The organism is Accumulibacter sp. (assembly GCF_032229525.1).
Lineage (GTDB): Bacteria > Pseudomonadota > Gammaproteobacteria > Burkholderiales > Rhodocyclaceae > Accumulibacter.
The window spans coordinates 55,275-99,050 of record NZ_JAVTWB010000253.1; the positions used below are offsets into that span (position 1 = coordinate 55,275).

At 61.9% G+C, this 43,776-nt stretch carries 38 protein-coding genes and 3 tRNA genes (1 of these 41 cut by a window edge); 26 read left to right on the forward strand and 15 right to left on the reverse strand.

Annotated features, from left to right (window positions below; translation table 11 throughout):
- The 15 genes from pyrH to RUW20_RS20050 form a co-directional block, all read left to right on the forward strand.
- Positions 1 to 77: the final stretch of a UMP kinase gene (gene pyrH / locus RUW20_RS19980; protein ID WP_313954048.1), read on the forward strand. Its footprint begins 646 nt before the window's first position; 77 of the gene's 723 nt are visible here — the last part of the coding sequence; its start codon lies off the left edge, out of view; it ends in the stop codon at positions 75 to 77.
- Between the two features lie 11 nt (positions 78 to 88).
- Entirely contained in the window at positions 89 to 649 is a 561-nt protein-coding gene (gene frr, locus RUW20_RS19985) for a ribosome recycling factor (protein ID WP_313953974.1), read from the forward strand.
- 23 nt (positions 650 to 672) lie between these two features.
- A complete protein-coding gene (uppS, locus tag RUW20_RS19990; RefSeq protein ID WP_313953975.1) occupies positions 673 to 1,467 on the forward strand; it encodes a polyprenyl diphosphate synthase in 795 nt (264 codons plus the stop codon).
- Positions 1,460 to 2,296, forward strand: coding sequence for a phosphatidate cytidylyltransferase (locus tag RUW20_RS19995; RefSeq protein WP_313953976.1), 837 nt, complete (start codon positions 1,460 to 1,462; stop codon positions 2,294 to 2,296). Before uppS ends, RUW20_RS19995 begins: the two co-directional genes overlap by 8 nt.
- Positions 2,297 to 2,313: 17 nt before the next feature.
- A complete protein-coding gene (gene ispC / locus RUW20_RS20000; protein ID WP_313953977.1) occupies positions 2,314 to 3,498 on the forward strand; it encodes a 1-deoxy-D-xylulose-5-phosphate reductoisomerase in 1,185 nt (394 codons plus the stop codon).
- Positions 3,498 to 4,865 (forward strand): RIP metalloprotease RseP, encoded by a 1,368-nt coding sequence (gene rseP / locus RUW20_RS20005; protein ID WP_313953978.1) that lies wholly within the window; start codon positions 3,498 to 3,500, stop codon positions 4,863 to 4,865. Before ispC ends, rseP begins: the two co-directional genes overlap by 1 nt.
- Positions 4,866 to 4,869: 4 nt before the next feature.
- Positions 4,870 to 7,155 carry an outer membrane protein assembly factor BamA gene (bamA, locus tag RUW20_RS20010; protein WP_313953979.1) on the forward strand — a complete coding sequence of 762 codons (2,286 nt, stop codon included), beginning with the start codon at positions 4,870 to 4,872 and terminating at the stop codon, positions 7,153 to 7,155.
- A gap of 51 nt (positions 7,156 to 7,206) precedes the next feature.
- On the forward strand, positions 7,207 to 7,689 hold the full coding sequence (locus RUW20_RS20015; protein ID WP_313954049.1) for an OmpH family outer membrane protein: 483 nt from the start codon (positions 7,207 to 7,209) through the stop codon (positions 7,687 to 7,689).
- 29 nt (positions 7,690 to 7,718) lie between these two features.
- Complete coding sequence (lpxD, locus tag RUW20_RS20020; RefSeq protein WP_313953980.1) at positions 7,719 to 8,750, forward strand: UDP-3-O-(3-hydroxymyristoyl)glucosamine N-acyltransferase; 1,032 nt, start codon at positions 7,719 to 7,721, stop codon at positions 8,748 to 8,750.
- Between the two features lie 5 nt (positions 8,751 to 8,755).
- The gene (fabZ, locus tag RUW20_RS20025; RefSeq protein WP_313954050.1) at positions 8,756 to 9,205 is read left to right on the forward strand and encodes a 3-hydroxyacyl-ACP dehydratase FabZ; all 450 of its coding nucleotides are present in this window, start codon (positions 8,756 to 8,758) and stop codon (positions 9,203 to 9,205) included.
- A gap of 8 nt (positions 9,206 to 9,213) precedes the next feature.
- Positions 9,214 to 9,984 (forward strand): acyl-ACP--UDP-N-acetylglucosamine O-acyltransferase, encoded by a 771-nt coding sequence (gene lpxA / locus RUW20_RS20030; protein ID WP_313953981.1) that lies wholly within the window; start codon positions 9,214 to 9,216, stop codon positions 9,982 to 9,984.
- On the forward strand, positions 9,981 to 11,168 hold the full coding sequence (gene lpxB / locus RUW20_RS20035) for a lipid-A-disaccharide synthase (RefSeq protein ID WP_313953982.1): 1,188 nt from the start codon (positions 9,981 to 9,983) through the stop codon (positions 11,166 to 11,168). Before lpxA ends, lpxB begins: the two co-directional genes overlap by 4 nt.
- Positions 11,146 to 11,748, forward strand: a complete 603-nt coding sequence (gene rnhB, locus RUW20_RS20040) for a ribonuclease HII (protein ID WP_313953983.1) — start codon at positions 11,146 to 11,148, stop codon at positions 11,746 to 11,748. The genes lpxB and rnhB overlap by 23 nt, the downstream gene beginning before the upstream one ends.
- Positions 11,745 to 12,557 (forward strand): RNA methyltransferase, encoded by an 813-nt coding sequence (locus tag RUW20_RS20045; protein ID WP_313953984.1) that lies wholly within the window; start codon positions 11,745 to 11,747, stop codon positions 12,555 to 12,557. The genes rnhB and RUW20_RS20045 overlap by 4 nt, the downstream gene beginning before the upstream one ends.
- Before the next feature lie 116 nt (positions 12,558 to 12,673).
- A tRNA-Ser gene (locus RUW20_RS20050) sits at positions 12,674 to 12,764 on the forward strand.
- Between the two features lie 2 nt (positions 12,765 to 12,766).
- On the opposite strand, the gene RUW20_RS20055 is transcribed toward RUW20_RS20050, so the two are convergent.
- The 8 genes from RUW20_RS20055 to RUW20_RS20090 form a co-directional block, all read right to left on the reverse strand.
- Positions 12,767 to 13,693 (reverse strand): DUF3616 domain-containing protein, encoded by a 927-nt coding sequence (locus tag RUW20_RS20055; RefSeq protein ID WP_313953985.1) that lies wholly within the window; start codon positions 13,691 to 13,693, stop codon positions 12,767 to 12,769.
- A gap of 433 nt (positions 13,694 to 14,126) precedes the next feature.
- On the reverse strand, positions 14,127 to 16,271 hold the full coding sequence (locus RUW20_RS20060) for an FAD-dependent oxidoreductase (protein ID WP_313953986.1): 2,145 nt from the start codon (positions 16,269 to 16,271) through the stop codon (positions 14,127 to 14,129).
- Between the two features lie 88 nt (positions 16,272 to 16,359).
- Complete coding sequence (locus tag RUW20_RS20065; protein WP_313953987.1) at positions 16,360 to 17,058, reverse strand: haloacid dehalogenase type II; 699 nt, start codon at positions 17,056 to 17,058, stop codon at positions 16,360 to 16,362.
- Between the two features lie 81 nt (positions 17,059 to 17,139).
- Positions 17,140 to 18,138, reverse strand: a complete 999-nt coding sequence (arsS, locus tag RUW20_RS20070) for an arsenosugar biosynthesis radical SAM (seleno)protein ArsS (RefSeq protein ID WP_313953988.1) — start codon at positions 18,136 to 18,138, stop codon at positions 17,140 to 17,142.
- A gap of 381 nt (positions 18,139 to 18,519) precedes the next feature.
- Positions 18,520 to 19,494 (reverse strand): ParB/Srx family N-terminal domain-containing protein, encoded by a 975-nt coding sequence (locus RUW20_RS20075; protein ID WP_313953989.1) that lies wholly within the window; start codon positions 19,492 to 19,494, stop codon positions 18,520 to 18,522.
- Between the two features lie 266 nt (positions 19,495 to 19,760).
- A complete protein-coding gene (locus RUW20_RS20080; protein ID WP_313953990.1) occupies positions 19,761 to 20,126 on the reverse strand; it encodes a cytochrome b5 domain-containing protein in 366 nt (121 codons plus the stop codon).
- A complete protein-coding gene (locus RUW20_RS20085) occupies positions 20,126 to 21,340 on the reverse strand; it encodes a ferric reductase-like transmembrane domain-containing protein (protein ID WP_313953991.1) in 1,215 nt (404 codons plus the stop codon). The genes RUW20_RS20080 and RUW20_RS20085 overlap by 1 nt, the downstream gene beginning before the upstream one ends.
- A 56-nt stretch (positions 21,341 to 21,396) precedes the next feature.
- Entirely contained in the window at positions 21,397 to 21,714 is a 318-nt protein-coding gene (locus RUW20_RS20090; RefSeq protein ID WP_313953992.1) for a hypothetical protein, read from the reverse strand.
- A 727-nt stretch (positions 21,715 to 22,441) separates the two neighbouring features.
- Here RUW20_RS20090 and tig point away from each other — a divergent pair.
- From tig to RUW20_RS20125, 7 genes are all read left to right on the forward strand, one after another.
- Complete coding sequence (gene tig, locus RUW20_RS20095; protein ID WP_313953993.1) at positions 22,442 to 23,797, forward strand: trigger factor; 1,356 nt, start codon at positions 22,442 to 22,444, stop codon at positions 23,795 to 23,797.
- 39 nt (positions 23,798 to 23,836) lie between these two features.
- Positions 23,837 to 24,466, forward strand: a complete 630-nt coding sequence (clpP, locus tag RUW20_RS20100) for an ATP-dependent Clp endopeptidase proteolytic subunit ClpP (protein ID WP_313953994.1) — start codon at positions 23,837 to 23,839, stop codon at positions 24,464 to 24,466.
- Between the two features lie 59 nt (positions 24,467 to 24,525).
- The gene (clpX, locus tag RUW20_RS20105) at positions 24,526 to 25,797 is read left to right on the forward strand and encodes an ATP-dependent Clp protease ATP-binding subunit ClpX (protein WP_313953995.1); all 1,272 of its coding nucleotides are present in this window, start codon (positions 24,526 to 24,528) and stop codon (positions 25,795 to 25,797) included.
- A gap of 83 nt (positions 25,798 to 25,880) precedes the next feature.
- Positions 25,881 to 28,301 (forward strand): endopeptidase La, encoded by a 2,421-nt coding sequence (lon, locus tag RUW20_RS20110; RefSeq protein ID WP_313953996.1) that lies wholly within the window; start codon positions 25,881 to 25,883, stop codon positions 28,299 to 28,301.
- 288 nt (positions 28,302 to 28,589) lie between these two features.
- Positions 28,590 to 28,665, forward strand: a tRNA-Val gene (locus RUW20_RS20115).
- A 30-nt stretch (positions 28,666 to 28,695) separates the two neighbouring features.
- Positions 28,696 to 28,772 (forward strand) — tRNA-Asp (locus tag RUW20_RS20120).
- 74 nt (positions 28,773 to 28,846) lie between these two features.
- On the forward strand, positions 28,847 to 30,757 hold the full coding sequence (locus tag RUW20_RS20125; protein ID WP_313953997.1) for a SurA N-terminal domain-containing protein: 1,911 nt from the start codon (positions 28,847 to 28,849) through the stop codon (positions 30,755 to 30,757).
- A 341-nt stretch (positions 30,758 to 31,098) separates the two neighbouring features.
- Here the strand turns inward: RUW20_RS20125 and groL are convergent, their stop codons facing one another.
- From groL to RUW20_RS20150, 5 genes are all read right to left on the reverse strand, one after another.
- Positions 31,099 to 32,760 carry a chaperonin GroEL gene (groL, locus tag RUW20_RS20130; protein ID WP_313953998.1) on the reverse strand — a complete coding sequence of 554 codons (1,662 nt, stop codon included), beginning with the start codon at positions 32,758 to 32,760 and terminating at the stop codon, positions 31,099 to 31,101.
- A 99-nt stretch (positions 32,761 to 32,859) separates the two neighbouring features.
- Complete coding sequence (gene groES / locus RUW20_RS20135; RefSeq protein ID WP_313953999.1) at positions 32,860 to 33,150, reverse strand: co-chaperone GroES; 291 nt, start codon at positions 33,148 to 33,150, stop codon at positions 32,860 to 32,862.
- A gap of 337 nt (positions 33,151 to 33,487) precedes the next feature.
- Positions 33,488 to 33,991, reverse strand: coding sequence for a GNAT family N-acetyltransferase (locus RUW20_RS20140; RefSeq protein WP_313954000.1), 504 nt, complete (start codon positions 33,989 to 33,991; stop codon positions 33,488 to 33,490).
- Positions 33,992 to 34,050: 59 nt separating this feature from the next.
- Positions 34,051 to 35,613: a 4-alpha-glucanotransferase gene (gene malQ, locus RUW20_RS20145; protein WP_313954001.1), complete on the reverse strand. Its 1,563-nt coding sequence runs from the start codon at positions 35,611 to 35,613 to the stop codon at positions 34,051 to 34,053.
- A 291-nt stretch (positions 35,614 to 35,904) separates the two neighbouring features.
- Positions 35,905 to 36,471 carry a lipid-binding SYLF domain-containing protein gene (locus RUW20_RS20150; RefSeq protein ID WP_313954002.1) on the reverse strand — a complete coding sequence of 189 codons (567 nt, stop codon included), beginning with the start codon at positions 36,469 to 36,471 and terminating at the stop codon, positions 35,905 to 35,907.
- A 323-nt stretch (positions 36,472 to 36,794) separates the two neighbouring features.
- On the opposite strand from RUW20_RS20150, the gene RUW20_RS20155 reads away from it, so the two are divergent.
- Both RUW20_RS20155 and RUW20_RS20160 read left to right on the forward strand, forming a co-directional pair.
- Positions 36,795 to 38,207, forward strand: coding sequence for a bifunctional enoyl-CoA hydratase/phosphate acetyltransferase (locus tag RUW20_RS20155; protein ID WP_313954003.1), 1,413 nt, complete (start codon positions 36,795 to 36,797; stop codon positions 38,205 to 38,207).
- 1 nt (position 38,208) lies between these two features.
- Positions 38,209 to 39,393, forward strand: coding sequence for an acetate/propionate family kinase (locus RUW20_RS20160; protein WP_313954004.1), 1,185 nt, complete (start codon positions 38,209 to 38,211; stop codon positions 39,391 to 39,393).
- 116 nt (positions 39,394 to 39,509) lie between these two features.
- Here the strand turns inward: RUW20_RS20160 and RUW20_RS20165 are convergent, their stop codons facing one another.
- A complete protein-coding gene (locus RUW20_RS20165; protein ID WP_313954005.1) occupies positions 39,510 to 40,055 on the reverse strand; it encodes a GNAT family N-acetyltransferase in 546 nt (181 codons plus the stop codon).
- A 66-nt stretch (positions 40,056 to 40,121) separates the two neighbouring features.
- Entirely contained in the window at positions 40,122 to 41,369 is a 1,248-nt protein-coding gene (locus tag RUW20_RS20170) for a cation:proton antiporter (RefSeq protein WP_313954006.1), read from the reverse strand.
- Between the two features lie 342 nt (positions 41,370 to 41,711).
- Here RUW20_RS20170 and fabI point away from each other — a divergent pair, with 342 nt between their 5' ends.
- Both fabI and RUW20_RS20180 read left to right on the forward strand, forming a co-directional pair.
- Positions 41,712 to 42,494: an enoyl-ACP reductase FabI gene (gene fabI, locus RUW20_RS20175; RefSeq protein ID WP_313954007.1), complete on the forward strand. Its 783-nt coding sequence runs from the start codon at positions 41,712 to 41,714 to the stop codon at positions 42,492 to 42,494.
- A 112-nt stretch (positions 42,495 to 42,606) separates the two neighbouring features.
- Positions 42,607 to 43,635, forward strand: a complete 1,029-nt coding sequence (locus tag RUW20_RS20180) for a hypothetical protein (RefSeq protein WP_313954008.1) — start codon at positions 42,607 to 42,609, stop codon at positions 43,633 to 43,635.
- The last annotated feature ends 141 nt before the right edge of the window (positions 43,636 to 43,776 follow it).

Here is a 43,776-nt window from a genome sequence, read left to right on the forward strand (position 1 = left end):
TTTTCTCGATTTTCAAACCGGGCGCGCTGGAGCGGGTTACGATGGGTGAAAACGAAGGCACCCTGGTGTATTGCTGACGGAGAAGCAGATGTCGATAGCAGACGTGAAGAAGGTTACCGAGCGAAAGATGCAGAAGTCGCTCGAGGCTCTCAAGACCGACCTGGCGAAAGTGCGGACCGGGCGCGCTCACACCGGCTTGCTCGACCATGTGCAGGTTGAGTACTACGGCTCGATGGTGCCGATCAACACGGTGTCCAGCGTGACCCTGATCGATGCCCGTGCACTCGGTGTGCAGACCTGGGAAAAAGGCTTGGCAGCGAAGGTCGAAAAGGCCATTCGTGATTGCGATCTGGGTCTCAATCCCTCCTCGCAAGGCGATCTGATTCGTGTGCCGATGCCGGCGCTGACCGAAGACAGGCGCAAGGAACTGATCAAAGTGGTCAAGGGTGAGGCCGAGGGAGCAAAGGTCGCCCTGCGGAACTTGCGACGTGACGCGATTGCGACTCTGAAAGAGATGCTCAAGAACAAGGAGTGCTCCGAGGATGAGGAGCATCGCGCTCAGGACGAAATTCAGAAACTCACCGATCGGCACGTTGCGGAAGTCGAACAGCAACTCAGTCACAAGGAAACCGAGTTGATGGCCATCTAGCATTGCCGGACGAGTAATCGAATATGGCTCTTTTTGGCAGTTCCACCCGGGACGTTCCGGCGACGTCGGCGGTCCCGCGGCATGTGGCCATCATCATGGACGGCAATGGGCGCTGGGCCAGGAAGCGCTTGCTGCCTCGCTTTGCCGGCCACCATCGCGGTGTCGAGACCGTTCGTGCCATGGTTCGTGCCTGTCTGGAGCGAGGCATCGAGTATCTGACCTTGTTTGCTTTCAGCTCGGAGAACTGGCGTCGCCCGCAAGAGGAGGTTTCCCTGCTGATGGACCTCTTCGTTCACGCCCTCAAGGATGAGGTCGGCAAGCTCGACCGCAACGGTGTGCGCTTGCGTGTGGTTGGCGACCTGTCACGTTTCGAACCGGGTCTGCAGACGCTGATCCATGACTCGGAGCGCGGGACGGCAGCCAACAGCCGACTGGTCCTGACCATCGCGGCGAACTACGGTGGGCGCTGGGACATCCTTCAGGCGGTCAACCGGATGCTGCACGCTGACCCGGGTAAGGTCGGGGAATGGCGAGAGAGCGATCTCGCTCCGCACCTGGCCATGAGCTACGCGCCCGAGCCCGATCTGTTCATCCGCACGGGTGGAGAGCAGCGGATCAGCAATTTCCTGCTCTGGCAGCTGGCGTATTCCGAGTTCTACTTCACCGATGTGCTCTGGCCCGAGTTTGACTCGACGGTCTTTGAGGCGGCGCTGCTCTCCTATCGGCAGCGCGAACGTCGGTTCGGGCGAACCAGTGAGCAGCTGATCGGGAGTCCGACGGCTCCGGCTTCACCGACAGGTCCGCGCATAGATGCTTAGGACGCGGGTGATCACCGCGCTCTTCCTGCTTGCCGGTTTCTTCTCCGCACTGTTCTATTTGCCGCCCCTGGGTTGGCTGATGCTCGCTACTGCGGTAGCCGCCATCGCTGCCTGGGAGTGGGGCGGTTTGATGCGCCTCGGGGGGGGGCTGCGGCTCGCTTTCGGCGTCCTGCTGGTCGTCCTGTGTGCGGCTCTCGGCGCGCTCGAACCGGCGGCTGTCGGTCTTGGCGGAGAGTTTTCGGCGGCAGCATGGCGTCTGGGTGTGTGGTGCTATCTGCCCGCTGCGGTTTTCTGGCTGCTCGCCGTGCCGGTCTGGCTGAAGCAACGCTGGCCGCTATCGAACGCGGCGGTCGGCGTGGCGACAGGCATCCTGCTCATCTTGCCGACCTGGCTGGCGCTGGTTCAGCTACGTCAGGCTGGACCGTTGGCCTTGCTGGCGATCATGGGCGTCGTCTGGCTGGCGGATATCGGGGCCTATTTTGCCGGCCGGCGCTTCGGCAAGCACAAGCTGGCGCCCACCATCAGCCCGGGCAAGACCTGGGAAGGAGCGCTTGGCGGCGGTGTCGCGGTCCTTGCCTATGGCTTCCTGCTGTCATCGAAGCTGCCGGCAGTTCTGGCCAGCAACTACCTGCTGCTGGTCGTGGTCCTGGTTCTGTTGACCATCATCAGTGTTCTTGGTGACCTGTTCGAGTCGCTGCTCAAGCGCCAGGCGGGCCTGAAGGACAGCAGTAACGTACTGCCGGGTCATGGTGGTGTGCTCGACCGCATCGACAGCCTCACCTCGACCCTGCCGCTGGTTGCGCTGGTCTGGCTGGTCGCGTTGCATTGAGATCTTCGGGGAGCGCTGTGCAAAATCTGACGATTCTGGGATCGACCGGCTCGATCGGCGTCAATACCCTGGATGTCGTTCGTCGCCACCGGCAGAGCTATCGGATCGTTGCGCTTTGCGCGCATCGTCAGGTCGAGCGCCTGTTCGAGCAGTGCATCGAGTTCCAGCCGCGCTACGCGGTCCTTGGTGATCGGGCTCTGGCGGCTGCCCTCGCTGCTCGCTTGGCCGCCGCGAGTTGCCCGACGGAAGTTGCGTCGGGCCCCGAGGCGCTGCTGCGCATGGCCGAATTGCCGGAAGTTGATGTCGTAATGGCGGCCATCGTCGGTGCCGCCGGCTTGCCGCCGACCCTGGCAGCCGCCGTCGCCGGCAAGAAGATTCTGTTGGCGAACAAGGAAGCGCTGGTCATGGCCGGCGCGGTGTTCATGCGCGCAGTTCACCAGAACGGCGCCACTTTGTTACCGATAGATAGTGAACATAACGCTATTTTTCAGTCACTTCCTAGCGATTATTCAGGTAATCTCTCAGAAAGCGGCGTGCTTGGCCTGTTCCTCACCGCATCGGGTGGCCCGTTTCGCACAATGGCGCTTGCCGACCTTGATTCGGTTAGCCCGGAGCAAGCTTGTGCCCATCCGAACTGGGTGATGGGACAAAAGATATCGGTCGATTCGGCGACGATGATGAACAAGGGCCTGGAGATCATCGAAGCGCATTGGCTGTTCAACGTTCCCGCCGACAAAATCGAAGTGGTCATTCATCCGGAAAGCGTCGTCCACTCACTCGTCCAGTACGCCGATGGCTCGGTGATCGCCGAACTCGGCAATCCGGACATGCGCACACCGATCGCGCACGCGCTGGCCTATCCGCGGCGTATCGCGGCGGGCGTCGAGCCCCTGGATCTCTTCCAGGTGGCGTCACTGCATTTCGAGAGGCCGGACCTTGAGCGCTTTCCATGTCTTGCCCTGGCGTATCGCGCGCTCAGTGAAGGCGGCTGCGCGTCGACCACCCTGAACGCTGCCAACGAAGTCGCGGTTCAGGCCTTTCTGGAGGGGCGCATTGCTTTTACGACGATTCACCTGGTGATTGCAGCGGCCATGGATCAGTTGCCGGCAACCAAAGTGCTCGACTCATTGGCCGACGTGCTGGCTGCCGACCGGATGGCGCGCGAGGCCGCCGAGCAGTTCATCATCGCGAAGGCCTGCTGATGAGCGGCTTTCTCTATTACCTGGCAGCCTTTGCCCTGGCCCTGGGAATTCTGGTTGTCGTCCACGAGTACGGACACTACCTCGTGGCGCGCTGGGTTGGCGTCAAGGTCCTGCGCTTTTCGGTCGGCTTTGGCCGGCCGCTCTGGTCGAGGCGTTTCGGCCCTGACGCCACCGAGTGGGCGATTGGCGCTTTTCCCCTGGGCGGCTACGTCAAGATGCTCGACGAGCGCGAAGGCGAGGTTCCGGCGGCGGACTTGCACCGGAGCTTCAACCGGCAGCCGGTCCTCGCGCGGATGGCGATCGTCGCGGCTGGCCCGATGGCCAATTTTCTCTTGGCAATCCTCCTCTATTGGGTGTTGTTCTGGCACGGTACCGAGGAATTCAAGCCATTGCTCGGTGCTCCAGTCGTTGCCAGCCCGGCGGCGGCGGCCGGCGTTGAAAGCGGCGAGCTGGTCCTCAAGGTTGCCGGTGAGGGCGTGCGGACCTGGCAGGAAATGCGTTGGCTGTTGCTGCAGCAGGCTGTAGACCAGGATCAGATTGACCTCGAGCTGATCAACCCGCGCAACGAAATCAGCATCCGTCGCCTGGATGTCTCGGCTATTCGACACTCGGGCTGGGAAGGTGACGCACTGGAAAGGCTGGGACTCGGTCTTTATCGTCCGCGACTGCCTGCCATCCTTGCCGCGGTCAACCCGAACAGCGCTGCGGCCGATGCCGGCCTGCGTCCCGGTGATCATGTGCTGGCTGTCGACGACCAGGCCATTGGCGATTGGGCGGATCTCGTCAGCGTCGTTCGCCAGGCACCCGGAAAGCCGCTGGCCCTGGATCTGTTGCGTGACGGTCAGCGAATCAGGATTTTGGTGACCCCGACTGCGGTCGACGATGAAGGCGAGGAGATCGGCCGGATCGGCGTCACTGTCAGCGATCACGGCCGGTCGCGGGCCGAGTTGATGACCGTCGTCAGCTACGATCCGCTGTCAGCGCTTGGCAAGGCCGTCGCAGAGACCTGGGACAAGTCGACGTTTACCCTGTTGATGATCGGCAAGATGGTTACTGGTGACGTTTCGTGGCGAAACATCAGCGGGCCGGTGACCATTGCCGACTATGCCGGCCGATCGGCGAGACTGGGTCTCGACTACTACCTCAAGTTTCTCGCCCTGGTCAGCATCAGTCTCGGCGTTCTCAATCTGCTGCCGATCCCGATTCTGGATGGGGGGCATTTGCTGTATTATCTGGTCGAAATCATCAAGCGTGGGCCGCTCTCCGAAAGAAGCATGGAAATCGGCCAGCAGATCGGTCTGGCGTTCCTGATTATGCTGATGGCCTTCGCTTTCTACAACGATATCAATCGACTGTTTTCCGGCTGAGCTCATGAAGAGAAACCTGCTCGCAGGTCTGCTTGCTACCCTGTTGGCCTCTGGCGCGGCTGCCATGCAACCGTTTACGGTCAAGGACATTCGTGTCGAAGGCATTCAGCGTGTTGAAGCTGGAACCATTTTCAGCTACCTGCCGGTCAAGGTCGGCGACACGATGAACGACGAGGTGGCAGCGCAGGCCATCAAGACACTGTTTTCGACAGGTTTTTTCAAGGACGTGCGGGTCGAGATCGATGGCGGCGTGGTCATCATCGTCGTCGAGGAGCGCCCGGCGATCGCGCAGATCGATTTCGTTGGCAACAAGGAGTTCGACAAGGAGCAGTTGCTCAAGGGCCTGAAGGAGGTGGGGATATCCGTATCGCGCACTTTCGACCGCGCCACTCTGGAAAAGGCCGAACAGGAGCTGAAACGTCAGTATCTCTCGCGGGGCAGGTACGCAGTGGCGATCACCACCACCATCACGCCACTGGATCGAAACCGCGTGGCGATCAACTTCAATGTTGACGAAGGTGAGACAACCAAGATCAAGCAGATCAATATCGTCGGTGCAAATGCACTCAAGGAGAAAGACCTGCTCGGGGTCATGGAGTTGAAGACGCCGACATGGACCAGCTGGTACACCAAGAGCGACCAGTATTCAAAACAGAAGCTTTCTGCCGATCTCGAAACGCTGCGTTCCTATTACCTGGATCGCGGCTATCTGGAATTCAATGTCGAGTCGACACAGGTATCGATCAGTCCCGACAAGAAGGACATTTACATCACCATCAGCATCAAGGAAGGAGAGCGCTACGTCGTTTCATCGGTGAAACTTGCGGGCGATCTGACGACGTTGTCGGAGGAAGAGTTCAGGAAGGCAGTAACGATCAAGCCGGGGGACGTCTTCTCCCGCCAGAAGCTCAACGAGAGTACCAAGAGCATTGGCGACAAGCTCGGCGCACAGGGCTACGCGTTTGCCAACGTCAATGCGGCGCCGGAGATCGACAAGGAGAAACGCCAGGTGGCGTTCACCATCTTCGTCGATCCGGGCAAGCGAGCTTACGTCAGGCGGATCAACATCACCGGCAATACCAAGACGCGCGACGAGGTGATCCGTCAGGAAATGCGCCAGATGGAAGGCGCCTGGTATGACGCCGACCGGGTCGTGGCGTCCCGTGCAAGAATCGACAAGACCAACTATTTCGGCGAGGTCAACGTGGAAACCCCGCCCGTGCCGGGGACCATTGATCAGGTCGATGTGAACATCAATGTGGCCGAAAAATCGACCGGTAACATCTCCATCGGGGCTGGCTACTCGAGTGCCGAAAAGGTGATCCTGTCGGGTTCCATTTCGCAGGCCAATATCTTTGGCAGCGGCAAGTTCCTGTCCTTGCAGCTCAACACCGGCAAGTTGAACCGTACTTTGGGCATCAACTATACCAATCCCTACTTCACCGTCGACGGCATCAGCCAAGGCTTCGACCTCTACTACCGCACGCTCAACCCGACCTCTCTCGGCTACGCCTTTCAATCCACGTCATACGGTGGCGGAATCCGCTTCGGCTATCCGATTGGTGAAAAGGACACGCTCAACTTTGGCTTGGCGGTCGATCAGACGACCATCGACATCACGCCGATTACGGTGGCGACGCCGATCCAGTACATCCAGTTTCAGGCCCAGCACGGCGACTCCAACGTTACGGTGCCAGCGACCGTATCATGGACCAGCGATACGCGGAACAGCGCGATCTACGCGACCACTGGCGGCGTTCAGCGGGCTGGGCTGGAGGTGGCGATCCCCGGCGCCGACCTGACCTTCTATCGAGCAACCTACCAGCATCAACGTTTTTTCGAGGTTGCCAAGGACGTCGTGCTGATGCTCAATGGCGAGGTGGGCTACGCCGACGGCTTGTCGGGGCAGTCCCTGCCCTTCTACAAGAACTTCTACGCGGGTGGCGTCAACTCGGTCCGCGGCTACGATACCGCGAGCCTCGGCCCTGTCGATCCTCTTTATCCCGATACTCGTCTCGGGGGTACTCGCAAGCTGGTGTTCAACTCCGAAGTCCTGATGCCATTGCCGGGGGTCGACAAGTCGTTCCGCTTCGGGCCGTTCTTTGACGCCGGTAACGTGTTTACCGACAATTACACTTTCTCGGATGAGGGATTGCGGATGTCGGTCGGCCTCGCCGCCGCTTGGGTCTCGCCGCTCGGACCGCTCAAGTTCAGTTTCGGTCAACCGATCAACGAGAAAAGTAATGATAAACTCCAGAAATTCCAGTTTCAGTTCGGGACCACCTTTTAGCCTAGGAGAAGTAGCTTGAATAAAACGATTGCCAGACTGCTGGTTGCGTTGATGGCCTCGCTGCCGGTGTCTTACGCGTCGGCGACAGAAGCACTGAAGGTTGGCTACGTCAATACCCAGCGCCTTTTTCGTGATGCACCCGCAGCCGTAAAAGCTGCCAAGAAGATCGAGCAGGAGTTTTCCAAGCGCGACCAGGATTTGCAGCGTCTCGCCAAGCAGCTTCAGGGCTTGCAAGAGACGCTCGAGAAGAATGGTTTGACGATGGCCGAAGCGGACCGTCGCGCGAAAGAGAAGGATCTGGGCGAAATGTCGCGCGAGTTCCAGCGCAAGCAACGGGAGTTCCGCGAGGATCTGAACCTGCGCCAGAATGAGGAAAATGCGGCGATCATCGAAAAGGCGAACAAGGCGATCAAGCAACTCGCCGAGAGCGAGAAGTACGACCTGATCGTCCAGGATGTGGTCTGGGTCAGTCCGAAACTTGATATCACCGACAAGGTGATCAAGGCCCTATCAGACTCCCGGGACGCGAAGTAAGCGCCAACCGATCAAGCAATGGCGTTCAGGTGTCAGGAGGCCTGCGGCTAGACGAGATCGTCGCCCATCTCGGCGGCGTGGTCGAGGGTGATGGCTCGGTTGTCGTCTCACAGGTAGGGAGCCTCCTTTCGGCAGGCGAGGGCTGCATCGCTTTTCTCGTCAGTCCGAAATATCGGCAGCAACTGAAAAAGACCCAAGCCGCGGCCGTGATCGTGCCGCCGCAGTTCTCCTCCGAAACGTCATTGCCGCGTATCGTTCACCCCAACGCCTACGCTTATTATGCGCGCGTCGCCGCCTTGCTCAATCCGCCATTGAAACGCCGCCCCGGGGTTCATCGGGGCGCGGTCGTCAAATCGGAATTGCCGCCGTCGGCCAGTATTGGCGAGAACGTCGTCATCGGTGAGACCGCAACAATCGGTGAGAACGTCACGCTACATCCCGGCTGTGTGATCGGTGATGGCGTGTCGATTGGCGACGATTCCCTGCTCTACCCAAATGTCGTTATTTATGACGGCTGCGTGATTGGTAAACGGGCCATCATTCACGCCGGTGCGGTCATCGGTGGGGACGGCTTCGGGTTTGCCAAGGAGGGCGAGCGTTGGCTCAAGATTCCGCAGATCGGTCGGGTGGTGATTGGTGATGATGTGGAGATTGGGGTCAATACCTCGGTCGACCGTGGCGCGCTCGACGACACGGTGATCGGTGATGGGGTCAAGCTCGATAACCAGATCCAGATCGGCCACAACGTCATTATTGGTGACCATGCCGCGATGGCCGGCTGCGTCGGCATTGCCGGCAGCACCAGAATCGGTCGCCGGTGTACCGTCGGCGGCGCAGGGATGATCATCGGCCACCTCGAACTGGCCGACGATGTGCACATCTCGGCGGGCAGTATGGTGACCAGGAACCTGCCCCACGCCGGTCAGTACACCAGCATCTTTCCACTTGAGGCGCACCAGGAGTGGTTACATAACGCGGCACAGATCAGGCGTCTGGCGAGGCTCGCCGAGCGGGTCGCCGAACTTGAGAAGAAACTCGAACTGAAGGAGAAAGCGCCTTGACCGCAATGGATATTCACGAAATTTTGGAGCATCTGCCGCATCGCTACCCGTTTCTTCTGGTCGACCGGGTGGTCGACTACGAGTTGGGGAAGGCAATCCATGCCTACAAGAACGTGACGGTCAACGAACCGTTTTTCGTTGGCCATTTCCCGCATCATCCGGTGATGCCTGGCGTGCTGATCATGGAAGCCCTGGCGCAGGCGGCAGGCATCCTGTCGTTCAAGACGATGGGCGTCAAGCCTGACCCGAACTCTGTTTTCTACTTTGTCGGCATCGACGGCGCACGCTTCAAGAAGCCGGTAACTGCGGGCGACCAATTGCATCTGCATGTCCACATCCTGCGCCAAATGCGCGGTATCTGGAAATACAAGGCAGAGGCCCGGGTAGACGGTGAGGTCGTCGCCGAAGCCGAACTGATGTGCGCCAAGCGTGATGTCGCTGGAGCCGCCGGGTGACTGCAGGCATGATCCATTCCAGTGCAATTGTCGATTCCGGCGCGCGCCTTGGGGCCAACGTCGCGGTGGGCGCCTACTCGATCATCGGCGAACATGTGGAGATTGGCGATAACACGGTGATTGGTCCGCACGTCGTGATTTCCGGGCGGACCCGCATCGGTTGCGACAATCGGATCTTCCAGTTTTGTTCGCTCGGCGAAGTGCCGCAGGACAAGAAGTATGACGGTGAGCCCACCTGCCTGGAGATCGGTGACCGCAACACGATTCGCGAATTCTGCACTTTCAACCTCGGCACCGCTCAGGATGTAGGCATTACCCGCGTCGGTGACGACAACTGGATCATGGCCTACGTGCACATTGCACACGATTGCCAGGTGGGTAACCGCACCGTGTTTGCCAACAATGCGCAGTTGGCGGGTCATGTTCACATCGGCGATTGGGCCATTCTTGGCGGCTACACGGGAGTCCACCAGTTCTGCCGCGTCGGAGCCCATACCATGACCGCCGTCGGGACGGTGGTGCTGCAGGACGTTCCCCCCTTCGTGATGGCTGCTGGCAACTCGGCCAGTCCCTTTGGCATCAATGCCGAGGGACTCAAGCGCCGCGGTTTTTCGGCGGAAGCGCTGCTGGCGTTGAAACGCGCCTACCGGACACTTTACAAATCAGGACTGATGCTCGACGAGGCGCGAGCCAAGCTCGATGAAGAGGTCCTCGCGCATCCGGAGATCCAACCGCTGATCGACTTCCTCGCGGTATCGAAGCGCGGCATCATTCGATGACCGCACCGGTACCGGTGCGGATCGCCATGGTGGCCGGGGAGGCGTCGGGCGATCTGCTGGCCAGCCAGTTGATGCAGGCGCTTCAGGAAAAACTTTCAGGCGTGGAATTCTTCGGGGTGGGTGGTCCGAGAATGCTCGGCATGGGCTTCCAGGCCTGGCATCCGCTGGAGAAACTGGCCGTCCGCGGCTATGTCGAGGTGCTCCGGCACTATCGCGAAATCGCCGCTATCCGCAGCGACCTCAAGCGTCGCCTGCTGGCTGATCCGCCCGACATCTTTATCGGCGTTGATGCGCCGGACTTCAACCTGGCGCTTGAGAAGGCTCTCAAGCGTCGCGGTGTTCCGAGCATCCACTATGTCAGCCCGTCGATCTGGGCTTGGCGTGGTGAGCGCATCCACAAGATCGGTGCGGCAGTTTCGCGCGTGCTGGCACTATTTCCGTTCGAAACGGCGCTGTACGAGAAACAGGGTATTCCGGTGACCTACGTCGGCCATCCCCTGGCCGACATGCTGCCAATCGAAGACGGGCGCGACGCGGCGCGAACCGTGCTCGGCCTGTCGTCGCAGGCGCCGGTTTTCGCCCTTTTGCCTGGCAGTCGGCAATCGGAACTGCAGTACATGGCGGACACCTTCATCGAAACCGCGCGCCGAATTCGCGACCAGATTCCCGATGCGGTCTTTCTCGCCCCGCTGACCAGTCGTGAAACACGCGAACTGTTTGACGCCGCACTGCATCGCTGCCGGGCGAAGGAACTGCCGATTCGTCTGTTGTTCGGCCACGCGCACCAGGCGATGATGGCTGCCGACGCCGTCCTGGTGGCCAGTGGCACGGCCACTCTCGAAGCTGCACTGCTGAAGCGACCGATGGCCATCGTCTACAAGATGGCGCCGCTCTCTTACCGAATGATGCGTCGCATGGGCTATCTGCCTTACGTTGGCTTGCCCAACGTTCTGGCCGGCCGGTTCATCGTTCCGGAGTTCATCCAGGATGAAGCGACGCCGGAAAACCTGGCGCAGGCGCTGCTCAACCTCTACGCCGACAAATTACTGTGCGAACGGATCAGGTCGGTATTCACAGAGATCCATCTGCAACTTCGGCAAAACGCCGCCGACAAAGCGGCCTCGGCGGTCCTCGATTGCCTGCCAATGGTAGTTAGCGACCGTGCCCTTCCTGCTGCCGCCTGACGGTCTCGTCTGTGGTATCGATGAGGCGGGCCGCGGTCCGCTGGCCGGGCCGGTGGTCGCTGCTGCGGTGATCCTCGATCCGGCCTGGCCGATCGCCGGTCTTGACGATTCGAAGAAGCTTTCGCCCAGAAAGCGGGCGACGTTGGCCGAGCAGATCCGTGCCACGGCGGTGGCCTGGGCGGTCGCCGAAGCCAGCGTCGAGGAGATCGACCGCATCAACATTCTGCAGGCCAGCCTGCTGGCGATGCAGCGGGCGGTCGCCGCACTCGCGGGTCGGCACGGGCTCGTCACTCCCCGTCACGCGCAGGTCGATGGAATTCATTGCCCGCAGCTCGACTGCTCCGTTGAAGCTATCGTCGGTGGCGATGGCAAGGTCGCCGCCATTGCTGCGGCATCCATTCTCGCCAAAACCACTCGCGACGCCGGCATGCTTGTCCTGCACGCGATCTACCCACAGTACGGGTTCGATCGGCATATGGGCTATCCGACCGCATTTCACCTCAAGGCGCTGCAGGATCATGGCGCGAGTCCGCAGCATCGCCGCAGTTACGCGCCGGTCGCCCGACTCAGCCAGTCATGAAAAGGATCGCTTCGCGTGACAATGCGCAGTACAAGACATTACTGAAGATCTGCCGGAGCGGCCGCGAGCGGCGCAAGAGCGATTGCGTGTTGCTCGACGGCATGCATCTGATAGAAGCCTACGGCCAGCATTATGGCCTTCCCGAAGAACTGCTGGTCAGTGACAGCGGTGTCAGCCGGCCCGAAAACGCCAGCTATCTGGAGAACCGAGCGGCCACCACCAAGGTCACTCTTCTTGCCGATGCGCTGTTCGACGATCTGGCGACGGTGGAAGCGCCAAGCGGGATCATGGCCATCGTTTTGCGGCCGCGACCGGCGCACGGTCCTGCTGACGATGCCGACGCCATCCTGCTCGATGGTGTTCAGGATCCGGGAAATGTCGGGTCGATCCTGCGCAGCGCTGCGGCGGCGGGCTTCTGCCAGGCCCTGCTGTCGGTCGATTGTGCGCAGGCCTGGTCACCGAAGACCCTACGGGCTGCGATGGGCGCGCATTTCCAGCTCGATATCCATGAAAACTGTGATCTGCCGGGCTTTCTCGCGACCTATCGCGGTCAGTCCGTTGCGACTGCGCTGGCCGGGGCAGAGAGCCTCTATGCGGCTGATCTTGGCCGACCGCTGGCCTGGGTATTTGGCAGCGAGGGGCTCGGCGTCAGGTCAACGGTGATCGCCGCGACCGGTGTGCAGCTGCGCATCCCGATGCCGGGCGCCAGCGAATCACTGAATGTTGCCGCTGCCGCTGCGATCTGCCTGTTCGAGACGGTCAGGCGTCGGCTGGCGAGCGAGCCACCGCTGGCCGACAACCGGCCGTAAGGCGCTGCGTCGTGCGAACTGCCTGGACCGCTGTTCGCAGGTCGCCATAGCCTTTGCTGCAACTTGCAGGCAAGTTTGGTGTTCCCGTAGCGTTCTGCTAGAATCCGCCGTCTTGCGGAGAGATGGATGAGTGGTTTAAGTCGCACGCCTGGAAAGCGTGTTTAGGATAATATCCTAACGCGGGTTCGAATCCCGCTCTCTCCGCCAGTTCAAGCCTCGATCTGCAGTTGTCCCGGATCAAGGATCAGGAAACGGGCAAAGCGTCCAGTCTTCTTGCTGCCGTCGTCGCTGACGATGATGATGCGTTGTTCGCCATCGATCAAGGCCGGGCAGATACCCTCAGCGTGTTCGAAGCCCGGCAAGCCCGCGACGGTTACCCGACGCGCAGGGTCATCACTATTGCCGCCCCAGAACCAGAGTCCGAATTGAACCTGTTCGCGATTCGTCGGGCCGCTGATGACCAGATAGCCAGCGAGCAGGCGCACGTAAGCCATCCCACGAATCCCGTCGCCGCCCAGGTCCAGGGTCGCCAGGCGGGCGGCGATTACGGGCTGTTCACCCGATTCGAAAACCGCTTGCGGGTTTTCGATGAAAGCGACGATCGCCCGCTGCTCAAGCAGCGGGCTGCGGAATCCCACCAGCAGGGAGCTATCGTCCGGAGTCATCGCCAGCGCTTCGATGTTGAGCCCCCCCATGTTCTTGACGTCCCGTATCTCGGCAGCCGCGGCGAGCAGCGGGTGCGCCGCCAGCAGGGAACGCTTCAGTCCGATCGCCTCCACCGGCTCGACGACGCGATCACCCTCGATCCGGAAGCGGACCAGTTTTTCGCGCGATGTCTTTTCGTCGCCGGCACTGTTCCTGGAATGCGAGCTTATCGCGTAGATGTATCCGGTCTGGTCGACGGCCACACCCTCGAGGTCAACGAGTTTCCAGAACTCGACGGCGATACCCAGCGGCCTGTAGGGCTCCAGAGCCATGCTGTCGACATTGCCGTCGGCATCGATCCTGAGCAGGCTGAGTGCCGGCCGCTCTTCGTCTTCGGCAACAATGAAGCGGCCGTCAGGGAGCTGCCGAATGCCGGACGGCTCAAAGATTCCGGTCAAGGTGCCAAAGATCGGGATGTTGTCAGGAGCCAAGTGGGTGGCCTCGTGTCAGGAATGCAAGCCAGGAACTTCAAGGGGTGGGTGGGACTATCTGCGACTATCGCAGGGGCAAACGGCCGAACATAACATGGATGCGGTGCTGCTCTCAAGATCGTCCCGGCCGCGTCCTTCCATCGCCAGTCGTACTCCATGAACTAGAGCGGATGGTCGCCACCGCGAGCGCGCGCCTGAGCGAGCCGCCAGAAGGAAATCCGCTTTAAGTGCAACTCAAAAAAGCTCTCGAGGTGTTCGATCGAATGCACCTCCGGGCATTTGCCCGCCACCAACGCGAATGAGTTGGGCGCTGCCACCGTCACGGATCACCATAGGGTGTTTGAGCTGCGCGTTCCGGCCGCCTGCTGATGGCGCCGAGGGTGCCGAGCATCGGCAGCAGCACGAATTTCAGCTGGGGCCGCCCCGCTTTTCCCTAGCCGCGGCGCCAGCTGTGGAAGCGTCCAACCCATTCGAGCAGTTTCTGCGGCGCGTGCGCCTTTTTCCAGTTGCCGGCGACGTATTTGTTGGCTTCGGCGAGGGTGGGGTAGATATGGATGGTGCCCAGGATCTTGTTCAGTCCGATACCGTGCCGCATGGCCAGGACATACTCGGCGATCAGGTCGCCAGCGTGTTCGCCGACGATGGTGACGCCGAGAATACGGTCCTTGCCGGGTACGGTGAGGACCTTGATGAAGCCGTGTGCTTCGCCGTCGGCGATCGCCCGGTCGAGATCGTCGAGGCCGTAGACCGTCACTTCATGGGCGATCTTGCGCTCGCTGGCCTCGGTTTCGTTGAGTCCGACGCGCGCCACCTCGGGTTCGACGAAGGTCGACCAGGGAATCACCGAGTAGTCGGTGCGGAACTTGCGGAAAGGGTCGAACAGCGCATTGACTGCCGCGTACCAGGCCTGGTGTGCCGCCGTATGGGTGAACTGAAATGGTCCGGCGACATCGCCGGCAGCGTAGATATTCGGATATTTCGTTTGCAGGAACTCGTTGGTCTCGACTGTGCGTTTGGCAGCGATGCCCAGTTCCTCGAGGCCGTAGCCCTTCAGATTGGCCACCCGGCCGACAGCGACCAGCAGCGCGTCGAAGGGGATGCGCACCTCCTGGCCCTGATGCTCGGCGATCAGGATCTTCTCGCCTTCCTCAATGACGAAAGCCTTGGCCTGGTGATTGACCAGCACGGCAATGCCTTCGGCGCGGAAACGCTGCATGACCAGTTCGGACACCTCCGGATCCTCGCGGACCATGATCCGTGGGCCCTGTTGCACTTGTGTCACCTTGGCGCCAAGGCGGGAGAAGGCCTGCGTCAGTTCGCAACCGATCGGGCCGCCGCCGAGCACCAGCAGCCGCCGGGGCAGTTCGCGCAGATCCCAGACGGTGTCGGAAGTCAGATAGCCGACTTCATCAAGACCCGGTAGCGGTGGCACGAAGGGGCGGCCGCCGGTAGCGATGACGATGCTGCGGGTGCTCAGGCGCTCGCTCTTGCCATTATTGCGAACGATGTCCACCTCCCACGGTGAGACGATTTTTGCCGTGCCTTCGATCACCTCTACGCCCAGCCCGGTGTAGCGTTCGACGGAATCATGCGGTTCGACGGTTTTGATGATCCGCTGCACGCGCGTCATCACTTCGGCGAAGTCGAACTCCGCTTTGGCGTCGCGGATGCCGAACTCCTGCGAGCGCTGGATGTGCGACAGCAGCTTGGCCGAGCGGATCAGTGCCTTCGACGGCACGCAGCCGGTGTTCAGGCAGTCACCGCCGAGCTTGTGCTTTTCCACCAAAGTCACCTTGGCCTTGACCGCCGCCGCGATGTAGGCGGTGACCAGACCGGCCGAGCCGGCGCCGATGACCACCATGTTGCGGTCGAAGCGCGCCGGTTTCTGCCAGCCCGCGTAGACTTTCCGGGCGGCCAGCATCTCGACAATCTTCTTGGCGATCAGCGGAAAGACCCCGAGCAGCACAAACGACCCGAGCAGGCCGGGCGAGAGGATGCCTGAAAGCGAATCGATTTTTGCCAGCTGGGTGCCGGTATTCACATAGACCAGTGTGCCGGCGAGCATGCCGAGCTGGCTGACCCAGTAGAAGGTCCGCGTCTTGATCGGTGTCAGACCCATCAACAGGTTGATGGCGAAAAATGGGAAGACTGGTACCAGGCGCAAGGTGAACAGATAGAATCCACCGTCCTTCTCGACGCCGCTGTTGATCGCCCGCAGGCGGTCGCCGAAGCGTTTCTGTACCCAGTCGCGCAGCAGGAAGCGCGATGCCAGGAAGGCGAGGGTGGCACCGAGCGACGAGGCAAACGAAACCAGCAGCAAGCCCCAGAAGAGACCGAAAACTGCACCACCGACCAGGGTCATCACCGCCGCGCCGGGCAGCGACAGGCCGGTCACGGCGACGTAGATGACGAAGAACGCCAGCGCCGCCTGCAACGGATGGGTTACCCGCCAGGCCGCGATCGCCTCCTGCTGGCTCTTCAGGTAATCGAGGCTGAGGAAGCGCCCAAGGTCGAGAGCGAAGTAGGCCACTATCAGGGCTGCCAGTGCGGCCATGAGCAGCAGTCGTCGAACATTCATCGCGGTCTTCTCCGATCTTTGGTCTTGTTGTCAGTAGACCGTTCTGTCGGCCGGCGCCGCCGTCGTCTTACAGTGCCGGTCGCGGGCGCTACGCTTGGGCTGCAGGAAACAGGATAGGCGGCAGTTCGGAGAGGTCCTTGATTTCGCCGTCGGGCGTCGCCGGAATTCGCTCGGCGGCCTGGCCAAAGCGATTGCACCACAGGACACGGAAGCCAAAGGCTTTGGCCGAGTAGGCATCCCAAGCGTTCGACGAGAGGAAGCAGATCGCGTCCGGGGTGACCTGCAGGCGATCGGCGGCCAGGCCATAGACAGACGGATGCGGCTTGAAGACGCCGACGTCTTCGACCGAGAGCACCGCGTCGAAGACGCCGTCGAGGCCGCTGCTCTCGACGACCGCCGCCAGCATGGCCGGTGTCCCGTTCGACAGAATCGCCAGCTTCATTCTCGCGGCTTTCAGCCGGTGCAGGGTCTCGGTCACTTCGGGATAGGTTCCCAGGTGCAGGTAGAGCTCCATCAGGCGGCTTCGCAGGTCGGGCCGATCGATCTTCAGCGTCGCCAGCGAAAAATCGAGCGCGTCGCCGGTAACCTGCCAGAAATCGGCATGTCGACCGCCGAGGCCGCGTAGCCAGGTGTATTGCAGCTGCTTCTGACGCCAGAGGTCCGAAAGGCGAAGCCAATCGTCCCCGAGTTCGTCTTTTGCCGCGAGTGCCGCGCTGTTGAAATCAAAGAGCGTGCCGTAGGCGTCGAAGACGCAGGCTTCGATGCCGTCCAGTTGCAGTTCTGTCATGGTCAGTCCTCCCTTTTGTGCGCCTGGTGGCGGCCACGCGAGAAGGCCTTGTCCGCCGGTCGCGCGTCGCTTGCCGCTGAATCAGAGGCCGCAGGTCGGCGCTGCGGCGACTTCGTCACCGAGCGCGCCGCCACAACTTGATCCCTGTCCCGCCGTGCAGCCGTAGCAGTGATCGGCGACCCGGATCGCGCAGCCTTCGACCGCCGCCGCGGTTACCTCGGTGATGTGCAGGCGAGGGCGACCGGGCTTGCCCATCGGCAGGCCGAGCTGCTGGTTGAAGTCGCAATCGTAAAGATAACCTTGCCAGTCGATCGACAGCAGGTTGCGGCACATCACCTGCTCGAGATTGTCGTCGCGGTGCGCGCTACGCAGCAACTGCATGTAACTGTTGAACTGCCCCTTGGAGATGAGCATCGATCCGAAGCGCTGGATCGGCATGTTGCTCAGCGTGAACAGCTCGTTGAAGACGATGCCGAACTCCCGCCCGAGGTGCTCCCGATAGGCGGCGGCCAGCGGCCTCTGCGGTGGCGGCAGCGTCGGTCCCTGCGGATTGAACACCAGGTTGAGCACCAGATCACTGTCGGGCGCCGCGTAGCCCAGCGCGTTGAGCCGCTGCAGGCCGCGGATGCTGCCGTCGAAAGCGCCCTTGCCGCGTTGCCGGTCGACGTTCTCTTCGAGATAGCAGGGCAGTGAGGCGACCACTTCGACGCCATGCGCTGCCAGGAACTCAGCCAGATCTTCGTGGCCCGGTTCTTCGAGGATGGTCAGGTTGCAGCGGTCGATGACCCGCAGGCCGCGTTGTCGCCCAGCGACCACTAGCCGGCGAAAATGCCGGTTCAGCTCGGGCGCGCCGCCGGTCAGGTCGAGCACCTTCACTTCGGGGCTGGCGGCGATGAAGGCCAGCACTGCATCGATCGTTTCCGCGGTCATCTCTTCCTTGCGCTGCGGGCCGGCATTGACGTGGCAATGTAGGCAGCTCTGATTGCAGCGGTAACCGAGGTTGACCTGCAGGCTTTCGACCGAGCGCCGGCTCAGGGCCGGGAAGGTACTGATGGCGAGGAGGGGCAGGGTGGCGTGCATGCTTGTTTTTCTCCGTTGGGTCGTCCCACCTTGGTCGACTGCTAACCATCTTTCCTTACACCACTGGGTCGCGCAGCATCGAGAAAAGGCGGTCGCCCGGCGACCAGACCGGTAACGATACGACATTCCCGGCGCTATTGCCGGATTCTCCGAGGTCGGGAAAGCGCGAAAACTGCTTACTCAAGCGCTGGGTGAACTCAGGGCTGTCAGCCAAAGAACACCTCTGTCCGACAGTAGCCGTACGACCCTGCGTCGGACAGTCTGAGCACCAACGGGCGGCGATCGTTGCGCAGGATTTGCGTCGGGTGGTCGCTACCGCTCGTTCGCTCAGGGCGGGGGCGCGGCACGGTGGCGCCAGGCCGCACCCCCGATGGCTTGCGATCAGTTACAGCGCTTCGGCTGGGGAATCCCGGTCTGTACCGCCGGATTGTAGCCGGCGTCATTGCCCAGGGCCTTGGCCGCCTCCGGTGCCGCCGCGGCCTTCATCGCCAGGGGCAGAGCCTTGACCATCTGGTCATACTGATTGTCGAGGCACTTCTGATCCAGCGGGGTTTGCTGCGAGCAGGTGGGTTCACCGCCGAGCGCGGCCTTCACCTCGGGGACGCTGCCGAGGTAGGCGCCCCACTTGAACTCGAGGAAGTAGACCGTCGCTGGTGCGCAGGTCGCGGTCTCGTGGAACTTGTCCTCGCAGCTCAGTTCGTCGTCGTCCCTGGCGGCGCCGGGAGGGTCGCATTTGACGTAGCCGCAGCTGCCCCGTACCCAGGCCGACAGGGTGCGCAGCGGATCGTCCTGCAAGGTACTGATGCTTTTTGGCAGCTGACTTGGCTTGATATCCTCGCCGGCGGGGTTCTTCAGCCAGACGTCGTGCTCCTTGGCCATCAACGCCCAGAAAGCGTCCTTGTGCATGGCGGACCAGTCGTTGAGCAGGTAGGCGTTGACCTTTTTCTCCTTGTCCTTGATGTCCGCATTCCAGACGGCGGTGGACAGGTGATGGTGGTCGGTCAGATAGAACACGCCCCCGGGTCCGCGCACCAGCGGGACCCAGCGGTTATCCGCGAGCAGGTACTTCTCGAGTTTTCCGGCTTTGGCCTTGCCCGAAATCTTTGCCGCCTTGCATTCCACGGCGTCCATCCCGACGGCCGACTGGGTCGGGTGGAGGTCTTGCACATCAATGACACAGCCCCGCTTCTTCTTCTCCTTGAGGGTGATGATCCCATCATCCGGTCTGGCGACCTTGGTCTTGTTGCCGCACTTGGGAAGCGCGCTGTCCTCGTGGTCCTTGCTCTTCTTGGCGTCAGCCGCCCCCGACAATCCGATCATCATCAATCCCGAAAGCATCATGGTGATAGCACGCATCGCGTCTCTCCTCTGTTAAACCAACGTGAAACAGCTGTGGATCGGCATTGTTGCCGGGCCGTCGGGAGTATCGGCGGCGAGAGAAAGCAAGTCAATTGCCGCTGCGCTCAGCGCGGTGGCATATGCAGGCGCTGGGGCCGGGACGACAGCACGCGGTCGGTGTGCGGGCGAATCGAGGATTGCCGCGCGGGTGGCTACCGGTCGTGCGCCAGGACCGGTTGCCGATCAGCTGTGTGAACGCCGGCAGAACACCCGGGCACCCGTCGTCACGGGGTCCGCAGGGTGGCGATTCGGTACTCGGTGAGCAAGCGATCAGCACGGGCGGAGTGGGCTCTCCCCTTGCCCTTGGTCAGGTAGGCGGGTGTTGCCTCACGCCCGCACCAGGCGACAATCACGTCGGGGTCACTGGGGTGCTCGGGCAGATAGCTGCTGAGATCGTACACTTGGCCACCGATCGCCATCCAGCAATCGTCCGGCGTCTTGTGCCTGGCGACTTCAGCGAGCGAATGAGCCTTGCTGGTGGTGACGGGAGGAAGCGCCTGCGGCGCGGCTGGCAGCCACAAGTCGCTTGCCGCGAAGCCGAGTACGACCAGCCAGAACGACGCGGTGGCGAATAGGAATAGTGGGCGCATCAGCGGAAGTCGAAGGTCTCGAAGTGGATGGCGACGCTGGCGACCCCGCGCTGCCGCAGGGCGGTGCCAATGGTGGCCAGCAGCGGCGGCGGCCCGCACATGTGGACTTGCCGGTCGTTCAGGCGGGACACCTGCTGGAGCAGGCGATCGACGTCGGGCGCCTGGTCACCGGAAGCATCGGTGAGCAGTTCGAACAGCGGGTCTGCGCTGGCCAGGTCGCCGAGCTCTTCGAGGAATGCCGCTTCGGCGTCATTGCGATAGAGGTACAGCAGGGTCGTCGGCTGGCTGCAGCGCTGCCCTCGCAAGCTGGCCATGAACGGGGTGATGCCGATGCCGCCGGCCACCCAGAGCTGTGGCAGCGAACGCGTGTCGTCGAGGAAGGTGCCGAAGGGGCCTTCGAGGCGCACCAGCACGCCCGGCTCGACCGCCTGCAGGCGCCGAGAACACGGCCCGAGCGCCTTGACGGTGACCCGCAGCCGGCCCTCGGCTTCAAGACCGCTGACGGTGAACGGATGGTATTCGCCGCAGCCGCGATAGTTCAGGCCGTCACCGAAAGCCACGAGCACGAACTGACCGGGCGCCACCACCAGCGCTGCGGCGCAGGGCGCCAGCGAAGCTTCGATCGTTCCCCGTGCCTGTGGCTGGACCTGGGTGACCCGATAGGGATGCGCAGCCAGGCCGAGATCAGTGGCCAGCAGGCGCCAGCCGAGGGCGGCGGCCGCCATGATCAGCAGCGCGAGGAGCAAGCTGTCATTGCCGAGCAGCACGTACACGTGCGTCAAGCCCAGCACGACGCCGGCGCCGAGCACGAAATGGAAGGCCCGCCAGCGGCGGTAGGGCAGGTGCAGGGCGAAAGTCGTCGCCAGGCCGAACATCAATAGCAGCAGGCCGGCCCAGCCGAGCCACAATGGCCACGACTGCGCGAGGGGCGTCAGCGTTTGCCAGGCGCGGCGCGGATCCTCGCTCCAGCCGTCGAGCGCCAGGGCCAGCGGGTGGCAGAGCAGCAGCAGGTAGGCGCCAAGGCCGCAGCGGTGATGCCAGCGGTAGCTTAGCTCGAGGCCTCCGAGCAGCCGCGTCAGCTGCGCCTCGCGGATCATCAGCAACAGACTGGCGACCAGTAGCCCCGTACCCGCCCAGCCGCTGACGATGGCGGCCGTACGCCACGGGGTCAGGTCGTCCGGGAAGGCCCAAGAGACGCTGGCGAGCGTGATCACGAGAGCTATCAATGGCGCGACGAGGCTGCGCGGTGCTGCGCCGGACGACGGGAAGCTCACTGTAACTTGCCGCGCGCGCGCAGTTTTTCGCAGCCGGACTGGCTCGGCCGTTCGAGAACGACGCCTGCCCGGGCGGCTCGCCGGGCCATTTCGGCGTGCTGCCTGTCCTGATACGCCTTGCACTCCTGGTAGCTCTCGAAACTGCGCATCTGCCGCTGGTGCTCGACGCGCTCGTCGGGCGTCATGAACTGCCAGCCAGCGGTGTTCTGGCGAGCCGCGTGCCAGGGGCCTTCTGCACGCGCGCCAGCGATCGATGGCAGCAACAGGGCAGCGGCCAGCAGGGTCTTCAGCGTCTTGATTGCGCGCCTGTTCATCGATCAGCGTTCCGCAAGCTCGTGTTTCGCAGCGACGGGCATAACGGAGAGCTGCCACGGTTGGGCGCGGTCGTGCGACCAGGACGAGCTGACTCTCGGGATTCCTTCATGAGTCTGACCGGCGTGAATGGTGTGACGGCAAACAGCTCAAGCCGCGCCGCGGCAGAGCTACGGGACTATTTAACCACACTGTCTGGTCTTGCGCAGTTGGGTAATCCGTCGTCTGTACGATGCGCCGCGGACCGGGCCGACGCCATCGCTTTGGCACCGCTTCAATCAACAGGGCCGCGCATCAGTGCGTGAGTCGGGATGGCGCATGTGACCGCCTTGCCACAGCGGGCTCGGCAGGGCCTGCTTTGGGGGGCCAGTGTCTGGTGGCCGGAAGGCGTGGCGGGGGCGCGCCTGCACGGCACGGGTTTCGACCCTCGAAATATTGCTGTAGAATCGTGCCTTTTTCGTATGCGGCGCGGTGGAATGACAGCGCGGATGCGAAGCCGGAGTCGGCGGAGTTTCCCGATGGCGTGTGTTTGCCGGCCGACGGGTGTTGCGCGAGCATACGCCCATACCGATGGCCCAGCGAATCCTCGCGGTTCCAGCGATTGCCTGAGAACAGAATGGTTTCTGCATCTTTGATCTGGCTGCTCAGCGCCGCATTGTCCGTCGGCGAGGCTTCTTTTGGCCGCGCCAGGGTCCACTCACCTTTCAGCCCGTATCACAAGGATTCTTAATGGAAACAAACGCCGCGAATACCGACACTGACGCCTCCGCCCCCACTTCGCCCGATGCTGGCGTACCCGCCGCAAGCGCGCTTGAGCGTCGCGTCGACCTGTCGGTAGCAATCGCCGACCTCGACAAAGAGGTCGACCAGCGCCTGAAGCGCCTCGGCAAGAACATGAAAATGCCGGGTTTCCGGCCAGGCAAGGTACCCACCCACATCATTCGCCAGCAGTACGGCGACCAGGCCCGCCAGGAAGCTCTGAGCGAAACGCTGGGCAACCAGCTCAGCGAGGCGGTGACGACGCAGAAATTGCGCGTCGCTGGCAGTCCGAAGATCGAGGCGAAGGACAGCGGCAGCACGACGCATATCGAGTTCGCGGCCGTTTTCGAGGTGTTTCCCGAGATCAAGCTCAACGATCTGGCCAATCTTGAACTTGAGCGTCCGGTTCTTGAAGTCGGCCCCGCCGAGGTTGATGGCACCATCGAAATCCTGCGCAAGCAGCGGGTGCGCTACGAACCCGTCGATCGTGCCGCGGCAAACGGGGATCGGGTGAGCATCGACTTTCTCGGCAAGAAAGATGGGGTGCCCTTCCAGGGCGGCCAAGGGCAGGATTACCAGTTCGTTCTTGGTGAAGGCAAAATGCTGCCTGACTTCGAGAAAGCGGTGATCGGTAGCAGCCCGGGTGAAAGCAAATCTTTCGAAATGACCTTTCCGGCAGAGTACTTTTCCAAGGAACTGGCCGGTCAGACCGTGACCTTCGACATCACCGCCAAGGAAGTCGGCGAAGCGGTGTTGCCGGAAGTCGATGCCGATTTCGCCAAAGCACTTGGCGTCGCCGATGGTGACCTCGTCAAGATGCGTGCCGAGATCGATGCCAATCTCCGGCGCGAGGTGAAGAAGCGGCTGCAGACGAAAATTACCGGGCAGGTGATGGATTCCCTGCTCGCGGCTCATCCGGTCGATGTGCCGGGCGCTCTGGTGGACAAAGAGATCGAGCGTCTTACGCAGCTTGCCCGCCAGGATATGGAGCAGCGCGGCATGAAGGTCAAGGATGTGCCGATGCAGCGTGAATGGTTTGTCGATCAGGCCACGCGCAGGGTCGGTCTTGGGCTGGTTCTCGCGGAGATCGTCAAGCAGCACGAATTGCAGGCGAAACCGGCTCAAGTGCGTGCGATGGTCGAGGAAGCGGCGCAAAGTTACGAGCATCCGGAAGAGGTCATCCGCTGGTATTATGCCCAGCCCGAGCGCCTGGGCGATTTCGAGAGTGCAGCGATTGAGGCCAACGTGGTTGACTGGGTGCTGGCCGGCGTCAAGGTGAGCGACAAGCCGGTCGCTTTCGATGAACTGATGGGGCAGGCGTCCTGAATGCTTAATACGCAGTGGACTCGAGGCAGAGGAGCCGACATGGGTGTTGACGACGGCAGCAACTGGGATCCGCAGGCACTGGGCCTGGTGCCGATGGTGGTTGAGCAGAGCGGTCGTGGCGAACGTGCCTACGATATCTACTCGCGCTTGCTCAAGGAACGCGTCATTTTTCTGGTGGGTCCGGTCAATGACGTCACCGCCAATCTGGTGGTGGCGCAGTTGCTTTTTCTGGAAGCCGAGAATCCGGACAAGGACATCCATTTCTACATCAACTCGCCGGGCGGTTCGGTATCGGCCGGCCTGTCGGTCTACGACACCATGCAGTTCATCAAGCCCGAGGTGTCGACCTTGTGCATGGGGCAGGCTTGCTCGATGGGGGCTTTTCTACTGGCTGCGGGTGCGCATGGCAAGCGTTTCGCCTTGCCCAATTCGCGGGTGATGATTCACCAGCCGATGGGTGGTTTTCAGGGACAGGCGTCCGACATTGCGATTCACGCCAAGGAAATCCTGTCGCTGCGCGCCAAACTCAACGAGCTGATGGCCCATCACACCGGGCAGGACATCGAGCGTATTGAACGTGACACCGATCGTGATAATTTCCTTTCGGCGCAGGAAGCGGCAGAATATGGTCTGATCGACAAGGTGCTGGCCAATCGGGTCGCCGGTTGACTGGGGGCGACTTCGCATCCAGGCACTCTCCATACAGATTGACAGGGAGGTAGGTCGACATGACGGAAAAGAAAAGTGGCACCGAGAAGCTGCTCTACTGCTCGTTTTGCGGCAAGAGTCAGCATGAAGTGAAGAAGCTGATCGCCGGGCCGTCGGTATTCATTTGCGACGAGTGCATCGAGCTCTGCAACGATATCGTCCGCGACGAAATCGCCGGTGACCAGGATGGCAAGGGCGCTGAGGGTGATCTGCCGACCCCCAAGGAAATCGCCGCGCTGCTGGATCAGTATGTGATCGGTCAGGATCAGGCCAAGCGAATCCTGTCGGTGGCTGTTTACAACCACTACAAGCGTCTTCGTCATCACGGCAAGAGCAATGACGATGTCGAGCTCGCCAAGAGCAATATCCTGCTGATCGGCCCCACCGGGTCCGGCAAGACGCTGCTGGCGCAGACGCTCGCGCGAATGCTCGACGTGCCGTTCGTGATGGCCGATGCAACGACCCTGACCGAAGCCGGCTACGTCGGCGAGGATGTCGAGAACATCATTCAGAAGTTGCTGCAGAAGTCCGATTACGATACCGACAAGGCACAGCGCGGGATCGTCTATATCGACGAGATCGACAAGATCTCGCGCAAGTCCGACAATCCGTCGATTACCCGTGACGTCTCGGGCGAGGGCGTGCAGCAGGCACTGCTCAAGCTGATCGAAGGTACGGTTGCGTCGGTGCCGCCGCAGGGTGGACGCAAGCATCCGAACCAGGACTTCGTGCAGGTCGACACGACCAACATCCTTTTTGTTTGCGGGGGCGCCTTCGATGGTCTGGAGAAAGTCATTCGCGAACGTTCGGAGCGTGGCGGTATCGGCTTCAGTGCCGAAGTAAAGAGCAAGGACAACAAGAAGGCGATCGGCGAGGTGCTGCGCAGCGTCGAGCCCGAGGACCTGATCAAATTCGGTCTGATTCCCGAACTGATCGGCCGCTTGCCGGTGGTGGCCACGCTCGAGGAGCTCTCCGCTGCGGCGCTGGTCGAGATTCTCGTCGAGCCCAAGAATGCGCTGGTCAAGCAGTACCAGAAGCTCTTCGCGATGGAAGGTGTAGGGCTTGAAATACGCCCGGCGGCGATGATGGCCATTGCCCGAAAGGCCCTCGAACGGAAGACCGGTGCGCGTGGCTTGCGCTCGATTCTGGAGTCGGTCTTGCTGGACACCATGTACGAACTTCCCGGCATGGAGAATGTCTCAGAGGTCGTCGTCGACGAGAACGTGATTGTTGGCGATGCGCAGCCCATTCTGATCTACGCTGGTCAAGCCAAGGTTTCTGGCGGCAACTGATGTGCTGGCCGCGGCCTGCGGCTTGAAATACGGGTTCTTGCCACAACTTGTGAGCATCAACCTTCACCTAAAGGGCACAACTGATGTCTGCAACACCCAAGTTGGCTAGCGAGCCAGTCGAACTGCCGCTGTTGCCTCTGCGCGACGTGGTGGTCTTTCCGCACATGGTGATTCCGCTGTTTGTCGGGCGGCCAAAGTCGATCAAAGCCCTCGAAGTGGCGATGGAAGCCGGCAAGAATATCCTGCTGGTGGCTCAGAAATCTGCTGTCAAGGACGAGCCGGAAGCCGAGGATCTCTACGATATCGGCTGCGTGGCCAATATCCTGCAGATGCTGAAGCTGCCCGATGGCACGGTCAAGGTACTGGTCGAAGGTACCCAGCGCGCACGCCTGGATACCATCGAATCCCGCGACGACATGTTCTTCGCCCGCGCACGTCCGGTGGTCGCCGATGATGGTGTCAATCATGAAGTCGAGGCCCTGCGTCGTGCGGTGATCGCGCAGTTCGATCAGTACGTCAAGCTCAACAAAAAGATTCCGCCGGAAATTCTGACTTCGATCGCGGGCATTGAAGAGGCCGGGCGTCTGGCCGACACCATCGCCGCGCACCTGCCGCTGAAGATCGAGCAGAAGCAGGAAGTTCTCGAGATGTTCGACATCCGTGCGCGCATCGAACGCCTGCTGACACAACTCGAAGCCGAAATCGATATCCTGCAGGTCGAGAAGCGTATCCGCGGGCGCGTCAAGCGCCAGATGGAAAAGAGTCAGCGCGAGTATTACCTCAACGAACAGGTCAAGGCGATTCAGAAGGAACTCGGCGAAGGCGAAGACGGCGCCGACATGGAGGATCTCGAGAGGAAGGTCAAGACCGCGGGAATGGGCAAGGAAGGGCTCGCCAAGGCGCAGGCGGAGCTTCGCAAGCTGAGATTGATGTCGCCGATGTCCGCGGAAGCGACGGTGGTGCGTAATTTCATCGAAACGCTGATCGGCCTGCCCTGGCGCAAGCGGACGCGAACCAGCAAGGATCTGGCGGCGGCTGGAAAGATTCTCGACACCGATCACTGGGGACTGGAAAAGGTCAAGGAACGGATCATCGAGTACCTCGCCGTGCAGCAGCGCGTCGATCGACTCAAGGCGCCCATTCTGTGCCTGGTTGGCCCTCCCGGTGTCGGCAAGACATCGCTCGGGCAGTCGATCGCGCGGGCTACCGGTCGTAAATTCGTCCGCATGAGCTTGGGCGGCGTCCGCGATGAGGCCGAGATTCGCGGTCACCGGCGGACCTATATCGGCTCGATGCCGGGCAAGATCCTGCAGAACATGAGCAAGATCGGGGTCAAGAATCCGCTCTTCCTGCTCGATGAAGTTGACAAGATGGGGCAGGATTTTCGCGGTGATCCGAGCTCGGCGCTGCTCGAGGTGCTGGACCCGGAGCAGAATTCGACCTTCGTCGATCACTATGTCGAGGTCGAGTACGATTTGTCGGAAGTGATGTTCGTCGCCACGGCCAACACTTTGAACATCCCGGCGCCCTTGCTCGATCGCATGGAGGTGATCAGGCTTTCGGGATATACCGAGGACGAGAAGGTCAACATCGCCCAGCGTTATCTGCTGCCCAAGCAGATTAAGAACAATGGGCTGAGGACGACCGAACTGACCGTGGCCGAGAGCGCGCTACGCGATATCGTTCGCTACTACACGCGTGAGGCCGGGGTACGGTCGCTTGAACGAGACATTTCCAAGATCTGTCGCAAGGTAGTGAAGACGCTGCTGCTCAGGAAGAGTCAGCACAAAGTCGCAGTCAGCGCGCGCAACCTGGACAAGTTCCTCGGTGTTCGTCGTTTCAACTTCGGCGTCGCCGAGCGCGAGAACCAGATTGGTCAGGTGACCGGACTGGCGTGGACCGAAGTCGGTGGCGAATTGCTGACCATCGAGTCGGTGGTCTTGCCGGGCAAAGGCAAGACGATCACCACCGGCAAGCTGGGCGAGGTGATGCAGGAGTCGGTGCAGGCAGCGGTGTCAGTGGTGCGCAAGCGTGCCGAGTCGCTGGGCATCGACGACGATTTCTACCAGAAGAGCGATATTCACATTCACCTCCCGGAAGGCGCCATTCCCAAAGACGGGCCGTCTGCGGGGGTTGGGATCTGTACGGCGCTGGTCTCGGTGCTGACCGGCATTCCGGTGTGTTGCGACGTTGCGATGACCGGTGAGATAACCCTGCGCGGCGAGGTGTTGCCGATCGGCGGACTGAAGGAGAAACTCCTGGCGGCAGTGCGCGGGGGGCTGGCCAGGGTGTTGATTCCGGAGGAGAACGTCCGGGATCTGGCGGAAATTCCGGACAACATCAAGAACAAGCTCGAGATCATCCCGGTCAGATGGATCGATCAGGTCCTCGAGCAAGCGCTTGAGCGAAAGCCCGAGCGCTTGACGGGCGAGGCGGGGCCAACGCCGGCTGTCGCCGGCGTTGCATCGGAGGGTGTTTCCGGGCAGGCGGTGATCACGCATTGAGTTCTGGCAGTACAGGGTCCGGAGACTCTCGTTTCCGGTCTCTCTAGCGCTGTTCTGACGAGCGGCTCGTGTCAGGTCTGCGTGCGGCGTGTCAGGTTGCAAGTGTTAACCGTGACCTTACTCGATTCTGGCTGCTCCGGGGGCGACTGATGAGTCAGGAGTCGCTGGCTTTGCGCTGCCGGGTGGGTTCCGGAATGCGGGTGAAAGCTTGGAACAGGCTCGGAAACCGGTATGGCCAAGAGGCAGTGGATGGGTTAGACTCACGCCTCTTTGCTCAGGTCAGACGACGGGTGCTTAGCTCAGTTGGTAGAGCGCTAGCCTTACAAGCTGGATGTCGGCGGTTCGAGCCCGTCAGCACCCACCAGAAAGAGCAATAGACGTTCTGCAGCGTTTGGGAGTGGTAGTTCAGTTGGTTAGAATACCGGCCTGTCACGCCGGGGGTCGCGGGTTCGAGTCCCGTCCACTCCGCCACTGCCGAAGGGCGAACGCAAGTTCGCCTTTTTTGTTTTCTTGCCACTGTTTCAATGAGTTAGCAGGCCACCATCATGATCTTCGACGCTGTCCGCAACAACCCGCGAGTTGCTCAGGGAATCCTCGCCTTGATCATCTTGCCCTTCGCATTCTTCGGGATTGACTCGTACGTTGGCAAGATCGGTGCAGGGGCAGATCTGGCCAGCGTTGGTGATTCGAAGATCACCATGCCGCAGTTTGACCAAGCTTGGCGCGTCCAGCAAGATCGCATGCGGCAGGCGCTTGGTGACAGTTTTCGCCCGGAGTCGCTGAATACGCCGGAGGCAAGGCTGGCGGTTCTGAACTCACTGATCGATCAGCGCTTGTTGCTCCTGGAGGCAGTAAAGGGACGCCTTGGCGCTGGCGATGACCTCTTGCGCGAGGTCATAAGCAAGATTCCGGCCTTGCAGGAAAACGGGCAGTTTTCGATGGCTCGTTATCAGGCTGCACTGGCGGCGCAGGGGCTCTCGCAACCGCAGTTCGAGGCACAAATGCGCCAGGACCTCACGCTGCAGCAGTTGGTGGGTGCGATTGCCGATACGGGCATCGTCGGCGTCACGATGACGGATGCAATGCTGCGCATACAGTCCGAGGAGCGCCAGGTTGCCGAGTTGCGCTTCAGCCCGGAGCAGTTTATGGGGCAGGCGAAAATCGAACCGGCTGCGGTCCAGAAATTCTATGACGAGAACAAGAAGCGCTTCGAGATACCGGAGCAGGCCAAGGCCGAGTACGTCGTCCTGTCGCTCGATGCCTTGATGGCCAAGGTCCAGGTGAGCGATGCCGAAGTGACCGCCTGGTACGAGAGCCACAAGGACCGTTACCAGCAGGCCGAAGAACGACGGGCGAGCCACATCCTCATTTTGGTCGACGCCAATACCGACCAGGCAAAAGCCAAGGCGAAAGCTGAGGAGATCCTGAAGGAAATTCAGAAGTCTCCGGCCACATTTGCCGAACTGGCCAAGCAGCAGTCGCAGGATCCTGGCTCGGCGCAAAAGGGCGGCGATCTGGGTTTCTTCGGCCGTGGAATGATGGTCAAAGCGTTCGAGGATACGGTCTTCAAGCTGCAGGAGAACGAGGTTTCGGGGGTCGTGCAGTCGGAGTTCGGCTATCACATCATCAAGTTGACGGGAGTCAAGACTGGCAAGCAGAAGTCATTGGCCGAGGTGCGCTCGGAGCTTGAGGACGAACTCAGGCGCCAGGCGGCGTCGCGACAATTCGCCGAAGCCGCCGAGGCTTTCAGCAACATCGTCTATGAGCAGCCGGACAGCCTGCAGCCGGTGGTCGACAGGTTTCATTTGAAGATCGAGAAATCGGCTTGGTTGCCGCGAGACGCGAGTCGGCAAGTCGCGGCGACACTAGGCCCGCTCGGCGACGAGAAGGTCCTGACGGCGCTCTTCTCGGCCGATTCACTGAAAAACAAACGCAACACGGAAGCGATCGAAGTCGCGCCCAACGTTCTGCTCTCGGCACGCGTCACTGAATATCGACCCTCAAGCGTCAAACCTTTCGACACGGTACGGGCAGACATTGAAGCTGCTCTGAGGGCTCAGGAAGCGTCTACGCTTGCCCGCCAGGCGGGAGAGGCCAAACTTCGCGCCTTGCAGCAGAACCCTGAAGACAAGGCAGGCTGGGGCCCGGTCAAAACCGTGTCCCGACTCGACGGAGGGCAGATGCCGAGGGCGGCATTGAAGGCCATTTTCCAGGCTGACGTCCAGAAACTGCCGGCTTACGTCGGTGCCGAAGGGGATGGCGGTAGCTACATGCTCTACCAGATCGTCAAGGTTGGCCAGCCGGAAAAGCTTGACGATCAACGGCGCCAGGCGCTCGAGAGCGAGTACGGCAAGATTCTTGGTCAGGAGGATTTTGCGGCCTATCTCGCTGGCTTGCGGTTGCGGTACAAGATCGATATCAACACGTCGGCGCTGGCCAGCAAGGAGCAGCGCTAGTCACCCCATAGTCGCCGCGTGGTCCTTTCCTGAAGGGCTTTGCCGCGGCATGGTGTGTCGGTGTAAGAGCGCTTGCCCGTTCGACTGATGGGCGGGGTAAAGCGGGCCCGGATGTGCCCCCACCGCTCGCTGGCTGACCCATGGCGCAGGTCATGTCTCCAGCGCAAGCGGACCGGGCTTGAGCGGCACGGAGTGCCCGCGCCAGCGCCACCAGGTTGCGCCTTGTTCCGCTGCGCCGAGTTTGGCTTGCGGACCACTCGGGCCAATCGGCTGCTTGATCAGCAAAAGAAAAACCCCGCCGGAGCGGGGTTTTCTTGTCAGCGAGCAAGCCCGGACCGGGATTACATGTCCATGCCGCCCATGCCACCCATACCGCCCATACCGCCCATACCACCACCCATACCGCCGCCCATCGCCGGCTTGTCTTCGGCCAGTTCGGCGACCATGCACTCGGTAGTCAGCATCAGGCCGGCGATCGAGGCCGCGTTCTGCAGCGCGGTACGCGTCACCTTGGTCGGATCGAGAACACCCATTTCAACCAGGTCGCCGTACTCTCCGGTGGCTGCGTTGTAGCCAAAATTACCGGTCCCTTGCAGCACGGCATTGACCACGACAGAGGGCTCGGCGCCAGCGTTGGCGACGATTTCGCGCAGCGGTTGCTCCAGCGCGCGCAGCACGATTTTGATGCCGGCATCCTGGTCGTGGTTGTCACCCTTCACCGAGGCGAGCGCGCTACGGGCGCGTAGCAGGGCCACCCCACCACCGGGAACGATGCCCTCTTCGACAGCCGCGCGGGTTGCGTGCAGTGCATCTTCGACGCGTGCCTTCTTCTCTTTCATCTCGACTTCAGTCGCTGCTCCGACCTTGATCAGGGCAACGCCTCCCGCGAGCTTGGCGACGCGCTCCTGCAGCTTCTCCTTGTCGTAGTCGCTGGTAGCGGTGTCGATTTGCGTGCGGATTTGGTTGACGCGCGCCTCGATGGCGGCGGTGTCACCGGCGCCATCGATGATCGTGGTGTCTTCCTTGCCGATCTCGATACGCTTGGCTTGGCCAAGTTCGGCGAGGGTCGCTTTTTCGAGGGTGAGGCCGACTTCTTCCGCAATCACCTGACCGCCGGTCAGCACGGCGATATCTTCAAGCATGGCCTTGCGGCGGTCGCCGAAGCCCGGCGCCTTCACGGCACAGGTCTTGAGGATGCCGCGGATGTTGTTGACCACCAGTGTGGCGAGTGCTTCACCGTCGACATCTTCGGCGACGATCAGCAGTGGGCGGCTGGCTTTGGCGACCTGCTCGAGAATAGGCAACAAGTCCCGGATGTTGGAGACCTTCTTGTCGAAGATCAGGACATACGGGTTTTCCAGGATAGCGTTCTGCTTCTCGTTGTTGTTGATGAAGTAGGGGCTGAGGTAGCCGCGGTCGAACTGCATGCCTTCGACGACGTCGAGTTCATTGTTCAGCGACTTGCCATCTTCAACAGTAATAACGCCTTCCTTGCCGACCTTATCCATTGCACGCGCGATGATTTCGCCGATGTCAGCGTCAGCGTTTGCCGAGATCGAACCGACCTGAGCAATCTCCTTGTTGGTCGAACATGGCTTGGAAAGCTTCTTCAACTCGTCAACAGTCGCGATAACGGCCTTGTCGATGCCGCGCTTGAGATCCATCGGGTTCATGCCGGCGGCAACGTACTTCATGCCTTCGCGGACGATCGACTGGGCCAGAACGGTAGCGGTAGTGGTACCGTCACCGGCGATGTCGGACGTCTTGGAGGCGACTTCCTTGAGCATCTGGGCGCCCATGTTGGCGAACTTGTCCTTCAGTTCAATTTCCTTGGCGACAGAGACACCGTCCTTGGTGACGGTGGGGGCGCCGTACGAGCGGTCCAGAACGACGTTGCGGCCTTTGGGGCCGAGGGTGATCTTTACTGCGTCGGCAAGAAGGTTTACGCCTTCAACCATGCGAGCGCGTGCGCTATCGCCAAACTTGACTTCTTTAGCTGCCATAGAGGTAACTCCTAGAATTCTTTAATGTAATGATCTGAATCTGGCTCGGAAAACCGAGTGGTAAGGCGGGATGGGCGCGACCTTGTCGGCCCGGAAACTCTAGGCCTCGACGACGCCCATGATGTCTTCTTCGCGCATGACAAGCAGCTCGTCGCCATCGACCTTGACGGTCTGTCCAGCGTACTTGCCGAACAGGACGCGGTCGCCCACCTTCACTTCGAGGGCGCGCACGGAACCATCCTCAAGTACTTTGCCATTGCCTACGGCGCGGATTTCACCTTGGTCGGGCTTTTCGGCAGCCGCATCCGGAATGACGATACCGGAGGCGGTCTTGCGCTCCTCTTCAAGACGCTTGACGATCACGCGATCATGCAACGGACGAATTTTCATGCAGTTTCTCCTTGGGTTAGGCATACAAGCGAACAAAACTTGTTACACCCTGCTGCTGCAAGCACAACGCCTGAGCGCAGTGTTGTTAGCACTCACTGCTAACGAGTGCTAATAATAGGGCCACAGTGCGCGAATTTCAAGGGGCGAAGGCGCGTAAACGGAGATTGCTTCCTCGTCGCCATGACGCTGCTCGGCGAAGAGACGGTGTGTGGCGCGCATTTTCTTGCGGTGTGTGAACGGTAAGCGCGAACGTTTGGACCGCTGGTGGCCTATCTCAGTCGGGCCATCGGGCTCGCCTGGTAAGCGCGCGGCCGATCGCCTCGTGCAACGCGCATGGTCAGTTCGCCGTGCCGCCGGAAAGCGCCAGGCTCTGGAGCGATACCCGCTTGCGGCCATCGGCAACGCAGTGACTGCCCACCTCCTGAAACCCGAAGCTGGCGTGGAATCGCGCCGAGTTTTCGTTTGGCGGGTCGACATCGAACTCGCAGGTGAGCATTTCGGCAGCCTTGGCCTGGTCGTTGCCAACGATGTCCGTGTAGAGCAGCTTGCCCAGACCGGCGCCCTGATGCGCAATCGAGACGACGATTCGGTCGATGTACAGAAAGCGCGGGTAGCGCGCCGCGAACCAGAGGTAGTTTGGACTATCGTAGGGCGCGCCTTCGCGTAGCGCGAGCAGGAAGGCGGAAACCTGCCCGGCCTGTTCGACGACCCGAAAATAGGCCGCAGAGCGGTGTAGCCGCTGCAGCAACTCGGGCGTCAGGGGGCTCAGGAAGCGAACCGACTCCTCGTTGAGAGCGAGGATTTCGTCGTGGTCGGCAAGCTGCGCGTCGCGAATGATCATCGGTGAACCCCGGCTTGGGCAGACAGCCTGAGCGGCTGGCAACAGCAGGCAAGTGACGGTCAGTCTTCGCTCTCTTCGTCTTCTGGGTGCTGGCTCTCGTAGTCGCGACCGTAAAGGCGGGTCAGGTCGGCAAGGTGGTCGGCGTGCCAGGCTTCGACCTGATCCCAACGGTAGCGCCACTCCCAGGAACCCTCACCGATGCTCGGCCGGTTCATGCGGTGCGTGGTGTCGAGCATCAGCGCGTCCTGCATCGGGATGACGCAGAACTGGGCAACCGACGAGAAAGCGAGACGGATCAGGTACCAGCACAGCTCGGCGGCATTCTCGCTGCCCACCCCGAGGTAGGCGTGTACCCGGTCCTGCTCCTCCTGCTCGAGCGACGCCCACCAGCCGCAGGTGGTGTCGTTGTCGTGGGTGCCGGTGTAGACCACCGTGTTGGCGTCGTAGTTGTGCGGCAGATAGGGGTTCCTGGCGTCGTCGCCGAAAGCGAAATGCAGGATGCGCATGCCCGGCAGACCGACGTCCTGGCGTAGCTTCCTGACGGCCGGCGTGATGATGCCGAGGTCTTCGGCAATGATCTTCAGCCTGCCGCTCTCGTCGCTCAATTCGCCGCGCATGGCGGTGAACAGCGCTTCTCCGGGCCCTGGCTGCCAGATACCGTCGATCGCCGTTTCAGCCGCGGCCGGAATCTCCCAGTAGGACTCGAAGCCGCGGAAATGATCAATGCGAACGATGTCGCACAGCTTCAGCATTTGCTGCATGCGCTCTATCCACCAGCGATAGTTTTCGGCGGCATGCGCCGACCACAGATAGAGCGGGTTGCCCCAGCGCTGTCCGGTCTCGCTGAAATAGTCCGGCGGCACGCCGGCGACGACGCGCGGACGACCGTCTTTATCGAGGTCGAACAGCTGCGGATTGGCCCAGACGTCGGCACTGTGCCCGGAAACGAAGATTGGCAGGTCGCCGACGATCTCGATGCGGTGTGCGTTGGCGTAGGCCTTGAGCTTCGCCCACTGCTCGTGGAAACACCACTGGCAGAACTTCCAGAAACCTATCTCGGCGGCGTGCTGGCTTTTCGCCTCCGACAGCGCGTCCGGCTCGCGATGAGCCTGAGCTGCAGGCCAATCCTGCCACATCGTGCCCTGGTCGCCATGGTTGGCGATATCCAGCGCCATGAACAGCGCGTAGTCGTCGAGCCAGGCGTGCGCATCGACGCAGAAGGCCTCGAAATCCGCGTGTCGGTGCGATTTCTGGTCAGCGAAAAAGCGCTCGGCGGCACGCCTCAACTGGCCCATCCGGAAGGGCCGTACGGCGGCGTAGTCGATCCGGTCTGCGGGGAAAGCAGGGACCTCGGCGAGATCGGCATCGGTCAGCCAGCCCGTCGTGTGCAGTGCGCCCAGGTCGATCAGCAGCTCGCTGCCGGCGAAAGCGGATGGGCTGGAGTAGGGTGAGTTTCCTGGTCCGACACCGGTGAGGGGCAACACCTGCCACAGGGATTGACCCCCGGCGACCAGCCAGTCGACAAAGTGATAGGCGGCGGGGCCAAGGTCGCCCGAGCCGTGCGGGCCGGGCAGTGAGGTGGGGTGAAGCAGGATGCCGCTCTGGCGGGGAAGGGGAGTCATCGAGATCCTTTTTTCTTGCGTCATCGTCCGTTTTTTGGTGACGGAGCGAGCAGATTGTCAAGTTGCATTATTTGGGGTGCTGCTGGTCGCATGCCATGCCAGTCGGCTGGCGGCGCTGAATCGGTCAGTGGCGCTTTGCGCGACGGCCGCCAGTATCGGGCGCCTGCGCTTGCAGCGCAAGGTGAGTTGCATGACGCGCTTTTACTGTCCCGCCGACGTGCCCGCTGCCACAGCCCCCGGCAGCGAAGTGGCGTGGTCAGCCAGGCGCGGCGGACTCCGCGACGAGCCTGATTACTCGAGCCTGGTAATCTTGTTGCCCTGCAGGCCAAGGCCGGCCATCAGACCCTTCTGACTGAAGATGAAGGCATAGATGTCGTCTTGCGCAGTCGTGGAAGTCAGCGACTTGCCCATGCCCTCGTCGACCATGACAATCGTTGGGCCAACGCCGACTTCGAAGCCCTGGGCCGTGTTCAGGGTCTGCAGCGATTTCTCGTTCATGAAAAACATCGCATAGCCGTATTGCTGGGCACCGGCTTGAAGCCCGTACGAAGCGCCAGCGGTGTTGTAGTAGCCCGAGGTTTTGCCCTGCTTGAAGAGTACGCCGTCTCCGTACTGTCCACCGACGACGAGACCGGCCTTGGTAATTTTGGGAAAGACGAGGACGGCTACCGCATTCCTGGACAAGTCCTTGGCCGCCGGGATCTTGGCGATCAGCTTCTTGTAGGCGCTGCGCGCGTCTCTTTCGAGCGCTGCGTGGTCAGCCGCGATGGCGGCAGCCGGGGCCAGCAGAGCAGTGGCCAGGGCTATCAGCAGCCACCGGGAAAATTGAAAGACGCGCGAAAAGAATTTCTTCTTCATGTCACCACTCCGTGAAAAATTGCTGCCAGGAAGAGTCCGCCTGGCCGGGTCGTCGAGGCGTCATCATAAGCCAAAGTCCTCGCACGCGGCTTGCTTCACCAATGTGATTTCATCCCGACGCCATGTCTTTTCGCGCGACACGATTCGAGTGGAGCGTAGCAGCGCAGGACTGCTTTGGCGCCATACGGTAGAATGGTTATTAGGGGCGGCCGCACGCTCGACAGGTCCTGCCTGGAGGCTCGCGAGTGGCGCCAGGGGCAACCAAAGGACGGTTACCAGCACACGCCAACACCACAATCCACGACGAGTACAACGAGTACATCATGAATACAGACACCCTTCAGAACCGCTGCTTCGATGAAATCAAAATAGGGGACACGGCAAGCGTCAGTCACACCCTGAGCTTGCACGACGTGCAACTCTTCGCTGCCGTGTCCGGCGATCTCAGTCCGACTCAGCTCGACAATGCACTGGATCGACAGCAGGGCCCGGGCGACGTCAGCGCCCACAGCATGTGGCTGGGCGCGCAGCTTTCCGGACTGCTCGGCAACCAGCTTCCCGGCCCGGGCACCGTGCATTCTGGACAGGATCTCGAGTTCCTGGCGCCGCTGCCGATTGGCGAGCAGGTGACGATCACCATCACCGCGACGGCCAAGGACCCGGCCAGCCAGCGGGTGAGCTTCGACTGCCGCGGGGTCAATGCGCGCGGTGAGACGATCATGACCGGTACGGCGCGGGTGATCGCGCCGCGGGTGAAGATCAGCATGGCGCGTCCCGACGCGGCGCAGGTGTCTATTCAGAGCCACGATCGCTTCGAGCATCTGGTCGAACGCTGCCGGCAACTGACTCCCGTGGTGGTGGCGGTGGCGCATCCCTGCGACGCATCGTCACTTGGCGCGGCGCTGCAGGCCAGGCGTGAGGGGCTGATCGAGCCGATCCTGGTCGGGCCGCTGGCCAGGTTGCATGCCGTTGCCGAAGAGCAGGGTTTCGACCTCTCTGGCGTAGAACTCGAAGATGTGCCGCACAGCCATGCGGCGGCTTTTCGGGTCGTCGAACTGGTTCGCCTTGGCAAGGCGGCGGCGCTGATGAAAGGAAGCCTGCATACCGACGAGCTGATGGCCGAGGTGGTCAACAGGCAAACGGGGTTGCGCACCGAGCGGCGCATCACGCACGCCTTCGTGATGGACGTGCCGACCTATCACAAGCCGTTGATCGTCACCGATGCGGCGATCAACATCGCACCTGATCTCGACACCAAGCGCGACATTTGCCAGAACGCCATCGACCTCGGGCATGTACTCGGAATAGAATGCCCGAAGGTGGCGATCATCTGTGCCGTCGAAGGGATCAACTCGCGGATGGTGTGCACCACGGACGCCGCTTCGCTGTGCAAGATGGCCGACCGCGGCCAGATCACGGGGGCCATTCTCGATGGCCCGCTGGCCCTCGATAACGCCATCAGCAAGGAAGCCGCTCGGATCAAGAAGATCGATTCGCTGGTCGCCGGCGATCCAGACATTCTGGTGGTTCCCGATCTCGCCGCCGGCAACATCCTGGCCAAGCAATTTACCTTCATGAGCAATGCCGATGGCGCGGGTATCGTGCTCGGTGCGCGCGTGCCGATCATCCTCACCAGTCGTGCCGACAACCGGCGTGCCAAACTCGCTTCGTGCGCGGTGGCCTGCCTGATGGCCAGTGCCGCGGTGGCGCAGGGCTCGACGATAGCGGGAGCTTGAGATGGGAAACGGAATTCTGGTCCTCAACGCCGGCTCTTCGAGCCTGAAGTTCTCGGTTTTCGACATCGGCGGTCCGGGTGTCCTCGATGCCATGGCGGTGGGCCAGGTTGAAGGCCTGGGCACGGCACCGCACCTCAAGGCAAAGGGCGCTGATGGCAGCGTCATTGCCGACCAGCGCTGGACTACCAGCGAAGTCGCCACTCACGGGAGGGCATTGCAGGAGATTGCCACGCTGCTACGTTCCCGCTTCGCGGGACAGGAGCTGGCGGGCGTCGGTCATCGTGTGGTGCACGGCGGTCCGGACTATTCGGCGCCGCTGCTGATCACGCCGCAGGCGATGGAAAAACTCGCCACCTTTGTGCCGCTGGCGCCGCTGCATCAGCCGCACAACCTGGCCGCCATCCGCGCGGTGCAGGAGGCGCGGCCCGAGTTGCCTCAGGTTGCCTGTTTTGATACCGCGTTCCACCGCAGCCACGACACTGTCGTGCAGCTCTATGGTCTGCCCTATGAATACTTCGAGCGCGGCATCCGCCGCTACGGCTTTCACGGCCTGTCCTACGAGTACATCGCCGCGACGCTGCCAGAGGTGGCGCCGGAAATCGCCGCCGGGCGTGTCGTCGTGGCTCATCTCGGCAGCGGTGCCAGCATGTGCGCAATCCACAACGGCCGCAGTGTCAGCAGTTCGATGGGCTTTACCGCGCTCGACGGACTGCTGATGGGTACGCGGCCGGGCAACATGGATCCCGGCATCGTTCTCTACCTGCTCGAGCACGAAGGGATGAGCGCCAAAGAGATCGAGGAACTGCTCTACAAGCGTTCCGGCCTGCTCGGTCTGTCGGGAATCGGCAACGACATGCGTGTCCTGCAGGAGAGTGACTCGCCGCGCGCGCGCCTGGCGATCGATCACTTCGTCTATCGCATCAGTCGTGAACTCGGCGGGCTCGCGGCGGTGCTCGGGGGGCTCGATGCCCTCGTGTTCACTGCCGGCATAGGCGAAAACAGCGCATACATTCGTCGACGGGTCTGCGAACAGGCGAAATGGCTGGGCATCGATCTCGACGCGGCGGCCAACGAACAGGCTGGCCCGCGTATCAGCAGCGCCGGCAGCAAGGCTTCGGCGTGGGTGGTGCCGACCAACGAGGAGCTGATGATTGCGCGGCACACGCGCGTGCTGCTCGGGCTGTAATCACCGCTGGAAGTCCAGCATTGGACTCGGCCCAGGCTGCGGCACTGGCGGCAAGAACTGCGGGCAGCGGGGGGCCGCCGATGTCGGGCCTTTCCCGCACCACGATGTTCGGTATTTCAGTGGCGGGCAGGTGACGGGCCTGCCAGCTTGAGCCGGCAGATGGCGACCGACGCATCCTCCGGGTCGGTCAAAATAGTGAAGCCAAGGCGAGCGGCGAGTCGCAGCATCGGCGCGTTGACCCGCAGCACGAAACCCTCCATTTCCACGAGCCCACGCCGTTTCGTGGCAGCGATCAGCGCGCTCATCAGGGCATGGCCAAGCCCGGCTCCATCGTAGTTCCCGGCGACGGTGACCGAAAATTCGCAGCTCGCCGGGTCGTTGCCGATCACCGCGAGGGCAGAGCCCACGATATCGATCCCGTCGGCAGCCGGGACAGTGGCCACGAGGCCGATGCCGCTCTCGGGAAACGAGGCGAGAACCTTGCGCAAGCGGTCCACGTTGGGTTCGCGGACGACCCGCATGAAACGCATGTAGCGGGCGTCCGCATCGAGTCGCTCGAAGGCCTGCAGCAGTTCATCCTCGTCGGTGCTACGGATCGCACGAAGGTGCACCGCACGCCCGTCGCGCAGGGTGACGTCAGTTGCTGCGAAGATGGAGTCCATGGATAGCCGTAGTCCTTTCCGTCCGGTCGCCATCGCCCTGTCGTGCGTGGCTTGACCGGGCAATTGTCATTCCTTGACTGGGATGTCGATGGCCGCGTGTTCCGGTGCCTGCGGCGGCAGCGCTTCGCAGCTGCGAGCGTAGCGTTCGATGCCGGGCTTGGCGCTCAGACCATGCGCGACGACGCTGAGTAACACGGTCGCCATAACCGCCAGACGGATGGTGTTTTCGCCTGGCAGATTCGGCTGTTTCTCCAGATACACCAGCCCGAGGACAATCGACGCCAGGCCGCGCGGGCCGAACCAGCCGAGGAACAGGACGGTCGGGCGACTGAGGCCGATGCCGGCGACTGCCACCGCGACGGGCAGCATGCGAACGACGGTCAGGCTGAGAAGTGCATAGAGCATGACGACCGGCGTGAAATCGTCCGAGTTGCGCGCGATGAGTAGCCCGAACAGGAAAAAAACGAAGAAGTTGAACAGCTGTCCCCAGCCTTCGGTGAACTCGACGCTGTGCCGTCCGACCTTCGGGAAGCCGACCTGCGCGGCCAGACCGGCGACGAAGGCGGCGATGAACATGCTCGCCCCGGACTCCTCCGCGGCCAGTATGCACAGCAGCGGCATCGCTACCACGCCGAGCTGACCCAACTCGGGTGACATCCATTGCCGGCGCTGTGCAAGGCCCATCAGCAGACCGCCGCCCAGGCCGATCGCCAACCCGATCACGGTGCCGTAGCCGATCTGCTCAAGGAGAAAGCGCGCGAGCACGCCACGCGCACCCACACCTTCCTCGATTGCCGCGGCGAGCGCGATGAACAGCATCAGGAAGGGGACCGCCAGGCCGTCGTTGAGGCCGGCCTCGACGTTCAGCGCCTGCCGGATGCGTGCTGGCACCCGCGGACTGTTGACGATGACCTGCCCGAGGCCGGCGTCGGTCGGCGCGAGGATCGCGGCGAGGATGCCGGCCTCCCACCACGACAGGCCGGCGAAGCACGCCATCGCCGCCGCCGCTCCCAGCAGGATGGTCAGCAGCATGCCAGCGCTGAGCAAGCGCACCGGCAATTTGTGGTTGTCCTGCAGCGCTCGCCGGTTGATGTGCGAAGCATCGGTGAACAAGGTCATTACCAGGCCCACCTCGGCGATCAGCAGGAGAGCCTTGCGGTCAATGGACAGTTCGCTGGCTGCTTCGGGGAAGAGCAACATCAGCGCGCCGGCCGCGGTGAACAGCATCGGTGCGCTGATCAGCGTGCTCTCCAGCCGGCGCGACACCAGGCTGTAGGCGAAGACGAGGAGGGTGAATGCTGCGGCGATCAACATGGCGGGCTGTTCCCGAGGCGAGCAGCGATTAACCGAGCGCTGAGGCCCGGGAGGTCAGTCGATGATACCGACATCAGTGCACATGGTTCAAGTCCCGTCACATGACGGTATAGAGGAGTGCGCCACAATTGCACGCTTTTCCCCGGTAGATTGGCGCAGTCGGCTTGGTCGTCCGCGCCTGGGTGCGGCCGCAGCAACGCCAGCGGCCGACGGCATGGGCCATGTTTGTGCCGATAGCATGTACAATCAGTAGTGTTTCTCGTCGCGTTGGAAAGCACAGCGCGGCGTCGTGCCGGGCGTCTAGCGGCCCGGCTTCCCTCGTCTGTGAAGGAGCACAACGCCATGTCCATCGAAGTCCCCCGCCCGCCACTGAAAGGCAAGAAGGCGCTGGTGGTCGGTATTGCCAACGAGCACTCCATCGCCTACGGCTGTGCCAAGGCCTTCCGCGAACTGGAAGCCGAGGTGGCGATCAGCTATCTCAACGAGAAGTCGAAACAGTACGTCGAACCACTGGCGGCGGCTCTGCAGGCGCCGATCTTCATGCCGCTGGATGTGACCCAACCCGACCAGCTGGAGGCACTGTTCGAGGAGATCAAACAGAAGTGGGGGCGCCTCGATATCCTGGTGCACTCGATCGCCTTCGCGCCAAAGGCCGATTTGCAGGGTGGCCTGATCGACTGTTCGGCGGCAGGTTTTGCCAAGGCGATGGACATTTCCTGCCACTCCTTCATCCGCATGGCCAGGTTGGCCGCGCCGCTGATGGACCAGGGCGGGGCGATGTTCGCCATGAGCTACCACGGCGCCAATGCGGTGGTTCCGAACTACAACGTCATGGGGCCGGTCAAGGCAGCGCTGGAATCCTCCTGTCGCTACCTGGCCTACGAACTGGGCCAAAAGGGCATCCGGGTGCACGCTCTCTCGCCGGGGCCGCTCAAGACGCGCGCTGCTTCGGGTGTCAAGGACTTCGATCTGCTGCTCAACGACGCGGTGCAGCGCGCGCCGATTGGCGAACAGGTGGACATCATGGATGTCGGTTTCACCTGCGCCTACCTGGCTACTCCCTACGCACGCCGCCTGACCGGCAGCACCGTATACGTGGATGGCGGCGTGAATATCATGGCGTAGCAAGGATGGGGGGTCGCAAGTCCAGGCTGGTGACTGCGAGAGACACCTCGATTGGTTACGGCAAACAACAGCGTCTCTATCGAGCCAGCCATTTTCACAGGAGGACGAGGACATGGGCATTCTCGACTGGTTCAAGAACCGGCCGGCTCAATTCGACCCCGACCGGGTGTCCGGTGAGATGGTTCGTGCAGCAGTCGACAAGGCGATCACGCTGACCAACCCCCGGCTCAAGCTGCTGCCAGGCTGCCACAAGCGCCTGACGCCCGCCGTCGAGACAACGATCGAATTCCTCTGCGCGCTGGTCCAGTCACTGCCAGCGGCGCGTCCGCTTTCGCCGGCCATCTGGTCTGCCGATCCGGCCTTGCGGGCTTTTTTTGTCGCGCCGTCGGATATTCCGGCCGTGCTCGGCCGCTCGGACAATCTGCGCACGCTGTTCGACAAGTTCCCGGAACTCGACCAGGCTTGCCTGGTCCTCGGCATGGCGCTCAAAGAACAGCGGGTTTTCGGCATGGCGCTGCGCGGCGGCATGGTGCAGCGCGACGTGGCGCAGACCAGTGTCAGTTTCTCGGACCACCGAGCACCGATCTGCGGTCGGGACGAGTCCCGTCTAAGGCGCGTTGCGGGCGTCGCCGTTTTTGAATACCTGCTTGGCCAGGCCTTGGCGGAGATCGGCGAGGAGCGCGTCGAGAGGCAGGAACTGCAGGCGGCCCGGTCGCTGATCCGTGCACGTCTGCGCTTGCTTCAGCAACACGGGCCGGGTCTGGGATCGATGTTCGGCGGGGCTCCGGCTGGGCCCGGCGAGCAGGCCAGACTGCAGGCGGAGCTGCTGGAAAACGAGCGGCAACTGGAGGCGAGAGGGGGTAGTGAGTCGGCACTGGAAGCAGAACTCGAATGCCTGAAGACGGTACTCGATAATCCGCGGCGTTACCTACGGGTCGAACCGAAGCGCTTGCGGCTCAGCACGATGAACGTGGTGCTCGATGAAGCCAGCACGGACCCCGCTGCCGACGTCGATTTTTGCTGGGCGGAACTGGGCGGTGCCCCTGCACTGCAGAGGGCCTTCGTATTGGCGCGCGTCACGCGCAGCGAACTACCGTCGCCGCAAAAGATCAACTTTGACGACATGGCCCGCTATCTCTGAGTTGTCGCCGGCGGATTGCCTTCGCGAGAGCTGCTGTCGAGGCGGCGGTTTCCTTGTGTCGGGCGGAGACAAGGGGAGTGCCCCGGCGCCGCCTGACAACTACTGGAGAACACGATATGTTCAAGAACCTCCTTATTCCCA

Excerpts from the sequence above, each read along its gene's own strand:
- frr (WP_313953974.1), top strand. The coding sequence starts at position 89 with ATGTCGATAGCAGACGTGAAGAAGGTTACCGAGCGAAAGATGCAGAAG.
- uppS (WP_313953975.1), top strand. The coding sequence starts at position 673 with ATGGCTCTTTTTGGCAGTTCCACCCGGGACGTTCCGGCGACGTCGGCG.
- RUW20_RS19995 (WP_313953976.1), top strand. The coding sequence starts at position 1,460 with ATGCTTAGGACGCGGGTGATCACCGCGCTCTTCCTGCTTGCCGGTTTC.
- rseP (WP_313953978.1), top strand. The coding sequence starts at position 3,498 with ATGAGCGGCTTTCTCTATTACCTGGCAGCCTTTGCCCTGGCCCTGGGA.
- bamA (WP_313953979.1), top strand. The coding sequence starts at position 4,870 with ATGAAGAGAAACCTGCTCGCAGGTCTGCTTGCTACCCTGTTGGCCTCT.
- RUW20_RS20015 (WP_313954049.1), top strand. The coding sequence starts at position 7,207 with ATGGCCTCGCTGCCGGTGTCTTACGCGTCGGCGACAGAAGCACTGAAG.
- fabZ (WP_313954050.1), top strand. The coding sequence starts at position 8,756 with ATGGATATTCACGAAATTTTGGAGCATCTGCCGCATCGCTACCCGTTT.
- lpxA (WP_313953981.1), top strand. The coding sequence starts at position 9,214 with ATGATCCATTCCAGTGCAATTGTCGATTCCGGCGCGCGCCTTGGGGCC.
- lpxB (WP_313953982.1), top strand. The coding sequence starts at position 9,981 with ATGACCGCACCGGTACCGGTGCGGATCGCCATGGTGGCCGGGGAGGCG.
- RUW20_RS20045 (WP_313953984.1), top strand. The coding sequence starts at position 11,745 with ATGAAAAGGATCGCTTCGCGTGACAATGCGCAGTACAAGACATTACTG.
- RUW20_RS20060 (WP_313953986.1), bottom strand. The coding sequence starts at position 16,271 with ATGAATGTTCGACGACTGCTGCTCATGGCCGCACTGGCAGCCCTGATA.
- RUW20_RS20065 (WP_313953987.1), bottom strand. The coding sequence starts at position 17,058 with ATGACAGAACTGCAACTGGACGGCATCGAAGCCTGCGTCTTCGACGCC.
- arsS (WP_313953988.1), bottom strand. The coding sequence starts at position 18,138 with ATGCACGCCACCCTGCCCCTCCTCGCCATCAGTACCTTCCCGGCCCTG.
- RUW20_RS20075 (WP_313953989.1), bottom strand. The coding sequence starts at position 19,494 with ATGCGTGCTATCACCATGATGCTTTCGGGATTGATGATGATCGGATTG.
- RUW20_RS20080 (WP_313953990.1), bottom strand. The coding sequence starts at position 20,126 with ATGCGCCCACTATTCCTATTCGCCACCGCGTCGTTCTGGCTGGTCGTA.
- RUW20_RS20090 (WP_313953992.1), bottom strand. The coding sequence starts at position 21,714 with ATGAACAGGCGCGCAATCAAGACGCTGAAGACCCTGCTGGCCGCTGCC.
- tig (WP_313953993.1), top strand. The coding sequence starts at position 22,442 with ATGGAAACAAACGCCGCGAATACCGACACTGACGCCTCCGCCCCCACT.
- clpP (WP_313953994.1), top strand. The coding sequence starts at position 23,837 with ATGGGTGTTGACGACGGCAGCAACTGGGATCCGCAGGCACTGGGCCTG.
- clpX (WP_313953995.1), top strand. The coding sequence starts at position 24,526 with ATGACGGAAAAGAAAAGTGGCACCGAGAAGCTGCTCTACTGCTCGTTT.
- lon (WP_313953996.1), top strand. The coding sequence starts at position 25,881 with ATGTCTGCAACACCCAAGTTGGCTAGCGAGCCAGTCGAACTGCCGCTG.
- RUW20_RS20125 (WP_313953997.1), top strand. The coding sequence starts at position 28,847 with ATGATCTTCGACGCTGTCCGCAACAACCCGCGAGTTGCTCAGGGAATC.
- groL (WP_313953998.1), bottom strand. The coding sequence starts at position 32,760 with ATGGCAGCTAAAGAAGTCAAGTTTGGCGATAGCGCACGCGCTCGCATG.
- groES (WP_313953999.1), bottom strand. The coding sequence starts at position 33,150 with ATGAAAATTCGTCCGTTGCATGATCGCGTGATCGTCAAGCGTCTTGAA.
- RUW20_RS20140 (WP_313954000.1), bottom strand. The coding sequence starts at position 33,991 with ATGATCATTCGCGACGCGCAGCTTGCCGACCACGACGAAATCCTCGCT.
- malQ (WP_313954001.1), bottom strand. The coding sequence starts at position 35,613 with ATGACTCCCCTTCCCCGCCAGAGCGGCATCCTGCTTCACCCCACCTCA.
- RUW20_RS20150 (WP_313954002.1), bottom strand. The coding sequence starts at position 36,471 with ATGAAGAAGAAATTCTTTTCGCGCGTCTTTCAATTTTCCCGGTGGCTG.
- RUW20_RS20155 (WP_313954003.1), top strand. The coding sequence starts at position 36,795 with ATGAATACAGACACCCTTCAGAACCGCTGCTTCGATGAAATCAAAATA.
- RUW20_RS20160 (WP_313954004.1), top strand. The coding sequence starts at position 38,209 with ATGGGAAACGGAATTCTGGTCCTCAACGCCGGCTCTTCGAGCCTGAAG.
- RUW20_RS20165 (WP_313954005.1), bottom strand. The coding sequence starts at position 40,055 with ATGGACTCCATCTTCGCAGCAACTGACGTCACCCTGCGCGACGGGCGT.
- RUW20_RS20170 (WP_313954006.1), bottom strand. The coding sequence starts at position 41,369 with ATGTTGATCGCCGCAGCATTCACCCTCCTCGTCTTCGCCTACAGCCTG.
- fabI (WP_313954007.1), top strand. The coding sequence starts at position 41,712 with ATGTCCATCGAAGTCCCCCGCCCGCCACTGAAAGGCAAGAAGGCGCTG.
- RUW20_RS20180 (WP_313954008.1), top strand. The coding sequence starts at position 42,607 with ATGGGCATTCTCGACTGGTTCAAGAACCGGCCGGCTCAATTCGACCCC.